Annotated in this window: 57 protein-coding genes (1 of these 57 only partly in view); 18 read left to right on the top strand and 39 right to left on the bottom strand. The window is 68.2% G+C overall.

Going from position 1 to position 55,194, the window contains the following annotated elements; translation table 11 throughout:
• The 7 genes in view from RTU05_RS02100 to RTU05_RS02070 are tightly spaced (at most 42 nt apart) and all read right to left on the bottom strand, a layout consistent with a single transcriptional unit that may run on beyond the window.
• Positions 1-106, bottom strand: partial view of a GNAT family N-acetyltransferase gene (locus RTU05_RS02100; RefSeq protein WP_312595286.1) — the 5' portion only. It extends 440 nt beyond the left edge of the window; 106 of the gene's 546 nt are visible here — the first part of the coding sequence; its start codon is at positions 104-106; its stop codon lies off the left edge, out of view.
• Positions 49-525, bottom strand: a complete 477-nt coding sequence (locus RTU05_RS02095) for a DUF6265 family protein (protein WP_312595284.1) — start codon at positions 523-525, stop codon at positions 49-51. Before RTU05_RS02095 ends, RTU05_RS02100 begins: the two co-directional genes overlap by 58 nt.
• 30 nt (positions 526-555) lie before the next feature.
• Complete coding sequence (locus RTU05_RS02090) at positions 556-1,398, bottom strand: DUF6597 domain-containing transcriptional factor (protein WP_312595282.1); 843 nt, start codon at positions 1,396-1,398, stop codon at positions 556-558.
• A 1-nt stretch (position 1,399) separates the two neighbouring features.
• Positions 1,400-1,849, bottom strand: coding sequence for a DUF1178 family protein (locus tag RTU05_RS02085; protein WP_312595280.1), 450 nt, complete (start codon positions 1,847-1,849; stop codon positions 1,400-1,402).
• A 7-nt stretch (positions 1,850-1,856) separates the two neighbouring features.
• On the bottom strand, positions 1,857-2,696 hold the full coding sequence (locus RTU05_RS02080; protein ID WP_312595278.1) for a carbon-nitrogen hydrolase family protein: 840 nt from the start codon (positions 2,694-2,696) through the stop codon (positions 1,857-1,859).
• A gap of 4 nt (positions 2,697-2,700) precedes the next feature.
• Positions 2,701-2,958 (bottom strand): glutaredoxin 3, encoded by a 258-nt coding sequence (gene grxC / locus RTU05_RS02075; RefSeq protein ID WP_312595276.1) that lies wholly within the window; start codon positions 2,956-2,958, stop codon positions 2,701-2,703.
• Between the two features lie 42 nt (positions 2,959-3,000).
• The gene (locus RTU05_RS02070) at positions 3,001-3,807 is read right to left on the bottom strand and encodes a ComF family protein (protein WP_312595274.1); all 807 of its coding nucleotides are present in this window, start codon (positions 3,805-3,807) and stop codon (positions 3,001-3,003) included.
• On the opposite strand from RTU05_RS02070, the gene RTU05_RS02065 reads away from it, so the two are divergent.
• Entirely contained in the window at positions 3,806-4,708 is a 903-nt protein-coding gene (locus tag RTU05_RS02065; RefSeq protein WP_312595272.1) for a methyltransferase domain-containing protein, read from the top strand. The two genes, RTU05_RS02070 and RTU05_RS02065, sit on opposite strands and share 2 nt — an antisense overlap.
• 88 nt (positions 4,709-4,796) lie before the next feature.
• Here the strand turns inward: RTU05_RS02065 and RTU05_RS02060 are convergent, their stop codons facing one another.
• From RTU05_RS02060 to RTU05_RS02035, 6 genes are read right to left on the bottom strand one after another with little or no spacing between them, the layout of a single operon-like run.
• Positions 4,797-4,976 (bottom strand): Flp family type IVb pilin, encoded by a 180-nt coding sequence (locus RTU05_RS02060; protein WP_312595270.1) that lies wholly within the window; start codon positions 4,974-4,976, stop codon positions 4,797-4,799.
• A gap of 26 nt (positions 4,977-5,002) precedes the next feature.
• Positions 5,003-5,434 (bottom strand): (deoxy)nucleoside triphosphate pyrophosphohydrolase, encoded by a 432-nt coding sequence (locus RTU05_RS02055; RefSeq protein ID WP_312595268.1) that lies wholly within the window; start codon positions 5,432-5,434, stop codon positions 5,003-5,005.
• Positions 5,413-5,652 carry a hypothetical protein gene (locus tag RTU05_RS02050; protein ID WP_312595266.1) on the bottom strand — a complete coding sequence of 80 codons (240 nt, stop codon included), beginning with the start codon at positions 5,650-5,652 and terminating at the stop codon, positions 5,413-5,415. The genes RTU05_RS02055 and RTU05_RS02050 overlap by 22 nt, the downstream gene beginning before the upstream one ends.
• Before the next feature lie 16 nt (positions 5,653-5,668).
• The gene (locus RTU05_RS02045) at positions 5,669-5,893 is read right to left on the bottom strand and encodes a colicin E5-related ribonuclease (protein ID WP_312595264.1); all 225 of its coding nucleotides are present in this window, start codon (positions 5,891-5,893) and stop codon (positions 5,669-5,671) included.
• A complete protein-coding gene (gene argJ, locus RTU05_RS02040; protein WP_312595262.1) occupies positions 5,893-7,284 on the bottom strand; it encodes a bifunctional glutamate N-acetyltransferase/amino-acid acetyltransferase ArgJ in 1,392 nt (463 codons plus the stop codon). Before argJ ends, RTU05_RS02045 begins: the two co-directional genes overlap by 1 nt.
• Positions 7,281-8,168 (bottom strand): peptidylprolyl isomerase, encoded by an 888-nt coding sequence (locus tag RTU05_RS02035; RefSeq protein ID WP_312595261.1) that lies wholly within the window; start codon positions 8,166-8,168, stop codon positions 7,281-7,283. Before RTU05_RS02035 ends, argJ begins: the two co-directional genes overlap by 4 nt.
• Before the next feature lie 288 nt (positions 8,169-8,456).
• Here RTU05_RS02035 and secA point away from each other — a divergent pair, with 288 nt between their 5' ends.
• Genes secA through RTU05_RS02015 form a run of 4 tightly spaced genes read left to right on the top strand, consistent with a single transcriptional unit; the run spans position 8,457 to position 13,098 of the window.
• Positions 8,457-11,306: a preprotein translocase subunit SecA gene (secA, locus tag RTU05_RS02030; protein WP_312595259.1), complete on the top strand. Its 2,850-nt coding sequence runs from the start codon at positions 8,457-8,459 to the stop codon at positions 11,304-11,306.
• A 57-nt stretch (positions 11,307-11,363) separates the two neighbouring features.
• Positions 11,364-11,645, top strand: a complete 282-nt coding sequence (locus RTU05_RS02025; protein WP_312595257.1) for a hypothetical protein — start codon at positions 11,364-11,366, stop codon at positions 11,643-11,645.
• On the top strand, positions 11,642-11,941 hold the full coding sequence (locus tag RTU05_RS02020) for a type II toxin-antitoxin system RelE/ParE family toxin (protein WP_312595255.1): 300 nt from the start codon (positions 11,642-11,644) through the stop codon (positions 11,939-11,941). The genes RTU05_RS02025 and RTU05_RS02020 overlap by 4 nt, the downstream gene beginning before the upstream one ends.
• The gene (locus tag RTU05_RS02015) at positions 11,938-13,098 is read left to right on the top strand and encodes an aminotransferase class V-fold PLP-dependent enzyme (RefSeq protein WP_312595253.1); all 1,161 of its coding nucleotides are present in this window, start codon (positions 11,938-11,940) and stop codon (positions 13,096-13,098) included. The genes RTU05_RS02020 and RTU05_RS02015 overlap by 4 nt, the downstream gene beginning before the upstream one ends.
• On the opposite strand, the gene RTU05_RS02010 is transcribed toward RTU05_RS02015, so the two are convergent.
• Positions 13,099-14,001 carry a hypothetical protein gene (locus RTU05_RS02010; RefSeq protein ID WP_312595251.1) on the bottom strand — a complete coding sequence of 301 codons (903 nt, stop codon included), beginning with the start codon at positions 13,999-14,001 and terminating at the stop codon, positions 13,099-13,101.
• A gap of 448 nt (positions 14,002-14,449) precedes the next feature.
• Here RTU05_RS02010 and RTU05_RS02005 point away from each other — a divergent pair, with 448 nt between their 5' ends.
• Both RTU05_RS02005 and RTU05_RS02000 read left to right on the top strand, forming a co-directional pair.
• Positions 14,450-19,315 carry an NAD-glutamate dehydrogenase gene (locus RTU05_RS02005; RefSeq protein ID WP_312595249.1) on the top strand — a complete coding sequence of 1,622 codons (4,866 nt, stop codon included), beginning with the start codon at positions 14,450-14,452 and terminating at the stop codon, positions 19,313-19,315.
• Between the two features lie 83 nt (positions 19,316-19,398).
• Positions 19,399-19,866: a universal stress protein gene (locus RTU05_RS02000; RefSeq protein ID WP_312595247.1), complete on the top strand. Its 468-nt coding sequence runs from the start codon at positions 19,399-19,401 to the stop codon at positions 19,864-19,866.
• Positions 19,867-19,889: 23 nt separating this feature from the next.
• On the opposite strand, the gene RTU05_RS01995 is transcribed toward RTU05_RS02000, so the two are convergent.
• Together RTU05_RS01995 and timA are read right to left on the bottom strand one after the other, a co-directional pair.
• Positions 19,890-21,017 (bottom strand): MltA domain-containing protein, encoded by a 1,128-nt coding sequence (locus RTU05_RS01995; protein ID WP_312595245.1) that lies wholly within the window; start codon positions 21,015-21,017, stop codon positions 19,890-19,892.
• On the bottom strand, positions 21,017-21,655 hold the full coding sequence (gene timA / locus RTU05_RS01990; RefSeq protein WP_312595292.1) for a TIM44-related membrane protein TimA: 639 nt from the start codon (positions 21,653-21,655) through the stop codon (positions 21,017-21,019). The genes RTU05_RS01995 and timA overlap by 1 nt, the downstream gene beginning before the upstream one ends.
• A 210-nt stretch (positions 21,656-21,865) precedes the next feature.
• On the opposite strand from timA, the gene secB reads away from it, so the two are divergent.
• Both secB and RTU05_RS01980 read left to right on the top strand, forming a co-directional pair.
• Complete coding sequence (gene secB, locus RTU05_RS01985) at positions 21,866-22,390, top strand: protein-export chaperone SecB (RefSeq protein WP_248120615.1); 525 nt, start codon at positions 21,866-21,868, stop codon at positions 22,388-22,390.
• A 7-nt stretch (positions 22,391-22,397) separates the two neighbouring features.
• On the top strand, positions 22,398-23,348 hold the full coding sequence (locus tag RTU05_RS01980) for a DMT family transporter (protein ID WP_312595242.1): 951 nt from the start codon (positions 22,398-22,400) through the stop codon (positions 23,346-23,348).
• Between the two features lie 150 nt (positions 23,349-23,498).
• Here the strand turns inward: RTU05_RS01980 and dut are convergent, their stop codons facing one another.
• Both dut and coaBC read right to left on the bottom strand, forming a co-directional pair.
• A complete protein-coding gene (gene dut, locus RTU05_RS01975) occupies positions 23,499-23,957 on the bottom strand; it encodes a dUTP diphosphatase (protein WP_312595241.1) in 459 nt (152 codons plus the stop codon).
• Positions 23,954-25,183: a bifunctional phosphopantothenoylcysteine decarboxylase/phosphopantothenate--cysteine ligase CoaBC gene (gene coaBC, locus RTU05_RS01970; RefSeq protein ID WP_312595239.1), complete on the bottom strand. Its 1,230-nt coding sequence runs from the start codon at positions 25,181-25,183 to the stop codon at positions 23,954-23,956. Before coaBC ends, dut begins: the two co-directional genes overlap by 4 nt.
• A gap of 113 nt (positions 25,184-25,296) precedes the next feature.
• Here coaBC and RTU05_RS01965 point away from each other — a divergent pair, with 113 nt between their 5' ends.
• A complete protein-coding gene (locus RTU05_RS01965; RefSeq protein WP_312595237.1) occupies positions 25,297-25,815 on the top strand; it encodes an S-type pyocin family protein in 519 nt (172 codons plus the stop codon).
• A gap of 41 nt (positions 25,816-25,856) precedes the next feature.
• Positions 25,857-26,705: an HAD family hydrolase gene (locus RTU05_RS01960; RefSeq protein WP_312595236.1), complete on the top strand. Its 849-nt coding sequence runs from the start codon at positions 25,857-25,859 to the stop codon at positions 26,703-26,705.
• Positions 26,706-26,712: 7 nt separating this feature from the next.
• Here RTU05_RS01960 and RTU05_RS01955 read toward each other — a convergent pair whose 3' ends face one another.
• Genes RTU05_RS01955 through sdhC form a run of 8 tightly spaced genes read right to left on the bottom strand, consistent with a single transcriptional unit; the run spans position 26,713 to position 33,220 of the window.
• The gene (locus RTU05_RS01955; RefSeq protein WP_312595234.1) at positions 26,713-27,081 is read right to left on the bottom strand and encodes a PilZ domain-containing protein; all 369 of its coding nucleotides are present in this window, start codon (positions 27,079-27,081) and stop codon (positions 26,713-26,715) included.
• Between the two features lie 18 nt (positions 27,082-27,099).
• Complete coding sequence (locus RTU05_RS01950; protein WP_312595232.1) at positions 27,100-27,903, bottom strand: kinase; 804 nt, start codon at positions 27,901-27,903, stop codon at positions 27,100-27,102.
• A 1-nt stretch (position 27,904) separates the two neighbouring features.
• Positions 27,905-28,225 (bottom strand): 2Fe-2S iron-sulfur cluster-binding protein, encoded by a 321-nt coding sequence (locus tag RTU05_RS01945; protein ID WP_312595230.1) that lies wholly within the window; start codon positions 28,223-28,225, stop codon positions 27,905-27,907.
• A gap of 54 nt (positions 28,226-28,279) precedes the next feature.
• A complete protein-coding gene (locus RTU05_RS01940; RefSeq protein ID WP_312595228.1) occupies positions 28,280-29,074 on the bottom strand; it encodes a succinate dehydrogenase iron-sulfur subunit in 795 nt (264 codons plus the stop codon).
• On the bottom strand, positions 29,074-30,534 hold the full coding sequence (creD, locus tag RTU05_RS01935; RefSeq protein ID WP_312595226.1) for a cell envelope integrity protein CreD: 1,461 nt from the start codon (positions 30,532-30,534) through the stop codon (positions 29,074-29,076). The genes RTU05_RS01940 and creD overlap by 1 nt, the downstream gene beginning before the upstream one ends.
• 27 nt (positions 30,535-30,561) lie before the next feature.
• On the bottom strand, positions 30,562-32,346 hold the full coding sequence (sdhA, locus tag RTU05_RS01930) for a succinate dehydrogenase flavoprotein subunit (protein ID WP_312595224.1): 1,785 nt from the start codon (positions 32,344-32,346) through the stop codon (positions 30,562-30,564).
• An 8-nt stretch (positions 32,347-32,354) separates the two neighbouring features.
• A complete protein-coding gene (sdhD, locus tag RTU05_RS01925; RefSeq protein ID WP_312595222.1) occupies positions 32,355-32,759 on the bottom strand; it encodes a succinate dehydrogenase, hydrophobic membrane anchor protein in 405 nt (134 codons plus the stop codon).
• Complete coding sequence (gene sdhC, locus RTU05_RS01920; protein ID WP_312595220.1) at positions 32,756-33,220, bottom strand: succinate dehydrogenase, cytochrome b556 subunit; 465 nt, start codon at positions 33,218-33,220, stop codon at positions 32,756-32,758. The genes sdhD and sdhC overlap by 4 nt, the downstream gene beginning before the upstream one ends.
• A gap of 206 nt (positions 33,221-33,426) precedes the next feature.
• Between sdhC and RTU05_RS01915 the strand changes: the two genes are divergently transcribed.
• From RTU05_RS01915 to alaS, 3 genes are all read left to right on the top strand, one after another.
• Positions 33,427-34,023, top strand: coding sequence for a hypothetical protein (locus RTU05_RS01915; protein ID WP_312595218.1), 597 nt, complete (start codon positions 33,427-33,429; stop codon positions 34,021-34,023).
• A gap of 37 nt (positions 34,024-34,060) precedes the next feature.
• Complete coding sequence (locus RTU05_RS01910; RefSeq protein WP_312595216.1) at positions 34,061-34,927, top strand: pirin family protein; 867 nt, start codon at positions 34,061-34,063, stop codon at positions 34,925-34,927.
• A gap of 271 nt (positions 34,928-35,198) precedes the next feature.
• Positions 35,199-37,844, top strand: coding sequence for an alanine--tRNA ligase (gene alaS / locus RTU05_RS01905; RefSeq protein WP_312595214.1), 2,646 nt, complete (start codon positions 35,199-35,201; stop codon positions 37,842-37,844).
• 39 nt (positions 37,845-37,883) lie between these two features.
• On the opposite strand, the gene RTU05_RS01900 is transcribed toward alaS, so the two are convergent.
• The 3 genes from RTU05_RS01900 to RTU05_RS01890 form a co-directional block, all read right to left on the bottom strand.
• Positions 37,884-38,438 carry a DUF2939 domain-containing protein gene (locus RTU05_RS01900; protein ID WP_312595212.1) on the bottom strand — a complete coding sequence of 185 codons (555 nt, stop codon included), beginning with the start codon at positions 38,436-38,438 and terminating at the stop codon, positions 37,884-37,886.
• Positions 38,439-38,472: 34 nt separating this feature from the next.
• Entirely contained in the window at positions 38,473-39,081 is a 609-nt protein-coding gene (locus tag RTU05_RS01895) for a DUF2939 domain-containing protein (RefSeq protein WP_312595210.1), read from the bottom strand.
• 147 nt (positions 39,082-39,228) lie between these two features.
• A complete protein-coding gene (locus tag RTU05_RS01890; protein WP_039246750.1) occupies positions 39,229-40,449 on the bottom strand; it encodes an NADP-dependent isocitrate dehydrogenase in 1,221 nt (406 codons plus the stop codon).
• Positions 40,450-40,627: 178 nt separating this feature from the next.
• On the opposite strand from RTU05_RS01890, the gene RTU05_RS01885 reads away from it, so the two are divergent.
• From RTU05_RS01885 to RTU05_RS01870, 4 genes are read left to right on the top strand one after another with little or no spacing between them, the layout of a single operon-like run.
• Complete coding sequence (locus RTU05_RS01885; protein WP_312595208.1) at positions 40,628-40,795, top strand: hypothetical protein; 168 nt, start codon at positions 40,628-40,630, stop codon at positions 40,793-40,795.
• Positions 40,759-40,971, top strand: a complete 213-nt coding sequence (locus tag RTU05_RS01880; RefSeq protein WP_312595207.1) for a DUF2945 domain-containing protein — start codon at positions 40,759-40,761, stop codon at positions 40,969-40,971. Before RTU05_RS01885 ends, RTU05_RS01880 begins: the two co-directional genes overlap by 37 nt.
• Positions 40,968-42,104: a DUF1176 domain-containing protein gene (locus tag RTU05_RS01875; RefSeq protein WP_312595206.1), complete on the top strand. Its 1,137-nt coding sequence runs from the start codon at positions 40,968-40,970 to the stop codon at positions 42,102-42,104. Before RTU05_RS01880 ends, RTU05_RS01875 begins: the two co-directional genes overlap by 4 nt.
• Positions 42,053-43,024 (top strand): NAD(P)/FAD-dependent oxidoreductase, encoded by a 972-nt coding sequence (locus RTU05_RS01870; protein WP_312595204.1) that lies wholly within the window; start codon positions 42,053-42,055, stop codon positions 43,022-43,024. Before RTU05_RS01875 ends, RTU05_RS01870 begins: the two co-directional genes overlap by 52 nt.
• A gap of 9 nt (positions 43,025-43,033) precedes the next feature.
• On the opposite strand, the gene RTU05_RS01865 is transcribed toward RTU05_RS01870, so the two are convergent.
• The 10 genes from RTU05_RS01865 to RTU05_RS01820 form a co-directional block, all read right to left on the bottom strand.
• Complete coding sequence (locus tag RTU05_RS01865) at positions 43,034-44,836, bottom strand: DUF885 family protein (protein WP_312595202.1); 1,803 nt, start codon at positions 44,834-44,836, stop codon at positions 43,034-43,036.
• 84 nt (positions 44,837-44,920) lie between these two features.
• Positions 44,921-46,759 carry a DUF885 family protein gene (locus RTU05_RS01860; protein ID WP_312595200.1) on the bottom strand — a complete coding sequence of 613 codons (1,839 nt, stop codon included), beginning with the start codon at positions 46,757-46,759 and terminating at the stop codon, positions 44,921-44,923.
• A 147-nt stretch (positions 46,760-46,906) separates the two neighbouring features.
• A complete protein-coding gene (gene pnp, locus RTU05_RS01855; RefSeq protein ID WP_312595198.1) occupies positions 46,907-49,141 on the bottom strand; it encodes a polyribonucleotide nucleotidyltransferase in 2,235 nt (744 codons plus the stop codon).
• 240 nt (positions 49,142-49,381) lie between these two features.
• On the bottom strand, positions 49,382-49,651 hold the full coding sequence (gene rpsO, locus RTU05_RS01850) for a 30S ribosomal protein S15 (RefSeq protein ID WP_017506665.1): 270 nt from the start codon (positions 49,649-49,651) through the stop codon (positions 49,382-49,384).
• Positions 49,652-49,731: 80 nt separating this feature from the next.
• Positions 49,732-50,661 (bottom strand): tRNA pseudouridine(55) synthase TruB, encoded by a 930-nt coding sequence (gene truB, locus RTU05_RS01845; protein ID WP_312595196.1) that lies wholly within the window; start codon positions 50,659-50,661, stop codon positions 49,732-49,734.
• Between the two features lie 43 nt (positions 50,662-50,704).
• Entirely contained in the window at positions 50,705-51,160 is a 456-nt protein-coding gene (rbfA, locus tag RTU05_RS01840; RefSeq protein WP_312595194.1) for a 30S ribosome-binding factor RbfA, read from the bottom strand.
• A gap of 65 nt (positions 51,161-51,225) precedes the next feature.
• Positions 51,226-51,924, bottom strand: a complete 699-nt coding sequence (locus RTU05_RS01835) for a DUF2459 domain-containing protein (RefSeq protein ID WP_312595192.1) — start codon at positions 51,922-51,924, stop codon at positions 51,226-51,228.
• The gene (locus RTU05_RS01830; protein ID WP_312595190.1) at positions 51,921-52,484 is read right to left on the bottom strand and encodes a hypothetical protein; all 564 of its coding nucleotides are present in this window, start codon (positions 52,482-52,484) and stop codon (positions 51,921-51,923) included. The genes RTU05_RS01835 and RTU05_RS01830 overlap by 4 nt, the downstream gene beginning before the upstream one ends.
• Positions 52,485-52,552: 68 nt before the next feature.
• Positions 52,553-53,236, bottom strand: a complete 684-nt coding sequence (locus RTU05_RS01825) for an outer membrane lipoprotein carrier protein LolA (RefSeq protein WP_312595189.1) — start codon at positions 53,234-53,236, stop codon at positions 52,553-52,555.
• Between the two features lie 187 nt (positions 53,237-53,423).
• Positions 53,424-55,194 (bottom strand): DNA translocase FtsK (locus tag RTU05_RS01820; RefSeq protein ID WP_312595188.1); only part of this gene is annotated, 1,771 nt, incomplete at its 5' end.

The raw sequence follows: 55,194 nt of genomic DNA, 5'->3' as shown, positions 1-55,194 counted from the left end.
CCACCGCCGTCACCGCCTCGATGTCGTCGGGCCGCATGGGCCGCCAGCTCAGCCCGCCGTCGGTGCGGGGCAGCGCGCGTTCAACTCCGCCTTGTGGAAGCGCCATCGAATGATCCTTTCCTGCCCGTCCATCACGCCTTCGATACGAGCGTTCAGGGTCTCGCCGTCTCGTTCATAAACGAGGCGCTTGGGAAAGTCGTCGTCGGCGGCCTGTTCGAAAACGACGCGGCTGGGACCGGAGGCGACGACGGGAAAGATCGTGACCGGCAGGCCCTCGGGCTGGGCGAAATAGGCATAGGGCGCGTCGGGCCCCGGCGCGGTCGGGGCGATACGCGACTGCTCATAGCCGATGCGGCCGTCTCTCAGCGTGACATTCACCCCCAGCATCAGCGACAGGCGTGGCTCGGTCCAGACCTCTGAGACTTCCCGACCGGGTTCGCAAAGTCGCCAGGCGCCGGACATCCAGCCCAGGTCGGGGCGCAACTCCGCCTGCAGGGCGGCGGTCATCATCAGAACAGTCAGCATATCGTGTCTCCCTCCATAAGGCGGGCGAGATTAGCTTTGCCGGCGCGCCAAGGCTTGTAGGTTTGCGACGTCCGATCTGTCCTGGGACGCGATGGCGCGCGCCAGTTCGTGCTGTTCGCGCGCCCATTCGGTGGCGGTGCAGCCCAGAAAGCGGCGGAAGTCCCGCGCCATTTGCGGCTGATCGAAATAGCCGGCTCCCAGGCCCGCCGCCAACCAGCTTTCGACCGCCGCCTGGGGGCGGGCGGCATGGTCGAACACGCGGCGAAATCGGAAGATCGACCGCAACAGACGCGGCGGCACGCCGACCCTGTCGGCGAAACGCCGTTGCAGCGCCCGTCGTTCGTGCGCGTCCCGAACGGGTGTTCGCCGTTCCGCCTCTTGCGCCTCCACCTCGGCGCGGACGGCGCGATCCAGGCCCCAGTCGGCCCGGCGTCTTTCGTGTTCCAACCAGGCGACGAAGGCCGAAGCCTGACCTTCCGGGTCGCCGGATGGTGGACTGAAACCGGCCAGACGCCCGATCATGTCCAAACGCCGATCGGTCGCTTCGGTCAGCGAATGGCCCAGGAAGTCTCTTGCGCCGTCCGGCTCGAACCTCACGGCGACCATTTCCGTGGGTCCGGTCGACCGCATCACCAGCGGTCGGGTCAACTGTCCCGCAAACAGCGCCGACGGTTGAAGACGGAACACACCGTCGTCGCCTTGTTCCTCGTACGGGGCGCCGAGATCGAATCCCAGCTCGGGGCAACCGTCCGGCACGACGCGCTGGATCGTCGTCGAAGGGTGCGCGGCCCGATAGGTCCAGATGACGCGCACGAAGGGCCGCAGGGCCTGGGGCGGCGCGAACTCCCTGTAGTCATCCTCCCCCAAGGGCAAATCAGTTCGCCTTGGATGGATCGGGCGGGGCGTCGGGCAGGGCCGAGACGGGGACGCCGTCGTCCTGCAGCTTCCTGACATCGGCGGGCGTGGCCTCGCCGTAGATTTCGCGCTTCTCGGAGCGGCCTTCGTGGATGTCGCGCGCCTCGCGGGCGAAGGCGTCGCCGACATAGTCGAAGTTGGCCTCGACATGGGCGCGAACCTCGCGCGCCGCCTCCATCATCATGGTCTGCATCTTGCGCATGGCCTCGGGCGCCGTCGGGTCCGGCGTGGCGTCGGCGCGCTTCGTCCCGCTGATCGACGGCGCCATGACCGCCTTCTCGACCCCGCGCGAGCCGCAGAACGGGCATTCGATCAGGCCGCGCGCCGCCTGATCGTCATAGTCGGAAGACGAGCCGAACCAGGCCTCGAACCCGTGGTCGTGGTCGCATTTCAGGGCGTATCGGATCATGGACGGATCAGGCGGGCGGCAGGAAGTCGCGGTCGTGGGTCAGGGCGGGCACGGCGCGACGGGCGCGCGCCACCGCCTCCATGTCCAGTTTCGCCCGCAGGATGCAAGGGTCGTCGTGGTCGGCCCTGGCGATCACCTCGCCCCAGGGACCGACGACGGTGGAACGGCCCCAGGTGCGCCGGCCGTCCTCGTGCAGCCCGCCCTGGGCGGGCGCCAGAACGAATGCGCCGGTCTCGATGGCGCGGGCGCGCAACAGCGTCTCCCAATGCGCCTCGCCGGTCGGGGCGGTGAAGGCGGCCGGGACCGCGATCATCGACGCGCCCGCCCTGGCCAGCTGGCGATGCAGACGGGGGAAGCGGATGTCGTAGCAGATGGTCAGGCCCAGCCGGCCCCAGGGCGTATCCGCGACCGCCGCCGCGTCGCCGGGCCGCACGGCGGCGCTTTCGCGATACCGTTCGCCGTTCGGCAGATCGACGTCGAAGACGTGCAGCTTGTCATAGCGCGCGGTGATCGCCCCAGATGGATCGATCAGCAAGGACCGATTGGCTGCCCGCGCATCCCCGACATGGCCAGACCGCACGATGGCCGAGCCGATCAGCAGCCAGACGCCCAGTTCCGCCGCCAGACGACGCAGGCCCAGAACCGCCACATCCTGATCCTCGTCGGCTATGGCGGCGTCGCGCCGATCGCGGCGCTGCTCCAGCAGATTGGTCCCTTCGGGCGTCAGGACGAAGCGCGCCCCGCCCAACGCCGCCTCGCGGATCAGGGGTTCGACATGGGCCAGCCCCCCCGCCGCCGTCGCCGGGGTGCGGGTCTGGATCAGGGCGATGTCGACACCCCCGCTCACGACGTCAGGCGGCCAGCATGGCGTCAAGCTTGCCTTCGCGGTCCAGCGCGTGGATGTCGTCGGACCCGCCGACGTGCCGGCCGTCGATGAAGATCTGCGGGAAGGTCATGCGGCCGCCGGACTTCTCGACCATCTCGGCCTTCTTGGCGGGATCGTTGGAGGCGACGATCTCGGTGTAGTCCGCGCCCTTCTTCTTCAGCAGCGACATGGCGCTGAAGCAATAGGGGCAACCGGGCTTGGTGTAGATGACGACGTCGGCCAAAATCTAGATCTCCAGAACTGAGGGCAAGGCGAGCCTTGGGGCCTACATAACGATTTCGCGGGCGTTTCGCACCCGGGCGACGACCGCCAGGTCCACGGCCCGCGCCCCGGCGTCCAGCAGGGCGCGCGCGCAGGCCTCGGCGGTGGCGCCCGTGGTCAACACATCGTCGATCAGAAGGATGCGTCGCCCCCGGACGCGCCGCCGTCCCGCCTCGGTCACGACGAAGGCCGTCTTCACGTTCAACCGCCGCCCGCGCCGGCTCTTGCCGCCCTGGCTGGCGGTGTGGACCGTTCGGACCAGGGCGTCGGGCAAATAGTCGCGCCCCGCGCTGCGAGCCAGGGGCCGGGCGATCTCGGCCGCCTGATTGAACCGCCGCGACAGCAGTCGGAGCCGGTGCAGCGGCACCGGGACGACGGCGTCCGCCGCCTCGACCAGTTCGGCCGACGCCCGGCCGATCCAGCGGGCGAACAACGGCGCGAACTGCTGCTGGTCGCCGTGCTTGTAGCGCAGGATCAGACCGCGCGACGCCTCGTCGTACAGACACGCCGCCCGCGCCCGCTCGAACGCATAGGGCTGGGCGATGCAGGCCGCGCAACGGGCCTCGGCGAAGGCGCCGCCGTCATAGTCGAATGCAGCCCCGCAGCCGTCGCAGACCGGCGCCTCCAGAAACCTGATCCGGCTCCAGGCATCGGGCGTCAGGCCGGCGGCGGCCGTCGCTTCGCGGCTGTCGTGGGCCATCGGCGGCAGGATCAGATCGGCCAGAGCCCGACCCCAACCGGCCCCCTCCGTCCGCAACCGTCGTCCCGCCCCTTCCCAGGCGCGCCGCCAGCCCCCATCCTGCAACGTCATGACCGTCCCCCCCGTCCCTTCCGAAGGCCCGCCGCGCATCTTCGACACCGTCCGCCGCCAGGCCCGCCTGGCGCGCTCGATCGGCCGCTTCGACCAGGCCGACTTCCTGCATGTCCGCGCCGCCGAGAACGCCGCCGAGAGCTTGGAGGCGATACTGCGCGATTTTCCCGTCGCGGTCGATCTGTCCGCCCATCCTGGCGTGTTCGACCGGGCGGTGCGCGCCAGCGACGCGGCCGGAAGGGTCGGCCCCGTCGTTGCGCCTCTGCACCTCGCGCAGCGGGCGGCGCCGGGCGCCCAGGCCCTGCCTCTGGACGCAGACTCGACCGATCTGATCGTCTCCCTCCTGACCCTGCACTGGGCCAACGACCTGCCCGGCGCCCTGGCCCAGATCAGGCGCGGCTTGAAGCCCGACGGCCTGTTCATCGGCACGCTTTTCGGGGCGGGCACGCTGAAGGAGTTGCGCGGCGTCCTGACCGATGCGGAACTGGCCGAGCGTGGCGGCGCCCAGGCGCGGGTCTCGCCCTTCGCCGACGGCTATGACGGGGCGGCCCTGCTGCAGCGGGCCGGTTTCGCCCTGCCCGTCTCCGACGTGGACCGGTTCACGGTCCGCTACCGCGACCCTTTCGCCCTGATCCGCGACCTGCGCGCCATGGGCGAGACCAATGTATTGCAGGGGGCGCTGCGGCCGCTGAACCGTCGCATCGTCGCCCGGGCGGCGGCCCTCTACGCTGAACGCCACGGCCTGGAGGACGGCCGTATTCCCGCGACGTTCGAGATCATCCACCTGGCCGGCTGGAAACCGCACGAAAGCCAGCAACAGCCCTTGCCGCGCGGCTCGGCCAAGACGCGGCTCGCCGATGCGCTGGGTGTTCGGGAAATGACGGGCGAGGAGCCGACCTAGGCTCGATATCCATCTTGTTTGGACAGCCTTCCCAAATCGTCATTCCGGGGCGTTTGAAGGACGTCATCAGGCTGGATAGCGATTGAACCTAACCGCTGAATGCGGCGCTCAACTTGGTGAAGGTTACAGCCAGGAAGCCGTTGTCGATGTTGGCTATCAGCCCGATCGAACCCATCAAGGCCACGAAGATCAGCCCGCAGATCAGGCCGTATTCGATGGCCGTGGCGCCGCTGTCGTCGCGCAGGAACCGGCCGATAAGACGTCGCATGGCCGGCCTCCCTTGGTCGGCGGTGGTTACAGCAGGTCGCGCAGCCAGGCGACCAAAGGCTCGTCCGCCGGCGGCATGGGATAGTCCGAAAGCGTGTTCGGCTTCACCCAGGCCAGGCCGGCGTGTTCACGCGCGGTGACCACGCCGGCCCACCGTCGGCACAGATACAATGGCATCAACAGGTGAAACGAATCGTAAGCGTGACTGGCGAAAACGAACGGGGACAGACAGTTCTCGCTGACGTCGATTCCCAGCTCTTCCTTCAACTCGCGGATCAACGCCTGTTCGGGCCGCTCGCCCGGCTCGACCTTGCCGCCCGGAAACTCCCATAGGCCGGCCAGTTTCTTGCCTTCGGGCCGTTTGGCGATCAGCACCCGCCCATCGACGTCGATCAGGGCGACGGCGACGACCAGGACGGTAGGGAGAGGTTCGGCGCTCACCCGGCTTTCCGCAGCCATTGATTGGACCGTTCGTCCATGTCCAAGGCGCGGGCGACGGCGACCAGAACCTCCGCGTCTCCGTTCGCGCGTCGCTCAACCACCACTTCGTCCCCCGGACCGAACGCCCATTGCTCGTCCTGCGGAGCGGGCTCGTCGCTGAGGTGGAAGACATGGTCGCTGACGGCCCTGGCCTTCACCGGCCGCCAGACATCGACCACCTCGTCCACGATGCGCACATGGACTTCCGCCCAGTCAGTAGATGAAGCCGTCGCCGCCGACATGGATGATCTCTCCAGACTCGTCCTCGATGACCACCGAGCGGCCCGTCAAGGGATGAATATAGCGCGTCGCAGGCCGATCTGTCTCACGGTTCACCGTGGGGATGCGTTCGCCCTTCGACACGGCCTCGGCGATCTGATCGTCGGTCCAGCCGCGGCCGACTATCTGACGCCGAAGCTTTTCCGGCCTCTTGACCATCAGCTGCGATAATCGCCGTTGATCTCGATGTAGCCTTTGGTCAGGTCGCAGGTCCAAACCGTCGCCGACGCCCGACCCGACCCCACGTCGACGGTGATGTCGATCTCGGGGTTCTTCATATAGGCGGTCATCTTCGCCTCGTCATAGGTCGGGGACGGCGCGCCGTCGACGGCGGCTTCGTGCGGGCCGAACCAGATGGCCAGGTGGTCGCGGTCGACCGGCTCCTCGGTCTTGCCGACCGCCATGACCACCCGGCCCCAGTTGGCGTCCTGACCGGCGATGGCGGTCTTGACCAAGGGGCTGTCGGCGATGGACTTGGCCAGTTTCCGGGCGGAGGCGGGGCTGGCGGCGCCGTCCACCGTGACCTTGACGAACTTGGTCGCGCCCTCGCCGTCGCGCACCAGCTGGTGCGCCAGATCCAGCATCACCTTGTCCAGCGCCGCCGAGAAGCTCTTCAGGCGGCGATCCCCGACCCGGCCGATGCGCGGCGCGCCCGACGTGCCGGTGGCGAACAACAGGCAGGTGTCATTGGTCGAGGTGTCGCCGTCCACCGTCACCGAGTTGAAGGTGGTGCGGACATGCAGGCCCAGCAGCGCCTGCAGCACATTGGGGTGGATGTCGGCGTCGGTGACGATGAAGGCCAGCATGGTCGCCATGTCCGGCGCGATCATGCCCGACCCCTTGGCGATCCCGGCGATCCGGACCTTGTAGCCCTCGATCTCGGCCTCGGCGTAGGAGCCCTTGGGGAAGGTGTCGGTGGTCATGATGCCGCGGCCAGCCCTGGCCCAGGCGTCCGCGTCCAGCCCGTTCTCGATCTCGGGCAGTTTGGCGATGATCTTCTTTTCGTCCAACACCACGCCGATCACGCCGGTCGAGGCCAGCATGACGTCGCGCTGGCGGCAGCCGAAGCGTTTGGCGACCTCCGAGGCGGTGCGGCGCGCCGCATCGGCCCCGGCCTTGCCGGTGAAGGCGTTGGCGCAACCGGCGTTGACGACCAGGGCGCGCACATCCTTGCCGCCCTCGGCCGATCCCAGCTGTTTCTTGCACCAGTCCACGGGCGCCGAGCCGATCTTGTGGCGGGTGAAGACCCCAGCGCAGCTGGTTCCGCGCGCAAAGCGGAACACGACCAGATCGTCGCGCTCGTGCTTGTAGAAACCTGCGCGGGCGGTGGCGATCTCCACCCCGCCGATGGGCGGAATGGTCGGGAAGGGCACGGCCAGCGGCGAGAGCGCCAGGCCAGGCTTGCCGGCGGCGGCCGGCGCGGGCGTCGTCGGCGCAGGTTCCGATCCCGGCGTGCGCGTCGCGCGCTTCAGCGCCGTGGCGAAGGGGTCCAGCGCCTTTTCCAGCGCATGCTCGATCTTCTGGCCGGTCGTGGAGGGGGGCTTGGTCATGGTCGGGCAGCCGGTTCGGAAGGTTGGGCGGGCGCAGCGGTGGCGGGATGAGCGGGCGGCGTCGGCTGACCGGGCAGGCGGACATCGACCTTGGCCTTGCCGCGAAGCTGTTCCAACAACTGGCGCACGCCCTCATAGGTCAGATAGCGCACGATCTGCGGCCGGGCCTGCTCCAGGGTGGGCGGCGTCTCCTTGCGTCGATCCTCGACCCGCAGCACCGCCCAGCCGCCTTCGGTCTGGAACGGCCCGACCAGGGCGCCCGCCGGCTTGTCGCGCAGGGCGTCGGCATAGGCCTGGGGCATCACGTCCGGCGTCGAATAGCCCAGGTCGCCGCCCGAGAAGCGCGTCGCCTCGTCGATGGACCGCTCCATGGCCACCGCCTCGAACCCGGCGCCCTGGCCCAGGATGCCGATCACCGCGTCGGCGTCGGCCTTGGTGCGCGACAGGATCAGCCGTACGCGGATCTCCTCGGCATTCTTGGCCAGTCGCAGCTGTTCGTTATAGAGCGTCTGCACCGCCTGGTCGGATACGGCCTTGTCGACCACGCTCTCCACCAGCATGTCGCCCAGGATGCGTTCGCGCGTCGCCTCCAGCCGGCGCTGGGCCAGGGCCGAGGAATCCAGCCGTCGCCGCTGCGCCTCGCCGGCCAGCAGCTTCTGGTCGATCACCTCGTCCAGCACGCGGCGGAACAGGTCCGAGGTGATGTCCAGCGGCTCGCCCTCGCCGATCAACCCTTGCGCCACCGCCTCGCGCTTGACGTCCGAGGCCCAGATGGTCCGGTCCTGCACCGTCGCCACCGCCCGGTCGCCCGGTTCGGGCGGACGGTCGTCCCCGCCGCGCGAACAGGCCGCCGTCGCCAGGCCCGCGGCCAGAAGCACCGCCACGGCCGGGATTCTTCGCGGGGGAGAGGGTCGCCGGAATGGGTTCAAGGGGGCGCTCCGTCGAAGGCGGCCGAAAGCCCCTCGCGTTGACAGGGGTTAGGCCGGTGCTTAAGTCCGCCCTGCGCCCAAGTCGAGGGGTTTTGATCGTCTGCGCGGCCCTTCGCGCGCGCCCGGTTCCGGCGCGCCGCGGCCGTCATCGGTCCGGGCCTCTCTCGCGGCGTCCCTATCGCCGCCCTCACGGGATTTCAGAGCCGCTCAGCTCGCAGACGCTCGACCGCTACCGGACCCATCATGCTCGGCTTCGCCAAGAAATTTTTCGGCTCTTCCAACGACCGCAAGGTCAAGTCCTTCCAGGACCACGCCCAGCGCATCAATGCGCTGGAGCCCAAGTTCGCGGCCCTGTCCGACGACGAACTGCGGATGATGACCGACGCCTTCAAGGATCGTCTGGCGAACGGCGAGACCCTGGAGAAGATCCTGCCTGAAGCCTTCGCCGTGGTGCGCGAGGCCTCCAAGCGGGTGCTGGGCCAGCGTCAGTACGACGTCCAGCTGGCCGGCGGCATGATCCTGAACGAAGGCGGCATCGCCGAGATGCGGACCGGCGAGGGCAAGACCCTGGTCGCCGTGGCGCCGGTCTATCTGAACGCCCTGACCGGCAAGGGCGTGCATGTCATCACCGTCAACGACTATCTGGCGCGCCGCGACGCCGAGACGATGGGCAAGGTCTATCGCTTCCTGGGTCTGGAAGTCGGGGTCATCGTCAACGGCCTGAGCCAGGGCCAGCGCCAGCAGGCCTACAACGCCGACGTCACCTACGGCACCAACAACGAATTCGGCTTCGACTATCTGCGCGACAACCTGGTCTATGACCGGCGCGAGATGGTGCAGCGCCCGCACAACTTCGCCATCGTCGACGAGGTCGATTCCATCCTGATCGACGAGGCGCGCACGCCCCTGATCATCTCGGGCCCGACCGAGGATCGTTCGGACCTCTACAAGGTGCTGGACGGCCTGATCAAAGAGCTGATCAAGGACAAGGACACCTATGAGCTGGACGAGAAGCAGAAGCAGGTCCTGCTGACCGAACTGGGGTCCGAACGGATGGAGGAGGCGCTGGAGCAGGGCGGCCACTTCGCCGAGGACACCACCGGCCTGTATGACGCCGCGAACATCACCCTGGTCCACCACGCCAACCAGGCTCTGCGCGCCAACACCCTGTATCAGCGCGACAAGGACTATATCATCAAGGGCGGCGAGATCGTCCTGATCGACGAATTCACCGGTCGGATGATGACCGGCCGCCGCCTGTCCGAAGGTCTGCACCAGGCCATCGAGGCCAAGGAGGACGTCAAGATCCAGCCCGAGAACCAGACCCTGGCCTCGGTGACGATCCAGAACTACTTCCGCCTGTACGAAAAGCTGTCGGGCATGACCGGCACGGCCGCGACCGAGGCTCAGGAATTCGGCGACATCTACAAGATGGATGTGCTGGAGGTGCCGACCAACCGCCCGATCCAACGCAAGGACTTCGACGACGAGGTCTATCGCACCCACGCCGAAAAGAACCAGGCCATCGCCCGCCAGATCGCCGAATGCCACCTGGCCGGCCAGCCCATCCTGGTCGGCACCGTGTCCATCGAGCGTTCGGAACAGCTGTCTGAGCTGCTGAACCGTTACGAGCACAAGGTGGAGGTCTCGCGCGCCCTGAAGAAGGAATACGCGGGCAAGACCAAGGAAGCCGAGAAGATCGGCGACGCCGCCTATGACATCACCTACGAGACCCGGCTGCGCGGCATTCCGCACAGCGTCCTGAACGCGCGCCAGCACGAACAGGAGGCCTATATCGTCGCCGACGCGGGTCTGCCCGGCGCGGTGACCATCGCCACCAACATGGCCGGCCGCGGCACCGACATCCAGCTCGGGGGCAACCTCGAGATGAAGATGCAGAAGTGGATGCTGGAACAGCGCAACATGGCTGTCGAAGTGACCCACGAGATGGAGGCCGCGCAGGAAACCCAGTTCAAGGCCGACATCGCCGTTCAGAAGAAGATCGCGCTGGACGCCGGCGGCCTGTTCGTCCTGGGTACCGAACGCCACGAGAGCCGCCGTATCGACAATCAGCTGCGTGGTCGCACCGGCCGTCAGGGCGACCCCGGCGTGTCGAAATTCTACCTGTCCTGCGAGGACGATCTGCTTCGCATCTTCGCCGGCGACCGTCTGGACACGATCATGAAGACCTTCGGCGTGGCCGAGGGCGAGGCCATCACCCATCCCTGGCTGAACCGCGCCATCGAGACCGCCCAGAAGCGCGTCGAGACCCGCAACTACGACATCCGCAAGAACCTGCTGAAATACGACGACGTCGTGAACGATCAGCGCAAGGCGGTGTTCGAGCAGCGTCAGGAGTTCATGGACTCCGAGGACCTGTCTGAACTGGTCGGCGACTTCCGCCGCGACGTGGTCTCCGACCTGGTCGAACGCTACATGCCGCCCAAGGCCTATGCCGAACAGTGGGACATCGACGGCCTGGACGATAAGGTTCGCTCGACCCTGGGTCTGGAGCTGCCGCTGCACGACTGGGCCGCCGAGGAAGGCGTCTCGAACGAGGAGATCGAGGAGCGGCTGCTGGCCGCCGCCGACGCCCGCGCCGCCGAACGCCTGGAGCAGATCGGCGCGGAACAGACGCGCGGCCTGGAAAAGCAGTTCATGCTGCAGATGATCGACATGCAGTGGCGCGAGCATCTGGTCCATCTGGACCACCTGCGCGGCGTCATCGGCCTGCGCGGCTATGGCCAGCGCGACCCGCTGAACGAATACAAGACCGAAGCCTTCTCGCTGTTCGAGAACCTGCTCTACGACCTGCGCCACAACGTCACGCGCTGGCTGATGACGGTCGAGTTCCGCTTCCAGGCCCCGCCCGAACTGCCCGAGTTCCAGGAAATCCACCTGAACCCCGGCACCGGCGAGAACGAGATGGCCAATCCCTCGGCCCAGAATCCCGAAGGCACGCTGATCGGCGACGACCGGGCCAGACTGCCGATCGAGGCCCTGCCGCCCGGCTGGGAAATGACCGGCCGCAACTCGCCCTGCCCCTGCGGGTCCGGCCGCAAGTTCAAACACTGCCACGGCGCCCTGGTCTGATCGGCGCCGCTTGCCTCGCCGCGGTCTCTGGACGATCCTGATCGAAAGGAGACCGCGATGGGCAGACACGAACGGATATCGACGGATCTGCCTGCCCATATGATGGGCGAGTTGAAAGCCGCCGTCGACGCCGGCGAGTTCGCTTCGACAGGCGACGCCGTGCGGGAGGCCCTGACGCATTGGCTGGTCGCCCGCGCCACCGCGCCGATGAGCGCCGAAGAACTTGGACATCGCCTTCAGTCCGAACAGGACGGTCCGGGCGAAGACGCCGACGCGGTGTTCGACCGGCTGGAGGCCAAATACCGCGCCCTGGCTTCTGCGGACCAGCCCAAGGCATGAAGGTCGTCTTCTCGCCGGGCAGCGAGAGGGATCTGGAACAGATCGCCGACCATATCGCCAAGGACAATCCGCACCGCGCTTTGAGCTTCGTCCGCGAACTTCGCGCGGCCGCCCATGCCTTGAAGCAAGATCCCGAGAGCCGACCCCGGGCGAACTTCGATCCGCGCATCCGGCGATCCGTCCACGGCGTCTACAATCTCTATTACGCCGTCCTTCCCGGCGAACTCCGCTTCCTGGCCATCATCCATGGCTCGCGCGCGGACGACGCCCTCCTGTTCGATCTGGTCAAGCGATGAGCCATAAACCTCTCTTCTCCCGCGCCCAGTCGGCGGCGCCGGATCGGCTGCATTTCGCGGCGCACAGCCATCATCTGTGGCCCGACGCCAGTTTCGAGGCGCAACAGCAGGCGTGGCTCGACGCCAATCGGCACGCGGATCACAAATGGGACCTGGTGTTCGGCCAGGTGATCCCCGAGGCCCAGGCGCAGGTCGCCGCCGAACTGAACCTGCCCTCGCCCGACAGCGTCGTCTTCTCCTCCAACACCCACGACTTCCTGCTGCGCCTGTTCTCCGGCGTGGAGCGGTCGCCCGTGCGTATCCTGTCCACCGACGGCGAGTTCCATTCCTTCCGGCGTCAGGCGGATCGGTGGGAAGAGGTCGGGGCGGCGGTGGTGACGCGGGTGCCGCTGGCGCCCTTCGACACCTTCGCCGAGCGTTTCGTCGCCGAGGCCCAAGCCGGCGCCCATGACTGGATCGTGGTCAGTCAGGTCTTCTTCCGCACCGGCGGTCTGTTCGACCGGATCGGGGATATCGCCGCCCTGGCCCGCCCGGAAGGTCCGTGGGTTTTGATCGACGGCTACCACGGTTTCATGGCGACCCCCACCGATCTTTCGGCGGTGGCGGACCGGGTCTTCTACGTCGCGGGCGGCTATAAATACGCCATGGCGGGCGAGGGCGCCTGTTTCCTGCACGCCCCGCCCGGCTTCTGCCCCCGGCCGGTCGTCACCGGCTGGTTCGCGGAGTTCGGCGATCTGAGCGGACCGCCCGGCGGGGTCCAGTACCGCAGCGACGGCGGCCGGTTCTGGGGCGCGACCTTCGACTGTTCGGCGCTGTATCGCTTCAATGCGGCCAGACGGATGCTGAGCAATGAAGGTCTGGACACCGCCGTCGCCGCCGCCCACGCCCGCGACCTGGCCGCCCGGTTCCAGTCGGCGGTGATCGCGGGACGCGCGGGGCCGCTGTCAGGGGCTGAAATCCTCAATCCGGTCGAGGGCCCGGCGCCGCGCGCCCGGTTCCTGGCCCTGCGGCATCCCGAGGCCCCTGCCTGGTGCGCGGCCCTGAGACGGGCTGGCATCGTCACCGATGTCCGCGACGACGTCATCCGGTTTGGCTTCGGCCTTTATCAGGACGCCGACGACGTGGATCGGCTGATCGCCGCCTCGGCCGCCCTCTGATCAGTAGAAGGTTGTATCTTCCTGCTGGGTCGGCGCCGGCGCGGCGCGGGGGGACGGTCGTGACGAGGGCGACGCCTGCCGCGTCGGGGTCTGTGTCGGGTTCTGCGCCTGGGCAGGCGGCGCGACGGGGGATCCGTTCTGTGGATTGACCGGCGGAATGGCGGGCAGGTCGGGATAGGGCATGGCCGACGGCGGGCCTTCCGGCGCGATCTGGTCTTCGTCAGGCCCTGGCGCCCCGCTTGTCGGCGCGCCCAGGCGATCCGGCGCCCCCACGTCGTCGCGAATGAAGGCCCAGGCCCGGCTGTCGGCGCAGCCGCAGGCTTTCAGAAACCCGTCCCGGTCGCGCCACAGGATCAGCGGATAGCTGATCTTGACCCCGGACTCGCGCAGCAGCCGGCCCAGCTGTTCGTCGAACCGGCGCCCGGCCTCGACCACGGCCGAGCGGGCCAGATTGCCGTCCGCCTGGGGCAGGCCGGCGGCGGTCCAGCTGTTGGACGGGGTGGCCATCCAGCGTTCGTAGAGCGGCCAGTCCCGGCTCAGCCACAGTTCGGCGACCGTGGCCCGTTCGGCGGCGGTGGACCGCGACGCCCCTTCCGCATCGGGCCGGGCGAACAGGATGAAGCGCGTTTCCACCCCCGCCGCCTTCAGCTTGGGCGCCTCGTCGCGCAGATAGCGATGGCCGGCCGCGCTGTCGCGGTAGGTGACGATGTAGAGCGGCTGGCCGCCGCTGCCGTCCGACACCCAGGACGCCTCGTCCAGCAGCCTTTGCACCTCGCCGGGATTGCGGCTGATCGTGACCGGCTGGAACCGGGAATAGAAGTTCCAATAGGCCCAATAGCCCGCGCCCGCGAGCATCAGGCCGATCACGGCCGCGACGATGGACCCCATGATAAATCGACGCATATCGACCCGGTGCTCCAGCTTCACCTTTGAACGCGATCAACGCTTAACACCGAAATCCGTTGTCCGCGCGAGGGCGCGTTTCAGGACGTCGCGCGTCGAGGCCGAAATGTCGCGAAAAATCGCGCGCGTCCGCCCTTGAACGGCGAAACGGCCTTCCCATCTCCCATTTCGAAGCTGCGGGACACCCCCCCCTCCGTACCGCAGCGAAGCGAGATCGGCGCCCTCCCCTCCCCTCCAGGCGCCGCTCGCGCAGGCCGCCGGACTCCCCCAGTCCGGCGGCTTTCTGCTTTGTGGCGCCGCACAATAATTCCAAGCTTATCACCGATCATTACAATGATCGGTCGCCAGGGGCTTCCCGCGCGACCGGTCCTGGCCTAGTCAGCAGTTGTGGCGCCACGTCGCGCCGCTTCTCCAGCGGCCCCGCCGCGTTGTTCGAGACTGCTCGTCCATGACCGCCCCCGATCTGCGCCAACCCGTCGTCCAGCCGATCACCGAGGCCGCGTTGGAGGCGGCCTTCGCCCGGATCGTCGGAACCGGACCCGGCGCGACGGAAAAGGTCTATCTGGCCCAGGCGTACGAGGATTACGCCGCCGACGAGACGCCCGAACTGGGCGGCGAGGATCTGGCCGCCCTGCTGGCCGCGTCCTGGACGGCGGCCAAAGCCTATGGCGCCGACGCAGCGGCGCCGGCCATCACCGTCGGTCCGATGCATGGGGTGGACGGCAAGGCGCTGGACTACGACCTGGTCCGCATCGTCCAGGCGGACGCCCCCTTCCTGGTCGACAGCGTCATGGGCGCCCTGGCCGAGGCCGCCGTCTCGGTGCGCGCCCTGTTCCACCCGGTGGTCGATCTGGACGGCCGTCGCCTGTCGATCATCATGCTGGTCATCGACAGCGTGCCGCAGGAGCGTCGCGACGTCCTGGGCGAGGGCCTGGCCCAGAGCCTGGCCGACGTCCACGCCGCCGTCGCCGATCATGAGGCCATGACCGGACTGATGCGCCAGGCGGTCCAGCGTCTGGAGGCCACCCCGCCCTCGGCCGTCGATCAGGCGGTGCTGGACGAGAACATCGCCTTCCTGAAATGGCTGAAGAGCGATCATTTCGTCTTCCTGGGCGCGCGCGACTACGACTATCCGCGCACCGCCGGCGGCGACTACGAGGCCGAGGCGCCCCTGAGCCAGTCCGGCCAGGGCCTGGGCATATTGGCGGACCCCGAGCGCACCGTGCTGCGCCGCGCGTCCGAGCCGGCGGTCCTGACGCATCAGATGCGCCGCCAGCTGGACTTGTCCGAGCCGGTCACGGTGGCCAAGGCCAACGCCCGCTCGCGCGTGCATCGCCGCGCTTACATGGACTATGTCGGGGTCAAGCGTTACGGCGCGGACGGCAAGGCGACGGGAGAGACCCGTTTCGTCGGCCTGTTCACGTCGGAGGCCTACGACCAGCTGGCGACCGAGGTGCCTCTGCTGCGTCGCAAGGTGGCCAACGCCCTGGCCCGCGCCGACAAGGCGCCGGGCAGCCACAATGAAAAACGCCTGAAGAACATACTCGAGAACTATCCTCGCGACGAGCTGTTCCAGATCAGCGAGGACGAACTGCTGTCCATCGCCCTGGGCATACTGCATCTGTATGACCGGCCGCGCATTCGCCTGTTCTCGCGCCAGGACCCGTTCGACCGCTTCGTCTCGGTCCTGTGCTTCATCCCGCGCGAGAAGTTCGACGCGGCGGTGCGCGAGCGGATCGGCCAGATCGTCGCCCGCGCCTGGGGCGGCCGCATCTCGGCCTGGTATCCGCAACTGTCCGACGCGCCCCTGGTGCGGGTCCACTACATCATCGGCGTGACGCCCGGCGATCACCCGATCCCAGATCCCGTCCAGCTTGAGGCTGACGTCGCAGAGGCCGGGCGCGGCTGGGTCGATCGGTTCGAGGCGGGCCTGCGCCGTTCGGGCGTGGAAGAGGTCTCGGTTGGGCCGATCAGCGCCAAATGGGCGCGGGCCTTCGGCGCGGGCTATCGCGACCGCTACGACGCCGACGAGGCGGCGGTGGACCTGCAGTTCATGACACGGTTGAACGACACCGGCGCGCCGGGGGAGGGGGAGCCCGTCGCCGTGCGCGCCTTCCGCACCCCGGACGACAGCCGCCTGCAGTTCCGCTTCAAACTGTATCGTCGCGGCTCGGCCGTGCCCCTGTCCGACGTCCTGCCGATCCTGGCCGACATGGGGCTGAAGACGCTTGAGGAATACGGCAACGCCATCCGTCCGCTGGGCGACACCGAGATCCACATCCACGAATTCCTGATGGAGGATCCGCGCGGCGAGGCCCTGGTCTTCGACGATGTGAAGGGGCCGTTCGAGGACGCCTTCGCCGCCGTCTGGACCGGTCGCAACGAAAGCGACGGCTTCAATCGTCTAGTGATCGAACTGGGCGTCGAATGGCGCGAGGCGGCCCTGATCCGCACCCTGGCCCACTATCGCCAGCAGACGGGCCTCGATCCGTCCCAGACCGTGCAGGAAGAGGCGCTGCGCGAATATCCCGACGTGGCCCGCGCCCTGCTGTCGCTGTTCAAGGCCAAGTTCGACCCGGCCGCCGGCGGATCGACCGAAGACCGCGCCTCGGCCGTCGCCGAACTGGAAGGCAAGATCGCCGCCCTGCTCCAGGAGGTGAAGAGCCTGGATCACGACCGGGCGCTGCGCCGCATCGCCGCCCTGATCGGCGCGATCAAGCGCACCAACTATTTCCAGTTGGACGCCGACGGTCAGCCCAAGCCGCACATTTCGATCAAGATCGCCTCGCGCGAGCTGGACGACCTGCCCCTGCCCAAGCCGTTCCGCGAAATCTTCGTCTGGGCGCCGCATATCGAGGGCGTCCACCTGCGCTTCGGCCCCGTCGCGCGCGGCGGCCTGCGCTGGTCCGACCGCCGCGACGACTTCCGCACCGAGGTCCTGGGTCTGGTGAAGGCCCAGCAGGTCAAGAACGCCGTCATCGTGCCGGTCGGCTCTAAGGGCGGCTTCTATCCCAAGCAACTGCCCCGCACGACGGATCGCGAGGCCATCCAGGGCGAGGCCATCCGCGCCTATCGCACCTTCCTGTCGGGCCTGCTGGACATCACCGACAACATCGCCGCCGACGGTTCGGTGGTGCGTCCGGCCAATGTCGTCGCCTGGGAGCAGGACGATCCCTATCTGGTCGTCGCCGCCGACAAGGGCACGGCGACCTTCTCCGACATCGCCAACGGCGTCTCGGCCTCCTACGGCTTCTGGCTGGGCGACGCCTTCGCCTCTGGCGGGTCGGTCGGCTATGACCACAAGGGCATGGGCATCACCGCCCGGGGCGCCTGGGAGGCGGTCAAGCGCCACTTCCGCGAGATGGGAAAGGACATCCAGACCGAACCCTTCACCATGGTCGGCGTCGGCGACATGTCCGGCGACGTCTTCGGAAATGGCGCCCTGTTGTCCAAGGCCACGCGCCTGGTCGCCGCCTTCGACCACCGCGACATCTTCATTGATCCGAACCCGGATCATGTGACGGGATGGGCCGAGCGCAAGCGGCTGTTCGACCTGCCGCGTTCGTCCTGGCAGGACTATGACAAGGCCCTGATCTCGGAGGGCGGCGGCGTCTTCTCCCGCGCGGCCAAGTCCATCCAACTGACGCCCCAGATCAAGGCCGCGCTGGACATCGCCGACGACGTTCTGGACCCGGTCAGCCTGATCCGCGCCATCCTGAAGGCGCCGACGGAACTGCTGTATCTGGGCGGCATCGGCACCTATGTGAAATCGCCCGCCGAGACCGACGCCCAGGTCGGCGACAAGGGCACCGACGCCCTGCGGATCAATGGCGACGAACTGCGCGTCAAGGTGGTGGGCGAGGGGGCCAACCTGGGCTTCACCCAGGCCGGTCGGATCGTGTTCGGCCAGACCGGCGGCCGCATCAACACCGACGCCATCGACAACTCGGCCGGGGTCGACACCTCCGACCACGAGGTCAACATCAAGATCCTGGTCGGCTCGGCCGTGACCAACGGCGTCCTGCCAATGGAAGAGCGCGCGCCGCTTCTGGCATCGATGACCGACGAGGTGGGTCTGAAGGTTCTGGCGCACAACTACGACCAGACCCTGGCCCTGACCCTGCAACAGGCGGAAGGGGCCGGCGCCCTCGACGCCCAGCAACGGTTCATGCAGGCGCTGTCGGCGCGCGGCAAGCTGGATCGCAAGGTCGAGGGGCTGCCCAACGACGTCCGCGTCAGGGAAATGATGGCTTCCGATGTCGCCCTGACCCGACCTGAACTGGCCGTCCTGACGGCCTACGCCAAGCTGGAGCTGTCCGACGAGATCGTGGCGTCGAGCGCACCCGAGGATCCGTTCTTCGAACAGATCCTGGTCCGATACTTCCCCGACGCCCTGGCCCGGTTCGAGCCGGAGATGAAGAGCCACCGGCTGCGGCGCGAGATCATCGCCACCGTCATGTCCAACGAGGTCGTGAACATGTGCGGCCCGACCTTCCCCGACCGCTTGCGCGGCTCGGCGGAATGCGACACGACGGCCCTGACCATCGCCTTCGAGGCCGCGCGCCGGGTCTTCCGCCTGGACCAGGCGTGGGACGCCGTGTCCGCCCTGGACCTGAAGATTTCGGCCGAGGCTCAGACCGCCCTCTATCGCGAGATCGCCGTGGTTCTGCGCCGCCAGACCTTCTGGATGGCCCGTCGCGCCAAGACCGGCGTCTCGGTCCAGGGGCTGATCGACCGCTACCGCCCCATCGCCGACGCCCTTCAGGCCGAGGGCGCGCCGGTGCTGTCGCGGTTCGAACAGGGGCGGCTGGAGGCGCGGGTCAAGACCTTCGCCGACATGGGCGCGCCTCAGGATCTGGTGCGCAGCATCGCCATCATGCGGCCGCTGGTCGCCGCCTCCGACATCGGCGACCTGGCGCAGGAGACCGGCTGGCCGGTCGCGGCCATGGCGCGCCTGTATCACCAGGTCGGGGCGGCCTTCGACTTCGACCGCCTGCGCGCCGCCGCCGGCTCCATTCCGTCTGCGGATCATTTCGACCGTCTGGCCGTCCGTCGCCTGATCGAGGACCTGATGAACGAGCAGGCCGCCCTGACCCGCGCCGTCGCCGGCGCCTCCGATCCATCGGTCGGCGTCAGCGAGGATGCGGCAGAGGGCGCCGTGGACGCCTGGATCGGCTCCAAACAGTCGGCGGTGGAGGGCGTGCGCGCCTCGGTGGACGAGATCGAACAGTCCGGCTCGGGCTGGACCTTCGCCAAGCTGACCATCGCCAACGCCACGATCCGCGACCTGGCCTCGGCCGCGACGCGGGGCTGATGCGGGCCTGAGCCAGAGGCGGCTTGACGGAAGCCCCGTTCAGCCGCCTCTTCTCGTCCGACGTTCAGGCTGGGGAGGCCGCAATGCCGAGAAAATTCCTCGTCGTCGTCGACGACAGTCCCGAGTTCGAGGCGGCCCTGCGCTTCGCCTCGCGTCGGGCCAAGTCGACGGGCGGGCGCGTGGTCATGCTGCGCGTCCTGCCGTCCGACAGCGACGCCCACTGGTCGGGCGCGCGCGAGGAGATCGCCCGCCAGCAACGAGAAGAGGCGGAGGGCCTGCTCAATCGTCTCGGCGAGGAGGCCATGGCCCGCTCGGGCGCCGCGCCCGTCTTCCTGATCGAGACCGGCGACGCTCAGGGCGCCATCAGAAAGGTCGTCGCCGCCGACCCGGACATCAAGATCCTGGTCCTGGCGGCCGGCGCAGGCTCGCGCGGGCCCGGCCCTCTGGTTTCGGCCATCATCAAGCACGGCGCCCAGATCGGCGGCCGCAAACTGCCCGTCACCATCGTTCCCGGAGAACTGACCGAGGACGAGATCGAGGACCTGGCTTAGGGTTCAGGAACCGGGGAGGGCGGTCAGCCCCTCGGAACCAGACGCCACATCCGCAAGGGGTGGCGCACGGTCCCCGCCTCGGCCCCGGCGGCGTCGCCGCGCCCCATATAGAGGTCGGCCCGCACGGGGCCGCGAATGGCCGAGCCGGTGTCCAGCGCCATCGCCAGGCCGCGATAGCTGGCGCTGGCGCCGCGCAGATTGCCGCCGTCGGCCTCCAGCCAGACCAGTTCGCCATAGCGCCAGTGGGCCGGATCGACCGCGATGGCCCGCCGTTCGGTCAGGGGCACGCCGGCCGCGCCGGCCGGATGGCCGTTATCGTCCGGGTCCAGACGGAAGAAGATGTAGCGCGGGTTCAGCGCCATCACGGCCTGGGCCTGATAGCCCCGATGGTCGGCCAGCCATCCCCGGATGGCGTCGCCCGATGTGCCGTTCTGGGGCAGCAGCCCTTGCTGCGCCATCGGCCGGGCGATGCCGACGAACGGCTTGCCGTTGTCGGCGGCGTAGGCGGCGCGTCCTCGCGTCCCGTCCTCGAACGTCAGATAGCCAGAGCCCTGGATCTGCAGGAAGAACAGGTCCTCGGCCCGCATCCAGGCCAGGGCCTGATCGGTCCGTGCGGCGGATTCGATATAGGCCCGGTCGCCCGCCGCGCGCGGATTGGCGGGCTTGGGCAGGACGGGCGCCGAGAACTCCGCGTCCGGGCGGCGGCGCGCCGGATATTCGGGCGCGAAATAGGAGGTCAGCAGGCCGGGCCGCCCGTCGGCGGTCGCCGTCGGCACGGCGCTGAAACTGGCCTCGAAAAAGGCCCGCGCGTCCGACGGGGTGAGGGTCATGGTCGTCGCCATGGCCTTGGCGCGGGCGCAGACCCTGCGCGCGACGTCGTCACGCGCCGCGCCGCACCCGTCCACATAGGCGCGGAAGGCGGCGAGATGATCCTCGTCGTTCCATCCGGGCAGGACAGCGGGGCTCAAGGCGTTGGACGGCGTCGGCGGCGGTCCGCTCGGGTTGGGCGCCGGCGTATAGGGGACCGGCCCGCCGGGGATCGCGCCCGGCGTCGGCCGCTGCGGCGTCATGGGCGCCGACGAACAGGCGGCCAGCACCATCAATCCGGCCAGGCCCAGCGATCCGCCGCCCAGACCTCTCGGGCCGGGCATCAGGCGTTGGCCGGCTCGACGCGCGCCAGGACCCAGTTCGGATCGGCCGCGCCCAGGGTGCGCTCGAACGTCCAGTGTTCGGCGGTGCGGCGTTCCTCGACCAGCGGCTCGCCGGCCTCGGAATCGGCCGTCTCGCCCGAGGCCTTGGTGACCCGGCTTCGCAGTTCGGCCAGGAAACGCACCTTGGCCACCGCCCGGTCGCCCTCGGCCGTCGCACCCTCCAGGTCGGCCCGGGGCGGGAACAGGAACTCGACCGATTCCGTCTCGCCGCGCGTCTCGCGCGCCGCGATGCCGGCTTCGAAAGAGGCCATGACATTGGGCTTCAGCAGGGGCTTGAGCGCCGCCCGGTCGCCCGAGGCGTAGCCGCGCACGATGGTCTCATAAGCCTGGCGCGCCCCGTCCAGGAAGCGCGCCGGATCGAAGGCCGGATCGCGCGCCTTCAGGGTGGCGATGGAGGCCAGGGTGGCGGGGTCGATGGCGGGCGCCGCCGGCGTCTCGTTCGGCGTCGGGCCGGTCACGGCCGCCTTGGCGTCCTCCTGCGGTTGCCGCCCGACCCGCTTGCCCAGCACATTGTAGAGCTGGAACAGGACGATGGCCGCGATCACGGCGAAGACGACGATCTGGAACTGGACCGGCAGGTTCAAGGCGGAATTCCTGTAGCGGGCGACGGGCGCGCCGGACGGCTGTCTGGCGTGATTAGGGTGTCATATAGGGCGAGGCAAGGCGAACCGCGCCCCCAATCGCGCGCGCGACATTGCGGCCAAGCGTCCCGGCATGGTAGTCGCGGCGCCTCATTGCCGCCTTATCGGCCGCCATCCGTTTCCCGAAACCGCTTCAAAGACCGCTCCATGACCGACGCCGCCCCCCCTGCCGAAGGCCAACCCCAACAAGGCGATCAGGCCCAAGCTCAGCAGGGCCAGCCCGCCGGCCCCGGCTTCCGCATCTTGGCCCAATACGTCCGCGACTTTTCGTTCGAGAACCCGCGCGCCCCGGAATCCCTGCGCATCGACGGCAAGCCCGCCATCGACCTGGGTGTCGAAATGGCCGCCCAGGGCCGCCCGGACGGCCTGTTCGAGCTGGACCTGAAGCTGTCGATCAAGGCGACCCACGAGAACCAGCCGGTGTTCCACGTGGAACTGGTCTATGGCGGCCTGTTCCAGCTGGCCAATGTGCAGGAGCAGGATATCGAGCCGCTGCTGCTGATCGAATGCCCGCGCTACCTGTTCCCGTTCGCGCGCGAGATCATCTCGGGCGCCACGGCCGACGGCGGCTTCTATCCCCCGTTCCAGCTGGACCCCATCGACTTCGCGGCCATCTATATCGCGCGCCAGCAGCAGATCGCCCAGCAGCCGGTCGAAACCGGCCAGGCCTGAGCCGGCCGTGCCCGCGCCTGAACGGCCGGGACGCGAACCAACCCTAGCCGCCGGCGAGGACATCGCCGGCGGCATCGCCCTGCGGATCGCGGCGGCGGGCTGTTTCTCGATCATGGCGGCGGTGCTGAAACGGGCGTCGCTGGACGGCGTGGCGGCGCCGGAGATGTTGTTCTACCGCGCCTTCTTCGGTCTGCCGGTGGTGTTGGCCTGGGTGCTGACCCAGCCGGGCGGGCTGACGAGCCTGAAAACACGCCGGCCCCTGGCCCATGTCGGCCGCAGCGCCCTGGGCATCGTCTCGATCCTGTGCGTGTTCCAGACCCTGACGCTGCTGCCTCTGGCCGACGCCACGACCCTCAGCTTCACCGCCCCGATCTTCGCCACCCTGCTGTCCTTCTTGATCCTGAAGGAGGCGGTCGGCCCGCGCCGCTGGGCGGCAGTCGCCGTGGGTTTCGTCGGCGTGGTCATCGTCATGCGGCCCGGTTCTGTGGATCACGCCGTGCCGATCCAGGGCATCGCCTTCGGTCTGGTCGCCGCCCTGCTGACGGCGGGGGTGACCATCACCCTTCGCCAGTTGCGCGACACCGAACACGTCGCCGCCATCGTCTTCTGGTTCTTCGTCGGCTCGTCGATCGTGGGGGCGATCCTGCTGCCCATCGTCGGCCATTGGCGTTCGCCCACGACCGTGGCGCTGCTGGTCGGATCGGGGATCGCCGGCGGCCTGGCCCAGCTGTTCATGACCGCCTCGCTGCAGAAGGCGCCGGTCGCCGTGGTCGCGCCCTTCGACTATCTGCAGATCGTCGGCGCCATCGTCTTCGGCTGGTGGCTGATGTCCACGACCCCAACATTCAGCACCCTGGCCGGCGCCGCCCTGATCGCAGGCAGCGGTCTCTACACGGCCTGGCGCGAACACATCCGCCGAAAGGCCGCCCTGATCCAGCCGACCGCGCCGCCGGTTTAGCAGCCCCTTCTCAATCGCTGTTGCGTCATCCCAGAGCCTGTCCCTGGGATCCATAAGCCCGGTCTCGACACCGGTATGCCGCACGGATGCACTAAGCGTATGGATCCTCGCCACAAGGGCGAGGATGACGGAGATGCAAAGGGGGCTGGCCTACCGCCCCGTCGACCCGAACCCGCCCGTCCCACGTGCGGTTTCGTCCAGCGTCTCGACCTCGATCCAGTCGGCGCGTTCATGCCGTGCGATCACCAGCTGGGCGATGCGTTCGCCCCGGCGGATGACGAAGGGCTCGGCGCCGATGTTGGCCAGGATGACGCCGCACTCGCCGCGATAGTCGCTGTCGATGGTGCCAGGCGCATTGGGGCAGATGATGCCATGTTTCAGCGCCAGGCCCGAGCGGGCGCGCACCTGGGCCTCGTAACCCAGCGGCAGGGCGATCTTCAGGCCGGTGGGCACCAGAACCCGCTGGCCGGGCGCCAGGATCATCGGCTGGTCCTCGGGCACGGCGGCGCGCAGGTCCATGCCGGCCGATCCAGCCGTCTCATAGGCGGGCAGGGGCAGACCCTCAGAGTGAGGCAGGCGCTGAATCTGGACGGTGGTGGGTTCGGTCATTCAGGGGCCTTGAAGTGGTCGGCGATGCGGGCGGCGACGGCGCGGGCGATGGCGGTCTTGGACTGGCGCGGCCAGGTTTCGGTCTTGTCGGCGGTGACCAGCAGAACGGCGTTGCCGTCCGATCCGAACACATCGTCGGACACATCATTGCCTATGATCCAGTCGCAGCCCTTGCGCGACAGCTTGGCCCGCGCATTGGCCTCCAGATCGGTCGTCTCGGCGGCGAAACCGATCACCAGACGGGGGCGGTTCGGGCCGGGCGCGGCGATCCCGGCCAGGATGTCGGGGTTTTCGATCAGGGCCAGAGTCGGCGGGCCGCCCGGTCCCTTCTTGATCTTTCCGCCCGCGATGATGTCCACGCGCCAGTCGGCGACGGCGGCGGACAATACGGCGATATCGGCGGGCAGTTGGTCCTGCGTCGCCGCCTGCATCTCCAGCGCGCTTTCCACATCCACGCGGGTCACGCCGGGCGGCGCGCCGAGCGCCGTCGGACCGGACACCAGGGTCACCTCCGCGCCCAGTTCCGCCAGGGCGGCGGCGATGGCGTAGCCCTGTTTGCCGCTGGAGCGATTGGTCAGGCCGCGCACCGGGTCGATCGGCTCGAATGTCGGCCCGGCGGTGACGACCGCCTTCCTGCCCGCTAGAGGCCGCCCGGCAGCGCCCCCCGTCAGGCCGATGATGGCGTCCAGAATGGCCGCAGGCTCGGCCATCCGGCCCGGCCCGTATTCGCCGCAGGCCATCTCGCCGTCGTCCGGCCCCACGACCGCGACGCCGTGGAAACCGTCGAAAGCCTTCAGCCGCTCGACATTGGCCTGCACCGCCGGATGCAGCCACATCCGCACATTCATGGCCGGGGCCAGCAGCACCCGCTTGTCCGTGGCGATCAGGGTGGTGGAGGCCAGATCGTCGGCCAGACCGTTCGCCGCCTTGGCGATCAGGCCCGCCGTCGCCGGGGCCACGACCACCAGATCGGCCCAGCGCGACAGCTCGATATGGCCCATGGTGGTTTCTTCTTCGGGATGAAACAGACCCGACCGCACCGGATGGCCCGACAGCGCCGCCAGCGACAGGGGGGTGACGAACTCGGCCCCGGATTCGGTCAGGATCACCCGCGTCTGGCCCCCCGCCTTGGCGATCAACCGCACCAGCTCCAGCGACTTGTAGGCGGCTATGCCGCCGCCGACGATCAGCAGGATCTTGCGATGGGAAAGGGCGCGGCTGTCCATGGCTCAGGTCTAGCGATCCTCCATGACCGCGTCGAGACGGCGCGTCGGAACATTGCGCGAACGGCAAAGTTGTGGTTTCGTCGCGTTGGGCGGGTATAGGGAGGGGCGCGAAAATGAAGACGACGATTAGGGGCGTGGTTGCGCTGGCGCTGGGCGGATTGCTGCTGGCCGTGGGGGCTTGCGACCGATCTTCGGCGGTGGAGACGCGTGATCGCTCGACCGAGGCCAAGCCCATGGCTCTGGCGGACACGGCTGGATCGGTTGCCGAAACGGCTTCCGCGGCCGAGCCGAAGCCCGTCCTGACCGCCAACCGTCGCGAGACGGTCGACGCCAAGATCGCCCGTCTCTACGACCGCAACGGCGCCGACTTCGGGGCCCGCTCGGCCGAGGACTATCTGGCCAAGGTGACGGCCTTCACCACCAAGCCGCCGCGCGATGTGGAGACGGTCAAACGCCCGAACGGCGACACCCTGCTCTATCAGGCATCCACCAACACCTTCGCCGTGGTGGCGCGCAACGGCACGCCGCGCACCATGTTCAAACCGACGACGGGCGCGGCCTATTGGGACGAGCAGAAGACGGCGGCCCCCACCTTCGGCCAGCGGCGCCAATCGACGGGGGCGGCGGGCTGATATAGAGGGCGGGGTTCGACTGACGCATCGGATGCCGCCTCATGGCCGACAAAGCCCCGCTGAAAACCGCCCTCATCTATGATTTCGACGGCACCCTGGCCCGGGGCAACATGCAGGAGGTCAGCTTCATCCCTTCGGTGGGCATGGACATCGGCGCCTTCTGGCAAGAGGCCGAGCGTCTGACCAAGGAGGCCGATGGCGACGGCATCCTGATGTACATGCAGTTGATGCTGCACCATGCGCGCAAGAACGGCGCCCCGGTGACGCGTGAGACCCTGCACGACCACGGCCGCGAGGTCGCCCTGTTCGAGGGGCTGAAAGACCTCAGCTGGTTCGACCGGATCAATGAGTTCGGCGCCCGCTACGGGCTGGAGATCGAGCATTACATCATCTCCGCCGGGCTGGAGGAGATGATCGAGGGCACGCCGATCCGCCCGGCGCTGAAGCACGTCTTCGCCTCCCACTATGTCTATGACGACAGGGGCGAGGCCGCCTGGCCTGCGGTGGGGGTCAACTACACCACCAAGACCCAGTATCTGTTCCGCATCAACAAGGGCGTGAACAACCATTGGGAGCATGAGCGGATCAACCACTTCATTCCCGACGACGAGCGCCCGGTGCCGTTCGAGCGAATGATCTTCATCGGTGACGGCGACACCGATGTACCGACCATGAAGATGATGCACACCAAGGGCGGCTTCTCCATCGCCGTCTATGACCCGCGCTCGAACGAAAAGGACCAGAAGAAGGTCTATTCCCTGATCTCCGAGGATCGGGTGAACTTCGTCGCCGCCGCCGATTACCGCGAGGGTTCGGCCCTGGACCTGATCGTCAAGGGACTGGTCGGCCGCATCGCCATCAACGCCGGGACCATGCCCGCCGGTCTCTGATCCACGATCAGCGCCCGCCCGCGCGCCGCCAGGCGTCGCGTGCGCCCGCCAGACGCGCCGGAACCAGTCCACGCAGCGAAACGGCGCCGGTCTGGCGCAATCCGGCTTCGTGCCGCCGCTGCCAGACCAGGACGCCGGGATAGGCGATGCCCTCCGCCACATCGATGACGGCGATCTCGGCGGGCAGGGCGGTTCCCCGGTCGAGACGCAGCCTCATGCCGCCGTCCGACAGGTCAATGATGATGCAGGCCATCTCCAGACCCGGTGCGGACACCACGCCGGCGACATTGACCAGTCTGCGCGGATGAAGGCGACGATCCTCGCGTCCCGTCTGGGCGCGTCCCGGTTCGCCGCGCCTGAGTTTGAACCCGAACAAGCCACATACTCTGAAACGCTACAGACGACCCGCAAAGGCGACGGGATGGCGGTCTCGGTCAAGCGTGACGGTCAGATCCGCGACGATTCCGCCGTCCAGCATGTGCCGCGTCAACCTTTCATAGAATCGAACGAAATCGGCGATGGCGGCGCGACGGTCCGGCGAGAGTTCGCGCACGCCCAACAGCCCGGCCTCCTGCTCCCCGCGCCAATCCAGCACACCCCCGAAGTCGGGCGCGCGCAGGAAGATCAGTCGATCAAGCCGCTTTGTCAGCAGTCTATAGTCTCGCGCCAGTCCATCATTGATTTCACGCCGCCAACGCCCGTCGGCGTCGCCGACCCGCTCAAGGTCGTTGATGGGCGCCGTCAGCCTCTCGGGCGTCTCAGGCCGGGCGCCCAGGCACCAGCCCTCCAGAATGATGGCGGCGGGTCGCCCCTCGAACACAGGCCAGTCCGCCGCTGGCGCCCGATCATCCGCCAGCTTGTCAAAACGCGGCAGGGGCGTGGCGTCGCCCGGTCCGGCGCGTCGCAACCGATCCAGCACCCGGTTCAGCAGAGCCAGGTCATGGGTTCCCGGCGGACCGCGCGTGGCGAACAGCGGATGGACGCTGGCCGCCAGCGCCTGACGTTCGGCCTTGGTCAGATAGACGTCATCCAGCGACAGGGCTGCACAGCCGAACCGTTCGGCGACGACCTTCGCCAGGGTCGACTTGCCAGACCCTTGCGACCCGGCGACGCCCAGAATGGGCGGCGGCGCATTCCCATCCGCCTGTTCGATCCAGCGACCGATGATCTCGACCAGCCCGGGATCGACCCGGGCCATGTCAGTGCTGGTTTTCCGGCAGCCGCACGATCAGGCCGTCCAGCGTGTCCGAGACCCGGATCTGGCAGGACAGGCGGCTGTTCGGTTCGACCTCTTCGGCGAAGTCCAGCATGGACTCCTCCATGGCGCTGGGCTTGCCCGTCGCCTCGCGCCAGGCTTCGTCCACATAGACATGGCAGGTGGCGCAGGCGCAGGCCCCGCCGCAGTCCGCGTCGATGCCCGGCACATTGTTGCGGATCGCGCCTTCCATGACGCTGAGGCCGTTCTTGACCTCGACCGCGTGCTCGGTCCCGTCGTGTTCAATGTAGGTGATCTTGGCCATGCGCCGCTCCTAACCGAGGGTGGGCCGGAGGCAAGGCCCTCCGGCGTCCGATCCTCAGGCCGCCTTCTTGCGGCTGGGGGCGACCATCAGCTTCTTGGTCTCGGCGATGGCCTTGGCCGGGTTCAGACCCTTGGGGCAGACCTGGGCGCAGTTCATGATCGTGTGGCAGCGATACAGTTTGAAGGGGTCTTCAAGGTCATCGAGACGCTTCTGGGTCGCGTCGTCGCGGCTGTCGGCAATCCAGCGATAGGATTGCAACAGCGCCGCCGGGCCCAAATACTCTTCCTGGTTCCACCAATAGCTGGGGCAGGAGGTCGAGCAGCAGGCGCACAGGATGCACTCGTACAGGCCGTCCAGCTTCTCGCGCTCGGCCGGGGTCTGCAGACGCTCCTTCTCGGGGTCCGGCTCGTCCGACTGCAGATAGGGCTGAATCGAGTCGTACTGGGCGTAGAACAGGCTCAGGTCCGTCACCAGATCCTTGACCACCGGCTGGTGCGGCAGGGGGGCGATGGTGATGTTGTGCGAAGAGCACTCGTCCCAGCCCTTGGTGCAGGCCAGGGTGTTGCGCCCGTCGATGTTCATCGAGCAGGAGCCGCAGATGCCCTCGCGGCACGACCGCCGGAACGACAGGGTCGGGTCGATGGTGTTCTTGATGTGGATCAGGGCGTCCAGCAGCATCGGGCCGTGGTCGCTGGTGGGCACCTCATAGACGTCCCAGCGCGGATCGGCGTCGACCTCGGGGTCGTAACGATAGACCTTGTAGGTCTTGACGTCCTTGGACCCCGGCGCGGCCTTGTGAACCTTGCCCGTCGTCGGCTTGGAACCCTTGGGGAGAGTGAGCTGAACCATCAGGATATGTCCTTGGTCGCGGCGCCGGTGATGCCGTACCAATCAAGCTTGCGAGTGAAATACATGACCGCGAAGATCGCGGCGAAGCTGGCCAGGGCGCCGACCAGCAGGGCGTAGTCCTCCAGCCGCATCAGCACATAGATGAGGCCGTAAAGGAAGGTGAAGGCGATCAGGGCGCGCACGCCCTGCCGCCGACTGTCGAAGGTCCATCCGGCATAGGCCGAGATCAGGGCCACGGTGGCTGTCGCGGCCAGACCGAAGCCGATGTCGAACCCGGTGTGCTCGGCGATGGACAACAGCAGCATGTAGAAGATGACCTGCGCCAGGCCGATCAGGATGTATTGCGCGGGGTGGACGCGGCGGCCCGTGGTCGTCTCGAACAGGAAGAAGGCCAGGAAGACCAGGCCGATGAACATGGGCGCGTATTTCAGCGATCGGCTGACCGACTGATAGGGATTGGCCGGTTCCACGAAGCTGACGGCCAGATCCGCCGCGCCCAGGCGGGCCAGGGCGTTGGCGTCGCCCTCGGCCGGAATGCCGCGTGCGACGAAGGGCACGCTCCAGCTGGCGTCGAAACGACCGTCGGCGGCCTCGCGCCTGGTCGGCAGGAAGCCGCCATTGTAGGACGGATGGGGCCAGTCGCCCTTGATGCCAGCCTCGGTCGTGCCGGCGAACGGCAGGACCGATACCCGTTGCGCGCCCGAGAAGGTCGCGCGGCCCGACACCGGCAAAAGACCCGAACGCGCGGCCAGGGTCAGGGGCGCGCCGAACAGCTTCAACGCCTGGCGCGGTCCGTCGCGGCGAGCGGAGTCGGGATCGCCGATCAGGCTGACGGTCGACTCCAGGGTGGAGGGCGTCAGGACGACGGCGCGGTCGCCGATCTTCAGGGCGATGTCGGAGCGGGCGCCCCGCGCATCGGACGCTCCGACCACGATCTCGGCCCGGCTCCAGTCCAGAACGGTGCCGCTGGGCGCCTCGGAACCGGCGCGGGTCAGGTCGAATTGGGCGGAATAGGCCACCTGGGCCTCATAGACGGCGACGCGGAACAGCGAACGTTTGCGCACCTCGGAGTCGGTATCGACGTCGATCCGGCCCTGGGTCGGGAAGACGTACCAGACGCCGGTCTCCTGGCGCACGACATTGGGTTGGACTACCGGCCCGCCAGGCGTGTTGGACGGCCCGCTGGTCGTGCGGCTGAACGGCACGGCGATGACCGGCCCCAAAAAGGTCTGCTGGCCGCCCATCAGGTCGCCGACCTCTGTCGCAACCCGCTCCGCCCGGTGGCTGCGGTCCATCAACAGGCCGAAGACGAACAGCGCCGGAATGCTCATCAGCAGCGCCAGGGCGCACACCAGCAGCAGTTTCAGCCCCAGCGAACGCCGGGGCGCGGACCTGGCCACGGCCAGACGCGCAGCCGTCGCCGCGCTCACCTCGAAGGGCGACGCGGGATCAGGCTGCACGTCTGAAGGCGGCCGGGCCATGGCGGATCAGTACACCCGCGCCTTGGGCTCGATATAGGCGATGTCGTCGGTCATGGTGTAGTTGTGGACCGGACGATAGTCGATCTGGACGGTCTCGCTCGGACGCTTCCACGCCAGGGTGTGCTTCATCCAGTTCACGTCGTCGCGGTCGGGATAGTCCTCGCGGGCGTGGGCGCCGCGCGATTCCGTTCGGTTCAGACCGCCCTCGATGGTGACCACGGCCTGGGCGATCAGGTTGTCGTACTCCAGCGTCTCCATCAGATCGGTGTTCCAGATCAGGCCGCGATCCGTGGTCTTGATGTCGGCGCCGGCGGCGTCGATGGCGCGCAGCTTCTGCACGCCTTCTTCCAGCGTCTTGCCGGTGCGGAACACCGCCGCGTCGGCCTGCATGGCCTGCTGCATCGACAGGCGCAGTTCGGCGGTCGGCGTCGAGCCGTCGGCGTAGCGGAAGCGGTCAAGTCGGGCCAGGTGGGCGTCGATCTGCGCCTTGGGGGCCGACGGTACGGCGGACGCCTTGTCCACCACCTCGCCGCAGCGCAGGCCGACCGCGCGGCCGAACACCACCAGGTCGGTCAGGGAGTTGGAGCCCAGGCGGTTGGCGCCGTGCACCGAGACGCAGGCGGCCTCGCCCACGGCCATCAGGCCCGGAACCACGCTGTCGGGGTCGCCGTCGCTCAGCGTCAGGACCTCGCCGTGATAGTTGGTCGGGATGCCGCCCATATTGTAGTGGACGGTCGGCAGGACCGGGATCGGCTCCTTGGTCACGTCCACGCCGGCGAAGATCTTGGCGCTTTCGGAAATGCCCGGCAGGCGCTGATGCAGGATCTTCGGATCCAGGTGATCCAGGTGCAGGAAGATGTGGTCCTTCTTGGGACCCACGCCGCGGCCTTCGCGGATTTCGATGGTCATGGAGCGCGAAACCATGTCGCGCGGGGCCAGGTCCTTCACGGTCGGCGCATAGCGCTCCATGAAGCGCTCGCCTTCCGAGTTGGTCAGGTATCCGCCCTCACCACGCGCACCCTCGGTGATCAGGCAGCCGGCGCCATAGATGCCGGTCGGGTGGAACTGGACGAACTCCATGTCCTGCAACGGCAGACCGGCGCGCAGCACCATCGCGTTGCCGTCGCCGGTGCAGGTGTGGGCCGAGGTGGCGCTGAAGTAGGCGCGACCGTATCCGCCGGTGGCCAGAACCACCATCTTGGCGCGGAACTGGTGAAGCTGGCCGTTGTCGAGCTGCAGCGCGGTGACGCCGGTGCAGGCGCCGTCCTGCATGATCAGGTCCAGCGCGAAATATTCGACGAAGAACTTCACCTCGCGACGGACCGACTGGCCGTACAGGGTGTGCAGGATGGCGTGGCCGGTGCGGTCGGCGGCGGCGCAGGTGCGCTGCACCGGGCCTTCGCCGAAGTTGCGGGTCATGCCGCCGAAGGCGCGCTGATAGATCTTGCCTTCGTCGGTGCGCGAGAATGGCACGCCCCAGTGTTCCAGCTCATAGACCGCCTTGGGGGCGTTGCGGACCAGATATTCGATGGAGTCCTGGTCGCCCAGCCAGTCCGACCCCTTGACGGTGTCGTACATGTGCCACTGCCAGCTGTCCTCGCCCATATTGCCGAGCGAGGCCGAGATGCCGCCTTGCGCCGCGACGGTGTGCGAGCGGGTCGGGAAGACCTTGGTCACGCAGGCGACCTTCAGCCCCTGCTGGGCGGCGCCGAGCGCGGCGCGCAGGCCCGAGCCGCCCGCGCCGACGACGACGACATCGTATTCGTGATCGATAAGTTCGTAAGCAGCCATCGGTCTATTCAGGCTCCGAAGCCGGCGGGCAGCGGCGCCGAGCCCAGCGCCAGCCGCACGATGAAGAAGACGCTGGCGGCGGCCAGCACGACGAAGACGATGTTCAGCAGGGCGACCAGCAGGCCGCGCGTCCCCGCGTTCGGCACATAGTCCTCAAGGATCACCTTCCAAGCCAGGCTCAGATAGCCGAAGAAGACCACCGCCGTGATCGCCATGAGGGCCGCGTTCAGCGGATTGGCGAACCAGGCCAGAACGGCGTCGTAGCCGGCGCCCGCCAGCGTGAAGCCCGTGGAGGCGACCCAAAGGCCCAGCGGCAGCAGGGCGATCAACAGCACCCGCTCGGTCAGCCATTCGCCGGCGCCATGGCGCTCGGAAACCTTGACGTTGTTCTTGAACTTGGCGGCGCCGCTCACAGCGAAACCCTCCCCGTGGCGAACAGGACGACCCAGAACAGCACGGCCAGGGGGACCGGCGCCCAGACCGCGATGTTGGACAGCAGATTGGCCGACGCCAGCGTCAGCCCGTTGCCCGTGTCGTTATAGGTGTGGCGCGCGCCGTTCAGGATGAAGGAGAACAGCACCGCCGTCAGGCCGAAGCCGACAAACAGACCCAGCGGCGATCCGGCCAGTCCGAGGAAGGATGCGTAATGTTCCGGCCCGAACGCCATCGCGCCCAGCCAGCCGACCACGAACAGCACGCCCACGGTCGCGGCGATGATGGTCGCGCGAAACAGGATGGAGGCGGCCATGGTCACGTGCCAGCGCCAGACGCTCATGTGCGGCGAAAGCGGCGTGACGTGACCGTTCGGTTGGGTGACGAAACGACCGGTCCGGTCGCTGGAGGCGCCACCCGGCTTCGGGCTGGGCTGGGTCATGCGAATGGTTCTCAAAAGCGAATGAATTCAATCGCCGTGTGCGGTTGCGAAGGCTTTTGTGACCCCAGGCGGCCGGTGTCAACGCACGGCTGGCCAGAAGGGGCGATTGTTGCGTCTCCAACCCTTGCCGTTCGTCCGAATCACGTTTTCGCGCAAAGGCCGGCCGCCTCTAGGCGATCGGTCCCGCGATTTGGCAGGGTGGATGCATGATCCTGTTCGCCCTCCTCGCCACAGCGTCCCTGGCGCAGGCGCCCCAAGCCGCGGGGCTTCTGGACGCCACGCCCGAAACCTATCAGGCCCCCGTGATCCGGCCGTTCGAACCGCCGTCCGACTTCGGCCGGGAAGTCGAAGCCCAGGGCGACGCCGGCGGCGACTGGCGACGCAGCCCGTTGACCGCGCCGGTGGTCGTGGAGGACTACGCCGGCGACTATGAAGTCAGCCCTGGCGACGGGCAGACCGCCTACGACCAGGGCGTGGCCCAGGCCGAGATCGACGCCGACCGTCTTTCCGGACCGCTGGACGGACGCTGGCGGGTCGCGGACGCCGACGGCAGGCCGCTGTTGTCCTTCGCCCTGACCGACCGGGGCGAGGGCCGACGCATCGAGGGCGCCTGGCGTCGGCTGGACGCGCGGGGGGCGTCGACGGCTGAAGGTCCGGCCGGTCCGGCCGGTTTCGACGGCGCCGCCGCCGTGGTGCCGCTGGCGGGCGGGGAACTGCATCTGCGCGCCGTCGGCCGGGGCTGGAGCGGCGAACTGGTCCAGAACGGCCGCGCGCGCCCGGTGACTGTCGCCCGCCCCGGCTAGGCTGGCGGCCGTGAATTAGCCACCCTATATGTGACGAATGACACAGATCCCGCCCCGCCCCGTCCTTCGCCTGCACCCCGCCGTTCGCGACGACATCGGCGATCTGACCACCCGCCGCCCCGTGCCCGGCCCCGGCGTGGACCAGATCGATCCCTTCCTTTTCCTGAACCACCACGGGCCCCAGACCTATGCCCCCGGCAATGCGGGCCTGCCGTTCGGTCCCCATCCGCACCGAGGCTTCGAGACCGTCACCTTCATCCTGGACGGCGAACTGGCCCATAACGATTCCGGCGGCGGGGAGAGCATCATCAAGGCGGGCGGCATCCAGTGGATGACCGCCGGCTCCGGCCTGATCCACGCCGAACTGTCCCCGGCCGCCTTCAAGCGCGACGGCGGGCCGATGGAGATCCTGCAGCTGTGGGTGAACCTGCCGTCTCGGCTGAAGATGACCAAGCCGGACTATGTGGGCCTGCAGAAATCCGACATTCCGACCTTCGTCACCGAGGCCGGCGTCACGGTCGAGCCGGTCTCCGGCGAATGGCTGGGCGTCAAAGCGCCGATCCAGTCGCTGATCGACATCCATCTGGCCGTCGTCCGCCTGCCCGTCGGCGCGACGTTCCAGACGCCGGTCGCGCCCGGCCGCAACGTCTTCCTTTACGTCGTCAAGGGCGAGGTCTCCGTCGCCGGAACCGCCGTGCCGCAATGGAACCTGACCGCCCTGGGCGACGGCGATGCGGTTGAGATCACCGCCCCGTCGGACGCCGTCGTCCTGCTGGGCCACGCCGAACCCATCGGCGAGCCGGTCTTCAGCCACGGCCCCTTCGTGATGAACACCCGCGAAGAGATCATCCAGGCGGTCCAGGACTACCAATCCGGCAAATTCGGCCCGCCCCCGAGGGTGTGAGACGGGCGCTTCCGTCTCCTCCCTGCTTTGCGGGGAGGTGGCGCGGCGCTTCTTCAGCGCCGTGACGGAGGGGTTCTTCGGAGCGTCACCGATCAGGGGCCGTGAGGCGCTCAGAACCCCTCCACCGCTTCGCGGTCCCCCTCCCCGCAAAGCGGGGAGGAGACATCGTGTTCTCTGGCTCGCGCGCCTCTCCCCGTGCAGATGATGCGCTCCTCGCCAAAACCCTATATGACGCCGGTTCCTTAGCGACCGCCGAGCCGAAGACCTGCCCATGCCCAGCCTGAACGAGATCCGCGCCACCTATCTGAACTATTTCGCGGCCGACGGTCACGAGAAGGTGCACTCGGCTCCGCTGGTGCCGCAGAACGACCCTTCCCTGCTGTTCGTCAACGCCGGCATGGTGCCGTTCAAGGACTATTTCACCGGCGCCGCCAAGCCGCCCTATCCGCGCGCGACCAGCTCACAGAAATGCGTGCGCGCCGGGGGCAAGCACAACGACCTGGACAACGTCGGCTATACGGCCCGGCACCTGACCTTCTTCGAGATGCTGGGCAACTTCTCCTTTGGCGACTATTTCAAGGAACACGCCATCGACCGGGCGTGGAAACTGGTCACGCAGGATTTCGGGCTGGACGCCAAACGCCTGCTGGTCACCGTCTATATCGACGATGACGAGGCCGCCGCGATCTGGAAGAAGGTCACCGGCTTCTCCGACGACAAGATCATCCGCATCGCCGGCGCCGACAACTTCTGGGCCATGGGCGACAGCGGTCCCTGCGGTCCCTGCACCGAAATCTTCTGGGACCACGGCGACAAGATCGCCGGCGGCCCTCCCGGCAGCCCGGACGAGGACGGCGACCGCTACGTTGAGATCTGGAACAACGTCTTCATGCAGTTCGAGAAGGAGAACGACCAGATCGTTCGCAACCTTCCCAAGCCCAGCGTGGACACCGGCATGGGTCTGGAGCGGATGACCACCGTCCTCCAGGGCGTGCATTCGGTGTTCGAGACCGACCTGTTCAAGACCCTGATCGCCGCGTCCGAAGACGCCACCTCGACCAGGTCCGAGGGCGAGCGCGCGGCCAGTCACCGGGTCATCGCCGACCACCTGCGCTCGTCGTCCTTCCTGATCGCGGACGGCGTCACGCCGTCGAACGAGGGACGGGGCTATGTGCTGCGCCGCATCATGCGCCGCGCCATGCGCCACGCCCACCTGCTGGGCGCGGCCGACCCGCTGATGCATCGCCTGGTCCCGACCTTGGTCGCGGAAATGGGCGACGCCTATCCCGAACTGGCCCGCGCCCAGCCCTTCATCGAGGACACGCTGAAGCAGGAAGAGATCCGGTTCCGCACCACGCTTGGACGCGGCATGACCCTGTTCGACACGGCGGTTCAGGGCTTCAAGCCCGGCGACATGCTGGACGGCCAGACCGCCTTCACCCTGTCCGACACCTATGGCTTCCCGCTGGACCTGACCCAGGACGAGGCTCGTCGTCGCGGCTTCTCGGTCAATGTCGACGGCTTCGAGGCCGCCATGGCCGAACAGCGCCGGCGCTCGCGCGAGAACTGGAAGGGCTCGGGCCAGACGGCCAACGCCGGAGAATGGCTGGCCGTGCGCGACCGCATGGGGCCGACCGTCTTCACCGGCTATGACGCTGTCGAAGGGTCGGGCGAGGTTCTGGCCATCATGAACGGCGGCGCGCCCGTCGAGGCGGCAGAAGCGGGCGACATCGTCGAGGTCCTGTTCGACACGACGCCCTTCTACGCCGAGAGCGGCGGCCAGACCGGCGACCAAGGCACGCTGGAATGGCCCGGCGGTGAAGCCGAGGTGCTGGACGTCAAGAAACATGCCGGCGACCTGCACGTCCTGTCCGTCCAGATCACGGCTGGCAAGCTCCAGATCGGCGCCCGCGTGGCGCAGAGCGTGGACGCCGAAAAACGCCTGACCACGCGCGCCAACCACTCGGCCGCCCACCTGCTGCACACCGCGCTGAAGAATGTCCTCGGCCCGCAGGTGGCGCAGAAGGGCCAACTGGTCGACGCCGAGCGCGCCCGCTTCGACTTCAGCCATTCGGCCCCGGTCACCGAGGACGAGCTGGCCGCCATCGAGGCCGAGGTCAACGCCGTGATCCGCCAGAACGTCCCGGCGGAAACCAGGTTGATGGCCCCCGCAGACGCCATCGAGGCCGGCGCCATCGCCCTGTTTGGCGAGAAGTACGGCGACGAGGTACGCGTCCTGACCCTGGGCCGTTCGCTGGTTTCGGACAACGCCCCCTATTCGGTCGAACTGTGCGGCGGCACCCACGTCGCCCGCACGGGCGACATCGGCCTGTTCAAGGTGGTTCAGGAGACCGGCGTCGCCGCCGGCGTCCGCCGTATCGAGGCCCTGACCGGCGAGGCGGCGCGCCTCTATCTGGAAGGTCAGGCCAGGGTCGCCCGCAACCTGGCCCGCGACTTCAAGATCCAGCCGCTGGATGTGGCGGCCCGCGTCGAGACCCTGCAAGGGTCGGTCAGGACGCTGGAGAAACAGGTGGCCGAGTTGAAGAAGCAGCTGGCCCTGGGCGGCGGCTCGGGCGCGTCCTCCGCACCGGAGGAGATCAACGGCGTCAAGCTGATCGCCCGCGTCCTGGACGGTGTTGACGGCAAGGGGCTGCGCGGCGTGGCCGAGGACTTCAGGAAACAGGTCGGCACGGGCGTCGTGGCCCTGATCGGTGTGACCGAAGGCAAGGCCGCCGTCACCGTCGCCGTCACCTCGGACCTGACCGGCACGGTCAACGCCGCCGACCTGGCCCGCGCCGCCGTTCTGGTCATGGGCGGTCAGGGCGCGGGCGGCAAGCCCGACTTCGCCCAGGGCGGCGCACCGGACGGATCAAAGGCCGAGGATGGTCTGGCGGCGGTGCGAGCGGCGCTGGGCTGAACCGACAAGGCCCTCTTCCGACGGAAGGGGGCCGCTGCATCACATCATCGGGTCGGGCGTCAGATCGACCCCGGCCAGCTTCCAGCTGAACGGCCCGCGACGCTCCAGGATCAAGACCAGTTCCTCTTCGGGCTTGTCGTCGCGCGTCAGGGTCACGGCGAAGCGGTTCAGCCCGCGATAGGCCCAGGACTGGCGCACCTTGTCCTTGGGCGCGGCGGGGGTGTCGTCGGCCGGCACAGGCCGTTCCGGTTCCGGCGTCTCGCCGGACCGCACCAGGGCGGCGACCCCCTGCGGCGTGACGAAGTTGTCGACAGCCCCGTCCACCAGCGACGGCGCCAGCAACATCCCCAGAGCCGCCAGCCCCCGGTCGCCCTTGGCTCGTTCGCGGATTTCCAGTCGCGCGCGGGCGTTCAGTTCGCTTTTCAGGCTGGCGCGAAAGGCGGGGAAATCAACCTGCCGCTCCAGCGCCGCCGCATCCCCGGCCCGCGCCGCCCGCACGATCCCCTGCGCCGCCAGGAAGGGCGAGACGAACAGGGCGACGGCCAGGGCGACGATCCCGGCGATGAGGGCCCCGATTACGATCTTGCGAGTCATGACCTCTCCTTCGGAAAACGGGTGACGAGGCGGCTCATGGACGACCGGTCTGGGCCGGCGCGACCAGCGGGGCCGCCCCCTCGGGCAGGCCGATATGGACCAGCTTCCATTCAAACGGTCCCCGCCGCTCGAAGGTGAACAGGGTGCGCGATCCGCCCTGATCGGCGACCGCCATCCGCACCCGGTTGACGCTCCAATAGGCCGGCCGCGGCCAGGGTTTCGCGACCTTGGCCCCCGGCGGCGTCGCGGCCTGCGTCCGCTGGTTGGCGTATCGCCCCTCGCCCCGCAGCAGGGCCGACAGGGCCGCCGGCGTCAGATAGGCGTTCACGTCGGGCTGACGCTGCAACGGGTTCTGCTGATCGAACTGTCGGCGGAAGGCGCCGATGGGATCCTCCAGGAAGGACGGCGCCGGCGCCATCGCCTCGGGCCGTCCGGCCAACTGCGGCCTCAGCGACTGACGCACCGCGCCGAAGTCGATCAGCCGCGACAGCCCCGCCACGTCGCTGGCCTCCGCCGCCGACCGTATGGCGAAGAAGCCCACCGCCGGCGCGGCGAAGAAGGCCAGCACCGCCACGGCGAGCGCCGCCAGCACCAGATTTCCGAACAGCCGCTTCACGAACGCTTCCTCATTATCGCCGATCATGCACGCCCCGGCTCCCGGCACAACGAAAAGCCCCGACGGATCGCTCCATCGGGGCCTTCATTCTTGTCCAGCCTATCGCGCTTCGCACGACTTGAGGACGTTCTGGCGTCCTGTCGGCAATACGGTTCGGCTTGGCGCCTGTGGCCCTCAGCCCACGTCGGGCAGGGCGGTCTTCAGGTTTTCGGCCACCTTGTCGAGGAAGCCCTCGGTGGTCAGCCAGCCCTGCTGGTCGCCGACCAGCAGCGCCAGGTCCTTGGTCATGAAGCCGGCCTCGACGGTGTCCACGACCACCTTCTCCAGGGTGTCGGCGAACTGGTCCAGGGCCGCATTGCCGTCCAGCTTGGCGCGGTGCTTGAAGCCGCGCGTCCAGGCGAAGATCGAGGCGATCGAGTTGGTCGAGGTGGCCTCGCCCTTCTGGTGCTGGCGATAGTGGCGGGTCACGGTGCCGTGGGCGGCTTCCGTCTCCAGCACCTTGCCGTCCGGCGTCATCAGGACCGAGGTCATCAGGCCTAGCGAGCCGAAGCCCTGCGCCACCACGTCGGACTGCACGTCGCCGTCGTAGTTCTTGCACGCCCAGACGAAGCCGCCCGACCACTTCATCGCAGCCGCCACCATGTCGTCGATCAGGCGGTGCTCATAGGTCAGGCCGCGCGCCTTGAATTCGGCGGCGTAGTGTTCGTCGAACACTTCCTGGAACAGGTCCTTGAAGCGGCCGTCATAGGCTTTCAGGATCGTGTTCTTGGTCGACAGATAGACCGGATAGTTGCGCTGCAGGCCATAGGCGAAGCTGGCGTGGGCGAACTCGCGGATCGAGGCGTCCTGGTTGTACATGGCCATGGCCACGCCGGCGCCCGGGGCCTTGTAGACCTCGTGCTCGATCACTTCGCCGTCCTCGCCGACGAACTTGATCGTCAGGGTGCCGGGGCCGGGCATCAGGAAGTCGGTGGCCTTGTACTGGTCGCCGAAGGCGTGACGGCCGACGACGATCGGCTGGGTCCAGCCCGGAACCAGGCGCGGCACGTTCGAGCAGATGATCGGCTCGCGGAAGACCACGCCGCCCAGAATGTTGCGGATGGTGCCGTTCGGCGACTTCCACATCTTCTTCAGGCCGAACTCCTGCACGCGGGCTTCGTCAGGGGTGATGGTGGCGCACTTCACGCCGACGCCGTGCTTCTGGATCGCGTGGGCGGCGTCGATGGTCACCTGGTCGTCGGTGGCGTCGCGGTGCTCCATGCCCAGGTCGTAGTAGTCCAGCTCCAGATCCAGGAAGGGGAAGACCAGCTTGTCCTTGATCATCTGCCAGATGATGCGGGTCATTTCGTCGCCGTCGATGTCGACGATGGGGTTTTCGACCTTGATCTTGGCCATGCGCGTGTCCGCCTGTGACTATGGAAGGGAATATCGTGGCGGCGGTATAGCGGGGCCGCGCGTTCACGCAAACCCCGGCCCCGCGTTAACCCTGCCCGGAAAAAGCCATCCGCAGTCAAGCTGAACCCCAGGCGCGCTTTCGGATTCCTTCAGGCCCGGAACGACGACGGACGACGGAATGACGGATGAAGAACGCGACCTGGTCGAGCAGTGGATCATGATCTTTTGCGAGGCGCCGCCGGTGATCGACGCGGAACTGATGCGCCGGCTGATCGCTGAGCATCAAGCGGAGCCGCAGGGAGCACAGCCATGCCGGAAAAGACATTCAAGGCCGGTGATCGCGTAGAATGGGATCATAGCCAGGGCACGACCACCGGCAAGGTGGTCAGGAAGGCCACCTCTGAAACCCACATCAAGGGCCACAAGGTCGCCGCCTCTCCCGACAATCCGGAATATATCGTCGAGAGCGCCAAGACCGGCGCACGCGCGGCGCACAAGCCGTCGGAGTTGAAGAAGGCATGATCCCTCCCCGACTGATGGTGGCGGTCGCCGCGTCCGCCCTCGTTCTTGCCGCCTGCGGCGACAAGGATGCGACGAAGAAGACCGGCGCGCCCACCGCGCCCGCCGCATCCGCCCCGACGCCCGCCGCCGCGCCGGTGCTTCAGATCACCAGCGAGTCCAAAGCGTTCCGCGACTGGAACGCCACCTGCGGCAATGACGGAACCTGCTGGGCCTTCGGCTTCACCTCCGGGTTCAATGGCGGCTGGGTCCGCATCGCGCTCGACCCCGGCCCGGACGCCAGGCCTCAGGTGCTGTTTGGCTACTGGCCCGACGGCGATGCGAAGGGGCCGGCCCGCATCGGCCTGACCATCGACGGCCGCAACTTCGCCGCCGATCTGAACGCGGCCAGCCAGGACGACGCCCCGATCGGCCAGATCCCCGGCGACGTCCGGCCCGTCATCGACGCCCTGGCCCAGGGCAAGGTCATGACCATTCGCGGCGTCTCCAGCCAGGACATCTCCCTGCACGGCGCAGCGGCCGCCCTGTTATGGATCGACGAGAAGCAAGGGCGTCTCGATACGCCCACGGCCCTGATGCGACGCGGCGACAAGCCGGCCTCGACCGTGCCGGTCGCGCCTGACTTGCCCACGGTGGCGGCTGCGCCGCCCGTGAACCAGGCGGGCTTCGGCGATCAGAACCAGACCCTGCCCGCCGCCCTTCGCCGCCTGACCGAGGTCGGAAACTGTCTGAAGGAATCCGCCATGCCGGCCGTCAGCGACATGGTCATGTCCGCCCGGCTGGATGCGCGCACCGAGCTGTGGGCCGTGCCCTGCGGCTCGGGCGCCTACAACCTGACCCACAACTGGTATCTGACCGGACCGGGCGGGCGCGATCCCCGACCGGCGGCGCTGATCGGCACGGCCGGGCCGGGCGCGGACCCGAACATGCCCGACAACTCGACGGTCAACGGCGAATACGATCCCGGTTCGCGCACCCTGTCCAGCTTCGCCAAGGGGCGCGGCATCGGCGATTGTGGGACCTTGCAGACCTGGACCTGGACCGGCCAGCGCTTCGTTTTGACACGCGAAAGCACGATGGGCGAATGCGCGGGCGTGCCGTCCGACTTCTGGCCTGTCGCCTGGCGCACGCGGTGAACGACCCAGAGGTTCTGGTCATCGGCGCCGGCCCCGCCGGCTTGACGGCCGCGACCTACCTCGCCCGCTTTCGTCGCCAGACCTTGGTGATCGACGGCGGACGACCGCGCGCCTGCTGGATCCCCCTCAGTCACAATACGCCCGGCTTTCCCGCCGGCGTCTCCGGCCCCGACATCCTGGCCCGGATGCGCGAACAGGCCGAGGAATTTGGCGCCGTCCTCTCGGCGGGTCGAGTGACGACCCTGGCCCCGGATGGCCAAGGCTTCGTCGCCGAAGTCGAGGGCCAGACCCTGCGCGCCCGCGCCGTCCTTCTGGCCACCGGCGTCGTCGATCATCACCCTGATCTGCCAGACGTTGAGCGGGCGGTTCAGCGGGCGCTGGTGCGCATCTGCCCGATCTGCGACGGCTATGAGGCGACCGGCAAGGTCGTCGCCGTCATCGGGCGCAGCGACAAGGGCGCGCGCGAGGCCGCCTTCATGCGGACCTATTCCGACCGGGTCACCCTGATCCACATCGGTCCGCCGGACGCCCTGACACGGCGTGACGAGCTGGACCGGCTGGGCGTCGAACTGATCTTCGCTCCGCTGGAGGCCGTACGGCTGGAACAGGATCGGGTCACGGCCCTGACCTGGAAAGGGCCGGGCGGATCGGTCCAGACGCGGGCTTTCGACCTGGTCTATTCGGCGCTGGGAACATCGCCGAACGCCGAACTGGCCCAAGGGCTGGGGGCGCGCCTGTCCGACGACGGCCGGCTGGAGGTCGATCTGCACCAGGCGACCAGCGTGCCCGGCCTCTACGCCGCCGGCGACGTGGTGCGCGGCCTCAACCAGATCGCCGTGGCCACCGCCGAGGCCGCCGTCGCCGCCACCGACATCCACAACCGCCTGCGCCAGATCGACGGCCTGACCGTCGCGGATTAGGCCAAACTTCTAGGCGCGGCCGCCCACGATCCGTTCCAGCACCGCCAGCGGCAGCGACCCATTCTCCAGAACCTTGTCGTGGAAGGCGCGCAGGTCGAAGTCGGGCTTGGCTTCGGCCTCCTTGCGCAGGCGGGCGATGACCGTATGGCCGACCTTGTAGGAACAGGCCTGGCCGGGCCAGACGCAGTAGCGGTTGATCTCGCTGTTCGACGCATCCAGCGGCTTGGCGCCCGAGGCCGCCATATAGTCGACCGCCTGTTCCCGGTTCCAGCGCTCGGAATGCAGGCCCGTGTCCACCACCAGCCGCACGGCCCGGAACAGATAGGACATCAGGAAACCCACCCGGCCCAGCGGATCGGTCGCATAGGCGTCCAGGTCGTCGGCCGCCACCGCCTCGGCGTACAGGGCCCAGCCCTCGTTATAGGCTGAAAATCCCCCGGCCCTGCGCCATTGCGGCAGTTCGTCGGACTCGCGCTGCAACGCCACCTGCAGGTGATGCCCCGGCGAAGCCTCGTGATAGGTCAGGGTCGGCAGGGCGAACTTCGGCCAGTTCCCGCTGTCGCGCAGGTTGATGTAATAGGCGCCCGGTCGCGACCCATCCAACGGCGGTCCCTGGTAATAGCCGCCCGGCGCACCCGACTGGATCGACACCGGCACGCGACGGATTTCGACGTGCGATTTCGGAAGGCGGCCGAACACCTGGGGCAGTTTCGGCTCCAGATCGGCGACCAGCCGGTTCAGCCAGGCCAGCAGTTCGGCCTTGCCGGCGTCGGCGTTGGCGAACAGCTGGGCCGGCTCCTTGTTCAGGGCCTGGATGCGTTCGCCGACCGTGCCTTGGGTATAACCCTGGGCCTTCAGGATGGCGTCGATCTCGGCGCTGATCTCGGCGACCTGTTCGCGGCCCAAGGCGTGGATTTCACGGGCGGTCAGGGTCGTGGTCGTATTGGCCTTCAGCCCCGCCGCATAAAAGGCCTCGCCGTCCGGCAGACGCCAGACCCCCGCCTCATGGGTGGCGCGGGGGCGCAAGGCTTCCAGCGCCACGATCTGGGCGGCCAGGGCCGGTTTGACCTTCTGGTCCAGGATCGCGGCGGCGCGACTGTCATAGCCGGCCAGGCCCAGATCGCCCGTCTTGCGCGCCAGCGACTTCAGCATGGCCATTTCGGCGGCGGGCGTGTCGCGCAGAGCGCGGATCTGCGGCAGCATCCGGTCGATGATGAAGTCGGGCGGGATCACGCCCAGACCGGCGTCTTCCTCGATCTTGGCCGTCTCGCCGTCCAGCACGCCCGAGAAGGCTTCCAGTCGCGACAGGAAGGCGTCGGCGCCGGCCGAATCCTCGATCCGGTGCTGATTGTCCAGGAAGTCCGGCGTGCTGAAATAGGCGCCGGACAACTGGGTCACGACATAGGGCGACGGTCGCCCCGGCCCCGCCCCATAGCCGAAGCGCGCCGTCTCGGCCGCCGTCTCGGCGCCGAAGGCGGCGATGGCGTAGTTCAGCACCCCCGCCGGCGACAGACCGGCCCGGTCGAAGCCTTTCAACTGGCCCCAGCGATCCACGGCCTTCGCACGGTCCTTGCGGATCGCCTCCGGCCCGGCCGCGCTGAGCCTTGACGACAGGCCGGCGCGCGCGCCCCGATCCAGGCCCAGGTTGGTGGCGCGCTCCGGGCTTTCGTCGATATCGGCCTCGAACCACCCGTTCAGCAGGCTGTTCAGCCGTTCGTCCGCGTCGGTCGGCCTGGTTTGGGCGTGAGCCAAGGAAGGCGCGACCGCCGCCGTGGCGGCGGCGGTCAGCAGAAGGCGGCGACGATCGATCATGTGGCGAACTCTCGGTGACGGGACCGCGTCGCGCCAAAGCGGTCCCTGCGTGTCTTCGACGTCGGTCGGCGCGACCGGATGCGGTCAGGCCTGGGCTGTGACCCAGTCGTTGACGATCCGCTCCAGCACCGACAGGGGCACCCCGCCGGCGGCCAGGGCCGTGTCGTGGAAGCCCTTGATGTCGAACCTGGACCCCAGGGTCGTCTTGGCCGTCTCGCGCAGCCGAACCCATTCGTTGTGCCCCACCTTGTAGGCGCAGGCTTGGCCGGGCCAGCCGCAGTAGCGTTCGACCTCGGACGTCGCGGCGCCCTCCTGATCGCCATAGGCCTCCATCATGTAGCGGATGCCCTGTTCACGGCTCCAACGCTTGGAATGGATGCCGGTGTCCACCACCAGGCGCGCGGCGCGGAACATCAGCGACTGAAGATAGCCGATCTGCCCGACCGGATCGTTCTCATAGGCGCCCAGTTCGTCGGCCAGCTGTTCGGCGTAAAGCCCCCAGCCCTCAACATAGCTGGAGAAGCCCAGCAGGTTCATCAGAAGCGGCGCGGATTCGCTCTCCTGCTGCAGGCTGATCTGCAGATGGTGGCCCGGCGTGGCCTCGTGATAGGTCAGGGTCGGCAGGGACCAGGACGGCCATTCCGCCGTGTCCTTCAGATTGATCCAGTAGATGCCGGGCCGCGTCCCATCTAGGCTGGGCGCGTTGTAATAGCCCATCGGCGCCCCGGCCTCGATCTCGGGCGGCACGCGCTTGATCTCGACCTTGGCCTTGGGCAGGCGGCCGAAGGCGTTGGGCAGCCGCGCCTGCATGTCCGCCATCTGGGCGTTCAGCTTGGCGATCAACTCGGCCTTGCCCGCATCGGTATTGGCGTAGATGTATTTGGGATCGTCCCCCAGGGCCGCGATCCGTTGGGCGACCGACCCCTGCGTCAGCCCTTGCGCCTTCAGCAGACCGTCGGCGCGGGCGGTCAGTTCGGCCATCTGTTCGACGCCGGTGCGGTGGATCTCGTCCGCCGTCAGCCGGGTGGTGGTGATGTAGCGCAGGCTGTTGGCGTAATACTGCTCGCCCTGCGGCAGGCGACGCACCGAGGCCTCGTGCACAGCGCCGGGCTGAGCGGCCTTCAGCACGGCGTTCTGCGCCGCCAGGGCCGGATAGACCCGCGTCTCGATCAGGCGCTGGACCTGGGCGCCCCAGTCGCCGGTCAGGCCCTTGGCCTGGGTGCGGTCCACGACCGACTGGGTCAGGGGCGATGTCGCCGCCGAAGTGGCCAAGACGCCGTCCTGCTGGCGGATCGCCTTGGCCAGGATGAAGTCGGGCGGCACGACGCCCAGCGCATACTCCTCCTTCAACCGGTCCGTCTCGGCGGCCAGGACATCGGCGAAGGCGTTGACCCGCGCCACATAGGCGTCGGCGTCGGCGGCCGTCTCTATGGTGTGCTGATTGGCCAGAAAGTCCGGTGTGGACTGATAGGCGCCGCCCTGCTGGCTGACCCTATACGGATTGGGCCAACCGCCCTGGCCATAGGGGGTGTCGTAGGTGGCGATCACCCCGTCCAGATTGTCCTTGATGCTGTCGTAATAGTTCAGGTCGCGGGGCGACAGGGCGCGGCGGTCGATGCGGGCCAGGTCGGCGGACTGCTGGCGGATGAAGTCGCGCTGGCCCTCCTCCTCGGCGCGGGTCGGGGCGGTCAGTTGCGACTTGGCGGCGGCGCGCGCGCCTTTGTCCAGGCCAAACATGGTCACGACCTCGGGCGCGCGATCCAGCGTGCCCTCGAACGCCCTGTCCATGAAGGTCTTGAAGGCGGCGTCGGCGCCGCCGGCCACATCGCCGTCCTGAGGTCGGGCCACAGCGGCCGCGCCGCCTACGGCGCAAAGCCCCGCGCCCAAGGCGGCGGACTGAAGAAGACGGCGACGATCCAGCATGACGTTCTCCCCACGGACGATGCGGCAATGGAGACCGCACGCGCAGACGCGGCAAGCGAAATCGCCGCAAGGCCGGCCCATACGGCGAAGAAAAAGGCCCGGCGGATCGCTCCGCCGGGCCTCGTTCAGTCCTGGTCTCGACGTCGTTTAGTCGCGACGACGGCGGCCGCGATCGCCCCCGCGATCACCGCCCTCGCGCTTGGGACGACCGCCGGTGTCTTCCGACAGGGGGGCCTCGCCGCGCTCGGCGCGTTCGGCGTTGATCTTGTCGGTGATGTCCTCGCCGGTTTCCTGATCCACGACCTTCATCGACAGCTTGGTCTTGCCGCGATCGTCGAAGCCCAGGAACTTGACCTTGACCTCCTGGCCTTCCGACAGGACGTCGGCCGGATTGGCGACGCGTTCCAGAGCGATCTGGGACACGTGGACCAGGCCGTCCTTGGCGCCGAAGAAGTTCACGAAGGCGCCGAAATCGACGACTTTCACGACCTTGCCGGTGTAGATCGTGCCGACTTCCGGTTCCGAGGCGATGGACTGGATCCAGGCCTTGGCGGCGTCGATCTTCTCCTGGTCATTGGCGGCGACCTTGATGGTGCCGTCATCGCCGATGTCGATCTTGGCGCCGGTCTTCTCGACGATCTCGCGGATCACCTTGCCGCCCGAACCGATCACTTCACGGATCTTGTCGACCGCGATCTTGATGGTTTCGATCTTGGGCGCGTGCTCGCCGAGTTCGGTGCGCGGCGCGTCCATGGCCTTGGACATCTCGTCCAGGATGTGCAGGCGACCGGCCGAAGCCTGGGTCAGGGCTTGTTCCATGATCTCCTTGGTGATGCCGGCGACCTTGATGTCCATCTGCAGGCTGGTGATGCCCTGCGACGTGCCGGCGACCTTGAAGTCCATATCGCCCAGGTGATCTTCGTCACCCAGGATGTCCGACAGGATGGCGAACTCGCCCGACGGCTCCAGGATCAGACCCATGGCGATGCCCGAGACCGGCCGGATCAGCGGAACGCCCGCGTCCATCAGGGCCAGCGACGAACCGCAGACCGTGGCCATCGAGGACGAGCCGTTGGACTCGGTGATCTCCGACACCAGACGGATGGTGTAGGGGAAGTCTTCCTTGGTCGGCAGCATCGGACGGATCGCGCGCCAGGCCAGCTTGCCGTGACCGATCTCGCGACGGCCGGGCGAACCCATGCGGCCCGCTTCACCCACCGAATAGGGGGGGAAGTTGTAGTGCAGCAGGAAGCTTTCCTTGTAGGTGCCCTGCAGGCTGTCGATGTACTGCTCGTCCTCGCCGGTGCCGAGGGTGGCGACCACCAGGGCCTGGGTTTCGCCGCGCGTGAACAGGGCCGAACCGTGGGTGCGCGGCAGGACGCCGACTTCCGACACGATGGCGCGGACCTTGTCCAGGGCGCGGCCGTCGACGCGGTGCGCGTTCTCGATGATGTCGCGACGCAGGACTTCGGCTTCGCATTCCTTGAAGGCGGCCGAGAACTTGGAGCCGTCGACGCCGTCGGGGTTCTCGTCGGTCTTCACCAGAGCGGCGGCGGCGGTCTTCTTGGCCGCATCGACGCCCGAGCGACGGTCGTATTTGCCGGGGTGGGTGTAGGCGGCCTTGATGTCCTCGCCGACCAGCGACTTGATCGAGGCGACCACGTCGGAGTGGTCTTCGGCCTGGAAGTCGAACGGCTCCTTGGCGGCGTGTTCGGCCAGGTCGATGATGGCGTCGATCACCGGCTGCATGCCCGCGTGCGCGAACATCAGGGCTTCCAGCATCTTCTCTTCCGACAGCTCCTTGGCTTCGGATTCGACCATCATCAGGGCGTCCTGCGTACCGGCGACCACCAGGTCGAGGTCCGAGGTTGGGACCTGGTCGATGGTCGGGTTCAGCACCAGCTCACCGTCGATCAGGCCGACGCGCGCGGCGCCGATCGGACCCATGAAGGGCACGCCCGAGATGGTCAGGGCGGCCGAGGCGGCGACCATGCCCAGGACGTCCGGGTCGTTTTCCATGTCGTGCTGCAGCACGGTGACGACGACCTGGGTCTCGTTCTTGAAGCCCTTGACGAACAGCGGGCGGATCGGACGGTCGATCAGGCGGGAAACCAGGGTTTCCTTCTCGGACGGACGGCCTTCACGCTTGAAGTAACCACCGGGGATCTTGCCGGCGGCGAAGGTCTTTTCCTGGTAGTTGACGGTCAGGGGGAAGAAATCCAGGCCGGGCTTGGGCGCGCGGCCATAGACGACGGTGGCCAGAACCACGGTCTCGCCATAGGTCGCCAGCACGGCGCCATCGGCCTGGCGGGCGATGCGGCCCGTTTCCAGGGTCAGCGGGCGTCCGGCCCACTCGATCGTCTTGCGTTTGATGTCGAACATATTTCGTCTTTCGTATCCCGGACGGCGTATTCCGTGCGGGGTCCCATCATGGGGTGGAGCGCGGGGCGTTCAGTCCCGAGTCCGCGGGTCGCCGCGCCATCGCGAAAAACCCGGTGAGGACCGCTTGGCCCTCGCGTCTGCGCCTTAAGTCCGAGGCGCGCGGTCGTCTCTAGGTACACAACGAGGCGCGGACGTGACCGCCCGCGCCTCGAAAGCGTTCTTTTACACTGATCCGACGCCTTAGCGGCGCAGGCCCAGCTTGGAGATGAGCGCCTGGTAGCGGCCGGCGTCGACCTTGTTCAGGTGGTCGAGCAGGCGGCGACGTTGCGACACCATCTTCAGAAGGCCACGACGCGAGTGGTTGTCCTTCTTGTGGGTCTTGAAGTGTTCGGTCAGGTTGGCGATGCGTTCCGACAGGATCGCGACCTGAACCTCGGCCGAGCCGGTGTCGCCGGCGGAGCGGGCGTTATCGGCGATGATCTCGTGCTTGCGTTCAGCAGTAACCGACATCGTAAGAGTCCTTTCTTGGCCTATCGCGCTTCGCGCTACTTGAGGCCGTGGGGTCTCGGCCCTTGCCGGATGGCGTGGGCCTAGAGGTTGAAAACGCGGTCGGGTTCTAGCCGGCCGGCCCGCAACTGACACAGCGCGACGAGGGTCTGGCCCTGAAAGGCTGAAACCGTGCGCGAACCGTCGGAAAGACGGCCTTTGAGGGTTTCCACCTGACGGGGGAGCAGAACGATCGGGCGTCCCTGCCGAAGCGAGAAGGCGTCCTGTTCCGTCACGGCCAGTTCCGGGATGTCGTCCAGAGCGGTCGCGACGGCAAGCAAGCCTTCCGAGGCGGCGCCCCTATGCACCATTTCCTCCAGAGAATCCAGAGTGACGGCGTTTTCCGTGCTGAACGGCCCGACCCGCTCGCGGCGAAGGGCGCTGACATGGCCCTCGGCGCCCAGAACCGCCGCCAGATCGCGCGCCAGAGACCGCACATAGACGCCCTTGCCGGTGCGAATGGTCAGTTCGACGTGATCGGCGTCGGGCGCGTCGCTGACCTCGGCGGAATGGATGGTCACGCGGCGGGCCTGAAGTTCGAACTCGACCCCGTCGCGCGCCAGGTCATAGGCGCGGGCGCCGTCCACCTTGATGGCGGAAAAGCGCGGCGGGGTCTGGTCGATCTCGCCGACGAAGGCGGGCAGGGCGGCCTTCACCTGATCCACGGTCGGGCGCACGTCCGACCGTCCGATGATCTCGCCCTCGCGGTCCACACTGTCGGTCGAGACGCCCCAGTTGATGGTGAAGCGATAGACCTTCTGCGCCTCCATCATCATGGGCACGGTCTTGGTCGCCTCGCCCAGCGCAATGGGCAGGATGCCGCTGGCCAGCGGGTCCAGGGTGCCCGCGTGACCGGCCTTCTGGGCGTTGAACAGACGGCGGATGCGGCTGACGGCCTCGGTCGATCCCATCTCGAACGGCTTGTCCAGGCAGACCCAGCCGTCGACGACATCGCCCTTTTTCTTGCGGGCCATTATGCTTGGCCTACCGCGCGTCGCGCTGTTTGAGGCCGGAGGATCATTGATCGTCCTCGTCTTCGTCGCGTCGTTCCAGGTCGGCGCGGACGCGGGGGTCGTCGAACAGCCGATCCATGTGGCTGGCGGCGTCGAAGCTTTCGTCGTGGCGGAAGCGCAGGTCGGGCGTGAACTTCATGTCCAGCCGCCGGCCCAGCTGACCGCGCAGGAATTTGGCGTGGGCGTTCAGCGCCTTGATGATCTCGCTCTCGTGGCCGGCGGTCGGCGCGGTCTCGACCCCGGCGCCCAGCGGCTCGACGAAACAGGTGGCGTGTTTCAGGTCGGGCGACAGCCGCACCTCGGTCACGGTGACGGACACGCCGACCAGGGCCTCGTCGTGGATATCCTCTTCGCGCAGGATGTCGACCAGGGCGTGACGGATCAGCTCGCCGGCGCGCAGTTGGCGCTGGCTGGGTCCGGCGGGGCCGGAGGCGTTACGGGTATGTTGCTTGTGGGCCATCGGCCTCTCCTTCGTGTTCGCCTGCTGGGGATCGGACCCGGCCGGATAGGCGAAAGTCGGGCGGTCTAGTCTCGCGACGGTCGCATGTCCAGTTTTCGCTCCGGGGCCCTCGCCCGTTCCGCCGCCCGCACGGACCGCATCACCTCGGCCGAGGTGATGGACCGGACCGGCCGGATCGGCACGCCCGCCGCGTTCAGCACGCTGGAAGTCCAGTGGTTGCACAGATGTCCGATGGAGAAGGTCTCATGACTGGCGAAGAACCGCGCGTCGTCGCCGGGGCGGGCCGCGACGATCCGGGGCGAACCGCCGGACAGCGCCAGGGACTGTTCGACGCGGGCCGCCATCCGGTCGAATTGCGCCCGTGCCAGGGTCAGGCGGGCCACGTCGCCGCCGTGGCTCGCGCCGGGATCGACGCTGACCGGATCCAGCATGACGACCGATGCATTGCCCGGCCGGAAGAAGGCGCGGGCGCCGTCCGGCAGGCGGTCCGTGATCGGGCTTTGATCCACATAGAACCACGCATCGCCCCAGCCGATCAGGATCCAGTCGCCGGGCGCAAGTCCCTCCGTCGCCTGAGCCAGTGGGCCGCCACGGCGCATGAGGGCGGCGCGCGGCACGGCCAGGTCAGTATGAAAGCCGTTGTCCAGCACCTGGACGACCACCGTATCGCGCGGCGCGCCGGTTTCGCGCTCGCCCGGCCGGGTCCAAGTCCCCAGGGCGGCGGCGGCGCCGATCAGGGCCGCCAGGATCAGGGCGCGGATCATCGGGTGAAGTCCCTGACGGCGCACAGCCGATCCTCGGAGGCCAGGGCGCCGGGCGGCGGACCCTGGCGCACCGGCATCAGCAGAAAGCCGTCGCGCCGCACAGCCAGCGCCAGCCAGCCCACGGCCTGACCGGCGCAAAGCCGGCTGTCCTCGTCGGCGACGACCCTGCGGATTTCGACCTGGGCGGCGGCGGGCGCGCCCATGACGTCGGCGAAGGTCCGGGCGGCGTCGGCCTTCTGGCCCGCGCCCACCAGCCTGTGCGGGGTGGTGGTCAGCCGACCTGCGCCCTCGATGGTCAGGGCGCCGCCTTCGGCCTGGAGCGTCAGGGGCGAAAGCGCGTCTGACCCGGCGGAGACATAGCGTCCCGCGACCACCGGATCGCCGATCACCACCTCCCCCTTGGCGCCGGACCCTGCGGGCGCGGCGCCCGGTTCGATCAGGCGGTTCAGAGCCGGCTCGATCACAAGGGCGCCCAGCAGGAACAGGCCGAACGCGCCGACGCCGACCGCCGCGGTCCACTTCAGCGATGGGACGCCGGACGGCGGGACGGTCGTGTTCATGCCCGACAGCTTAAGGGAACAGGGGTTGAGGAATGGTCACTCGACCCCGCCCCATTCCCGTCAGGCGATCAGTTCCGGCCGGGGCGGCGCGTCGGATCGCTGAGCTGGAACAGGCGCGCCGACAGGTTCGACGCCGGTTGCAGCGACGTCAGCTGCGTCCGGGTGCGGGCGCCTTGCGGATCGGTGATGGTCCATTCGTGCAGCCGCACCGGGTTGCCGGCGAAGGCCAGCACCACCTGGCCGTCGTTCGGCCGGCCGGCGTCGCGCGCCGTGATGGCGAAGGCGCCCGAGGCCATGCGCGTCACCCGCTCGATGCGGACGCCCTGATCCAGGCGGACATTGCGCGCCAGGAAGGTGGACAGGGGCGTGCGACCCAGCGGCACCTGCTGGAAGGTGTTCAGGCGCGGATCGTAGCGTTTGACGTTGTAGCCGTCCGACACCACCAGAAGCCCGGCGGGGTCGGTGTATTCGAACCGCATCTTGCCCGGACGCTGCAGATAGAACCGGCCCTGGCGGGTCTGGCCGCTCGGCCCCGTCTCGGTAAAGGTCCCCTGCGCCGAGGTCAGGGCCTGCAGATAGCCCTGCGCCTGCTGCACCACGGCCCGGTCGTCGGCCGACAGGTTGGACTGGGCGTGGGCGGCGTCGAAGGCGCCCAGGGCGATCAGGCCGGTCGTCAGGCCCGCGCCCAGCAGCAGGCTGCGGCGGTGCAGGTCGGGGGTGGCCATAGCCACGGTCTTGGCGCGCGAGGTCATGAAGTCCGTCTCCCGTTCGGGATGGTTGTCGATCCTGCCGTCTTGCCCGGTCGGCTTGGCGTCGGAATGACGCGAGCCTGACCATATTCCGGCGCTGCGATGAAGCCCTGTTCATCGAAATGCTGAAGCTTGGACGCGATAGCGGGTCAGACAACGGCTCCGAGCCGCAGCCGTTCCTCGATTTTCGTCACACCATCGGCGGCGGGCCGGCCAGGACGTCGCGCTTGCCGGCGTGGTTGGCGGGGCTGACCACGCCTTCCTGCTCCATCCGCTCGATCAGGGAGGCGGCGCGGTTGTAGCCGATCTGCAGGCGGCGCTGGACATAGGAGGTCGAGGCCTTGCGGTCGCGGGTGACGACGGCCACCGCGCGGTCGTAAAGGTCGTCGCCCGACCCGCCGTTTCCGCCCTCGTCATAGCCGCCGTCCGCGTCTCCGTCCGGTTCGTCGGTGATCAGGTCAAGATAGTCGGGCTCGGCCTGGGCCTTCAGGTGTTTGCAGACGTCCTCGACTTCCTTGTCGTCGACGAAGGGGCCGTGCAGGCGGGTGATGCGGCCGCCGCCCGCCATATAGAGCATATCGCCCTGCCCCAGCAGCTGCTCGCCGCCCTGTTCGCCCAGGATGGTGCGGCTGTCGATCTTGGAGGTGACCTGGAAGGAGATGCGGGTCGGGAAGTTGGCCTTGATGGTGCCGGTGATGACGTCCACCGACGGGCGCTGGGTGGCCATGATCAGGTGGATGCCGGCGGCCCGCGCCATCTGGGCCAGACGCTGGACGGCGCCTTCCACATCCTTGCCCGCGACCAGCATCAGGTCCGCCATTTCGTCCATCACCACGACCAGGAAGGGCAGCGGTTCGGGACGGATTTTCTCGGACTCATAGACCGGGCGGCCCTGGTCGTCGAAGCCGGTCTGGACCGTGCGTTCGAAATGCTCGCCCTTGGCCTGCGCCTCGCGGGCGCGTTCGTTGTAGGAAGCGATGTTGCGCACGCCCAGTTTGGACATGCGGCGATAGCGATCCTCCATCTCGCGCACCGTCCATTTCAGGGCGACGACGGCCTTCTTCGGATCGGTGACGACGGGCGCCAGCAGGTGCGGAATGCCGTCATAGACCGACAGCTCCAGCATCTTGGGATCGATCATGATGAAGCGGCATTCGGCCGGGCTGTGGCGATACAGGATCGACAGGATCATGGCGTTGACCCCGACCGACTTGCCCGAGCCGGTGGTGCCGGCGATCAGCAGGTGGGGCATCCGCGCCAGATCGGCGACATAGGGTTCGCCGCCGATGGTCTCGCCCAAGGCGAGGGGCAGCAGATGGCCCTTCTTGTCGTATTCGGCGCTGGCCAGCAGGTCGCGCAGATAGACGGTCTCGCGCTTGGCGTTGGGCAGTTCGATGCCGATGGCGTTGCGGCCCTGAACCACGCTGATGCGGCAGGCGCGGGCGGACATGGAGCGGGCGATGTCGTCGGCCAGGGCCACCACGCGGCCGTGCTTCACGCCCGGCGCCGGGACCAACTCGTACAGGGTGACCACCGGGCCGGGCCGGATCTGGTCGATCACGCCGCGCACGCCGAACTCCTGCAACACGCCTTCCAGCATCTTTGCGTTCTGCTTCAGCGAGTCCTCGTCGACCGAGGCGGTGCGTTGGCCGGGCTTGCTGAGTATGCCCAGCGGCGGCAGGTCGAAATCCCCCTCGGGCCGGGTGAAGTCGAAGGCCTGCTGGTCCAGATCGTCCTTGCGGGCCTTGGGCGCCTTGACCGCCGCGACGCGCGGTTCGACGGGTCGCGCGGCTGCGCGCGCCGCGCTGGGGGGCAAGGGGGCGGCCTCCTCCTCCCACGGCGGCAGGTCGTCATAGGCGGTCTGGGGGGCGGGATCGTCCGACGGCTCCGTTTCGAGGGGCGAGGGCACCTCTGAAACAGGCGCGGCGCGGGGGGCGCGCGCCTTGGGCGCGGCCTTCTCA

The sequence above is a fragment of the Brevundimonas sp. genome (assembly GCF_032017145.1).
In the GTDB taxonomy this organism is placed as follows: domain Bacteria; phylum Pseudomonadota; class Alphaproteobacteria; order Caulobacterales; family Caulobacteraceae; genus Brevundimonas.
This window is presented reverse-complemented; position numbering and strand designations above follow the sequence as displayed.

Bases quoted from the DNA above. Each gene is read 5' to 3' on its own strand.
- RTU05_RS02095 (WP_312595284.1), bottom strand. From the start codon at position 525: ATGCTGACTGTTCTGATGATGACCGCCGCCCTGCAGGCGGAGTTGCGC.
- RTU05_RS02085 (WP_312595280.1), bottom strand. From the start codon at position 1,849: ATGATCCGATACGCCCTGAAATGCGACCACGACCACGGGTTCGAGGCC.
- RTU05_RS02065 (WP_312595272.1), top strand. From the start codon at position 3,806: ATGACCGTCCCCCCCGTCCCTTCCGAAGGCCCGCCGCGCATCTTCGAC.
- RTU05_RS02070 (WP_312595274.1), bottom strand. From the start codon at position 3,807: ATGACGTTGCAGGATGGGGGCTGGCGGCGCGCCTGGGAAGGGGCGGGA.
- RTU05_RS02060 (WP_312595270.1), bottom strand. From the start codon at position 4,976: ATGCGACGTCTTATCGGCCGGTTCCTGCGCGACGACAGCGGCGCCACG.
- RTU05_RS02055 (WP_312595268.1), bottom strand. From the start codon at position 5,434: ATGGCTGCGGAAAGCCGGGTGAGCGCCGAACCTCTCCCTACCGTCCTG.
- RTU05_RS02045 (WP_312595264.1), bottom strand. From the start codon at position 5,893: ATGGTCAAGAGGCCGGAAAAGCTTCGGCGTCAGATAGTCGGCCGCGGC.
- argJ (WP_312595262.1), bottom strand. From the start codon at position 7,284: ATGACCAAGCCCCCCTCCACGACCGGCCAGAAGATCGAGCATGCGCTG.
- secA (WP_312595259.1), top strand. From the start codon at position 8,457: ATGCTCGGCTTCGCCAAGAAATTTTTCGGCTCTTCCAACGACCGCAAG.
- RTU05_RS02025 (WP_312595257.1), top strand. From the start codon at position 11,364: ATGGGCAGACACGAACGGATATCGACGGATCTGCCTGCCCATATGATG.
- RTU05_RS02020 (WP_312595255.1), top strand. From the start codon at position 11,642: ATGAAGGTCGTCTTCTCGCCGGGCAGCGAGAGGGATCTGGAACAGATC.
- RTU05_RS02015 (WP_312595253.1), top strand. From the start codon at position 11,938: ATGAGCCATAAACCTCTCTTCTCCCGCGCCCAGTCGGCGGCGCCGGAT.
- RTU05_RS02010 (WP_312595251.1), bottom strand. From the start codon at position 14,001: ATGCGTCGATTTATCATGGGGTCCATCGTCGCGGCCGTGATCGGCCTG.
- RTU05_RS02005 (WP_312595249.1), top strand. From the start codon at position 14,450: ATGACCGCCCCCGATCTGCGCCAACCCGTCGTCCAGCCGATCACCGAG.
- RTU05_RS02000 (WP_312595247.1), top strand. From the start codon at position 19,399: ATGCCGAGAAAATTCCTCGTCGTCGTCGACGACAGTCCCGAGTTCGAG.
- RTU05_RS01995 (WP_312595245.1), bottom strand. From the start codon at position 21,017: ATGCCCGGCCCGAGAGGTCTGGGCGGCGGATCGCTGGGCCTGGCCGGA.
- secB (WP_248120615.1), top strand. From the start codon at position 21,866: ATGACCGACGCCGCCCCCCCTGCCGAAGGCCAACCCCAACAAGGCGAT.
- dut (WP_312595241.1), bottom strand. From the start codon at position 23,957: ATGACCGAACCCACCACCGTCCAGATTCAGCGCCTGCCTCACTCTGAG.
- coaBC (WP_312595239.1), bottom strand. From the start codon at position 25,183: ATGGACAGCCGCGCCCTTTCCCATCGCAAGATCCTGCTGATCGTCGGC.
- RTU05_RS01965 (WP_312595237.1), top strand. From the start codon at position 25,297: ATGAAGACGACGATTAGGGGCGTGGTTGCGCTGGCGCTGGGCGGATTG.
- RTU05_RS01960 (WP_312595236.1), top strand. From the start codon at position 25,857: ATGGCCGACAAAGCCCCGCTGAAAACCGCCCTCATCTATGATTTCGAC.
- RTU05_RS01950 (WP_312595232.1), bottom strand. From the start codon at position 27,903: ATGGCCCGGGTCGATCCCGGGCTGGTCGAGATCATCGGTCGCTGGATC.
- RTU05_RS01945 (WP_312595230.1), bottom strand. From the start codon at position 28,225: ATGGCCAAGATCACCTACATTGAACACGACGGGACCGAGCACGCGGTC.
- RTU05_RS01940 (WP_312595228.1), bottom strand. From the start codon at position 29,074: ATGGTTCAGCTCACTCTCCCCAAGGGTTCCAAGCCGACGACGGGCAAG.
- sdhA (WP_312595224.1), bottom strand. From the start codon at position 32,346: ATGGCTGCTTACGAACTTATCGATCACGAATACGATGTCGTCGTCGTC.
- sdhC (WP_312595220.1), bottom strand. From the start codon at position 33,220: ATGACCCAGCCCAGCCCGAAGCCGGGTGGCGCCTCCAGCGACCGGACC.
- RTU05_RS01915 (WP_312595218.1), top strand. From the start codon at position 33,427: ATGATCCTGTTCGCCCTCCTCGCCACAGCGTCCCTGGCGCAGGCGCCC.
- RTU05_RS01910 (WP_312595216.1), top strand. From the start codon at position 34,061: ATGACACAGATCCCGCCCCGCCCCGTCCTTCGCCTGCACCCCGCCGTT.
- alaS (WP_312595214.1), top strand. From the start codon at position 35,199: ATGCCCAGCCTGAACGAGATCCGCGCCACCTATCTGAACTATTTCGCG.
- RTU05_RS01900 (WP_312595212.1), bottom strand. From the start codon at position 38,438: ATGACTCGCAAGATCGTAATCGGGGCCCTCATCGCCGGGATCGTCGCC.
- RTU05_RS01895 (WP_312595210.1), bottom strand. From the start codon at position 39,081: ATGATCGGCGATAATGAGGAAGCGTTCGTGAAGCGGCTGTTCGGAAAT.
- RTU05_RS01890 (WP_039246750.1), bottom strand. From the start codon at position 40,449: ATGGCCAAGATCAAGGTCGAAAACCCCATCGTCGACATCGACGGCGAC.
- RTU05_RS01885 (WP_312595208.1), top strand. From the start codon at position 40,628: ATGACGGATGAAGAACGCGACCTGGTCGAGCAGTGGATCATGATCTTT.
- RTU05_RS01880 (WP_312595207.1), top strand. From the start codon at position 40,759: ATGCCGGAAAAGACATTCAAGGCCGGTGATCGCGTAGAATGGGATCAT.
- RTU05_RS01875 (WP_312595206.1), top strand. From the start codon at position 40,968: ATGATCCCTCCCCGACTGATGGTGGCGGTCGCCGCGTCCGCCCTCGTT.
- RTU05_RS01870 (WP_312595204.1), top strand. From the start codon at position 42,053: ATGCGCGGGCGTGCCGTCCGACTTCTGGCCTGTCGCCTGGCGCACGCG.
- RTU05_RS01865 (WP_312595202.1), bottom strand. From the start codon at position 44,836: ATGATCGATCGTCGCCGCCTTCTGCTGACCGCCGCCGCCACGGCGGCG.
- RTU05_RS01860 (WP_312595200.1), bottom strand. From the start codon at position 46,759: ATGCTGGATCGTCGCCGTCTTCTTCAGTCCGCCGCCTTGGGCGCGGGG.
- pnp (WP_312595198.1), bottom strand. From the start codon at position 49,141: ATGTTCGACATCAAACGCAAGACGATCGAGTGGGCCGGACGCCCGCTG.
- rpsO (WP_017506665.1), bottom strand. From the start codon at position 49,651: ATGTCGGTTACTGCTGAACGCAAGCACGAGATCATCGCCGATAACGCC.
- truB (WP_312595196.1), bottom strand. From the start codon at position 50,661: ATGGCCCGCAAGAAAAAGGGCGATGTCGTCGACGGCTGGGTCTGCCTG.
- rbfA (WP_312595194.1), bottom strand. From the start codon at position 51,160: ATGGCCCACAAGCAACATACCCGTAACGCCTCCGGCCCCGCCGGACCC.
- RTU05_RS01835 (WP_312595192.1), bottom strand. From the start codon at position 51,924: ATGATCCGCGCCCTGATCCTGGCGGCCCTGATCGGCGCCGCCGCCGCC.
- RTU05_RS01830 (WP_312595190.1), bottom strand. From the start codon at position 52,484: ATGAACACGACCGTCCCGCCGTCCGGCGTCCCATCGCTGAAGTGGACC.
- RTU05_RS01825 (WP_312595189.1), bottom strand. From the start codon at position 53,236: ATGACCTCGCGCGCCAAGACCGTGGCTATGGCCACCCCCGACCTGCAC.